Source organism: Thermomicrobiales bacterium, from assembly GCA_041390825.1.
Classification (GTDB): domain Bacteria; phylum Chloroflexota; class Chloroflexia; order Thermomicrobiales; family UBA6265; genus JAMLHN01.
Genome location: JAWKPF010000013.1, coordinates 1 through 55618, shown reverse-complemented (window position 1 = coordinate 55618; position 55618 = coordinate 1). Strand labels below are relative to the sequence as shown.

The window sequence follows — 55618 nt, the reverse complement described above, 5'->3', positions numbered from 1 at the left end:
CGACCGCATTCGCGGCAAGGGGAAATAGCGGTCTCTAGCGCTTCGTCGCCAAACCGTGCAGCATGACGTGCGTCACCAGCTTGGCGGCTTCATCGGGCGGGGGCGGAACTGTCGTCTGGAATTCGCCTGGGTCATGCGCCAGCGCCATCATCATATGGAAGAACATCATCGCGGCGTGATGCGGGTCGACCGGCTCCAGCTCGCCCCGGTCGATCGCCTGCTGGAAGAGCCCGGCAAAGAGATCCTGCGTCTCCTGTAGCCGCTTGTGCACCTCGGTATGCTCCGCCTCGGGCACATGCTGGAAGAACTCCTTGGCAAGCTTGTACAGCTCCGGCTGGGCAAACTGCTGGTAGTTGACCTGCGCGATCCGCTCCAGTTGCTCGGCGATCGGACCGTCGATCTGGCGCACTTCCGCGAAATCGACGAGCACCCGGTCCATCTCAGCCGCCATCACATCGGCAAGAAGCTCCTCCTTGCTCTTGAAGTGATGGTAGAGCGACGCCTTGCGCAACCCGGTGGCATCGGCAATCTGCTGCATCGAGACGCTGGCATAGCCCCGCTCCACGAAAAGCGCGCGCGCCGTGGCGACGATGCGCTCCCGGCTACTGACCGGAACAGCCGATTCGACGACCACGACATCTTCGAGTTCCGGGATGACCACGGCTGCGAACTGCCTTGCTTGACTTCTCGAAAGTGGACTGATACGCTACCGACCGTTCGGTAGGGTTCCGACCGACCATTCGGTAGGCCGCTGACATGAGTTTACTACGCAATCCGCCGGCGCGTGGCAACGCTGGCCATTACAGGAGCCGCTATGTCGCAATCGCAACCAGTTGTCTCCGCCCAGGGGCTCGAAAAACGCTTTGGAGAAACCCGCGCGCTGCGCGGGCTCGATCTCTCGCTTCCCGAAGGCCAGATCCTCGGCGTGCTCGGCCCGAACGGAGCCGGCAAGACCACCGCCGTTCGCATTCTCACCACGCTTTCCAAACCGGATGCCGGGACGGCGTCGGTCGCCGGGTTCGATGTCGTCCGCCAGCCCCAGGAGGTGCGCTTGCGCATCGGCGTGACCGGTCAATATGCCGCGCTCGATGAGCTTCTGACCGGCCGGGAGAACCTGCATATGATCGGGCGGTTGGCCCGGCTCTCGAAAACCGACGCCGCCACCCGCGCCGCCGAGTTGCTGGAACGGCTCGATCTGGTCGACGCCGCCGACCGGGTGAGCAAAGGCTACTCCGGTGGCATGCGCCGCCGGCTCGATCTGGCGGCCAGCTTGATGGCGAGCCCGCCCATCATCTTTCTCGACGAACCGACCACCGGGCTCGATCCCCGCAGCCGCATGCAGATGTGGGATCTCATCGAGGATCTGGTCAAGGGTGGAGCGTCGATCCTGCTCACCACCCAATACCTCGAAGAAGCCGACCGGCTGGCGGACGACATCGTGATCATCGACCACGGGCTGGCGATCGCGCGGGGAACCGCTGACGCACTCAAGGAACAGGCGGGAGGACAACGTCTGGAAGTGATGCTGGTCCATCCCGAGCAGTTGACCAAAGCGGAACCGGTGATCCAGCGCTTTGGTCATGGTCCGGTGCAGCTCGATGAACGCCGCGGCCGCCTCTTCACCCCTGTTTCCGCCACCGACGGCCTGCTGGCGCAGGTCGTCCTCGCGCTCGATGCGGAGGACATCGCCGTCAACGACCTGGGCGTGCGCAAACCGACCCTGGACGATGTCTTCCTCCAGCTGACCGGACGCGAGCTTTCGATCGAAGAGACGACCGAATCCGAAGTCGTCGATATCAAGGAGCGCCAAGCCGCATGAGTACCGCCGTCTCCACGCCCACCATGGCCGTCTCGCCAGCCGAAGCCTCCGGAACTGGAAGCGGATTCCGCTGGGCCATCTCCGACACCATTCAGATGGTGAGGCGCAATCTGCGCCATATTCCACGTTCGCCCGAGCTACTGCTGGATGTCACCGTGCAGCCGGTGATCTTCACACTGCTTTTCGTCTATGTCTTTGGCGGCGCCATCGAAATTCCGGGCGTTTCCTACGTCAACTACCTGATGGCTGGCATCTTCGTGCAGACGCTCGTCTTTGCCTGCATGACCAGCGGCATCGGTCTCGCCTACGACTTGCAGAAAGGGTTGATCGATCGCTTTCGGTCGTTGCCAATGTCCCGTTCCGCAGTCGTGGCAGGGCGCACGTTGACCGATCTGCTGCGCGGCATGCTCGCGGTTGCCATCATGTTCGTCGTCGGCCTGGCGGTCGGATTCCGGCCGGAAGGCACCGTCCTCGAATGGGCGATCGGGCTGGGCATCCTGCTTCTGTTTTCCTTCGCCTTCTCCTGGATCGGCGTCACCATCGGCATGTTGGTCCGCACGCCAGAAGCGGTACAAGCGGCAATGTTCGTCTTCGTCTTCCCGTTGACCTTCGTCAGCAGCGCGTTCGTTCCAGTGGACACAATGCCGAGCTGGATGCAGACCTTCGCCGAGAACCAACCGCTCACCAAAGTCATCAACATGCTGCGCGACATCTTCATCGGCCAGCCGTGGCGCAGCGACGCGCTCTGGTCGCTCGGCTGGTCACTCCTTCTGCTGGCAATCTTCTTCCCCGTCGCCATCCACCTCTACAAGAAGCGCACGACGGAGTAAGCCGCCACCGACCCGCGCGACGAACGACGGCAGTCCGGAATGGACCGCCGTCGTTCGTGATATCTCGAACACACGCTCTGCCGACCGGAGGAGATCTCATGGAAGGCCGAACAACGCTCGACGCGAATCTCAGGTCACATCCGTTCCATATGGTGTGCGGAACTCCGCTTCGATCGCATCGAGGTCTGCGCGAAGTTGCTGCAGCCGTTCCTCGCCGATCACTCGGACCACACGACACTCGATTTCGGGTACGAACGCCTGCGCGACCCTGAGCACCTGCAATCCCCGGTCCGTCGGCAACACCAGCTTGGCCCGGCGATCCCCCGGGTCGGGCGTTCGAATCACATAGCCATGCTCTTCGAGGTGAAAAACCAGCTCGGCCATCGCTTGCTTGGTCATGTGCGCGCGCTGGGCAAGGACGCTGACCGTCGTGCCCGTGTCGTCGAGGTACTGGAAGACCGCGGCGTGCGCAGGACGCAAGTCGTCGTATCCCTGCCGAACCAGATGAGGGATCACCAGATCGTTCAGCGCATTGAACGCTCCGCGCAGCGCAACTGCCAAATTGCGCGGACGATCGGCGCCACCCAACTGCGGAACATCTCTTGACATGGGCAGGTTACCTGTCTATACTGCAAGAAATGGACATGCTACCTGTCGAGGATGAGATGATACCCGAAACGATTCAAGTGGGCTCCGAACAAGCGACTGTGCTCGCGACGAGCAAGGAGACGAATGGAGACCTTTTCGCCGTCGAACTGCGAGTTCCCCCCGGTGGTGGGCCACCCGTCATGCATAGCCACCTGCCAAGCGAGATCTATCGCGTGCTGGCTGGTGAGTTCACCTTCTACTCCACGGGATCCGATGGCATCACCACACGGCGCATTGCGCGCCCTGGCGATACCGTGACGATACCCGGCAACACACCGCACACCGTTCGCAACGAATCGACCGAGGATGCCGTTGCCCTGCAGGTGCATGCACCCGGCGGCGCAATAGAGGGGTTCGCGCGCGCTGCCGCGCAACTCGCCGTTGAACATGAACCAACCATCGAAGAAGTCTTCGCGATCGCCGAGCGCCACGGCATCGAGCTGTTAGGACCAGTACCGCACATCGGAAGCTCTGCTATGAGCGGAGAGTAACCTCCGCGCACAAGCGACAGAACAACCGGGCCGGGGCGCAACAAGACCCCGGACCCGGCTGAGTTGGTTCCAATTCGCTCGAAGAAGTACTGCGTTACTTCTGACCCTCGGCGGCTTTGATCTCCGCGGTCAGTTGGTCGGCGGCTTCGTCGGTCAGCTGGCTGACGTACTTGTTCTCCGTCTTGATCAGCTTGCCCACCTGCTCGGCGTAGTTGGCGGCATAGACCACGATCAAGCCAGCTTCACCGGCATCCAACGCGTCGCCCAGTTCCTTGAGCTCGCCGCGGCCCAGCCCGGTCGCATAGTGCCCGGCGATGCTGCCGAGGATCGCGCCACCCGCGCCGCCTGCCAACAGCGCCGCGCCGATGCCGATCGGCGGGAAGAGCGCCGCCACCAGGCCAACCGCCAGACCGCCGGCCAGGCCGACAGCCGCCCCATGCTGGGCGCCCGCCTGGTAGGTCTCGTCGATCCTGACCTTGCCCTTCTCGTCCTTGGTCAACACTGCGGCATCGAAGATGTGCGAGACATGGATTTCGTCATAGAGCGCCTTGATGGCGGCGAAATCGGCGCGGGCGTCCTCCACGTTGTCATACGATGCAGCCAGCAAATACAGGAAATCGGGATCCGACATGTGGACTCTTCCTCCAGGCATGAACCAGTCTTGGGCGATGCCATAGGCGCACACCAGTGTCTGCATCGCCCACACGAAGGTGCGGCGGCGCCACGCTCCATCCTATCAAGAATCATTCTGATGCACCGAATCATGTGCGCGCGATACCTCAAAAGGAGCATTTCGCCCCCGAGCACGCGCGCAGTGCTCGACAACCCCAAACACCCAGGCGTAAGGTGACCGTGCAACATGCTTGCCGTCGCATCCCGGAGAGGCACTATCCCATGGCCAAATCAGTCAGCCATCCCCATCTCACCGACGAGCAGTTCGCGGACCTGCTCAAACTCGCCGGCAAATCCGACAGCATCGAGCTCAAGCTCACCGTACCAGAAGACTCCTATTCGGCCACCGCGCGCGCCCTGGGCATGGATCCGCTCGAAGCGCAAATCCGCCAGGTTTTCTTTTTCGATACGCCGGATCTCACGCTCAATCATGCCGGCGTTGTGGTGCGCGCTCGTCGTGTACAGGCCCGTGCCGATGACTCAACGGTCAAACTCCGCCCGGTCGATCCCGCCAAACTCCCAAAGAAGGTACGGAAATCCCTGAACTTCGGTGTGGAAGTCGATGCCATGCCCGGGGGATATGTCTGCTCGGGTTCTATGAAAGCCGAGATTGGCAACCGCGCGGTGCGTGACGTCGCCTTCGACGGAAAGCCGATCCGCAAACTCTTCAGCAAGGAACAGCGCGCGTTCTATGAGGAGCACGCGCCCGCCGGCATCGCGCTCGACGATCTTTCCATTCTCGGACCGATCAATCTGCTCAAACTGAAGTTCATGCCCAAGGGATCGAAGATCCCGCTCGTCGCAGAAATCTGGCTCTTCCCCGACAACACATCGGTCCTCGAGCTCTCCACCAAGTGCGCTCCGGGCCAGGGACTGAAAGTCGCCAGCGAATTGCGCGCCTATCTCAGCAAGAAATCGGTACCGCTCGACGGTGAGCAATCGACCAAGACCAGGAAAGCGTTGGAATACTTTTCGGCCCAGCTTGCTGCCCGCTAGCCCGGCTCCTTCATAAAGCGCTGCGCTCTCGACACTCCGTAGGCTCAGCCCGCTGTGGCTGCAATCGAACGATGTTTGGGCAGCCACAGCGGGCTGCGCCAGGACGGTCTACGCTCGCTCGGCCGCTCCACTCCTCCGGCGCAGCTCGGCGGTGGTGTCGTGGGCAAAGGCCGCGACGATGGCGATCGATTCGCCCTGAAAGCGCACGACATAGTCGACCAGAAACTCATCGACGAAATCGGGCCGCCCCTCCGGCGTGAACCAGATCGACCAACGCACAGCGGCCAGCGCGTAACCCGGCCCAAGGGGAAGGGGATCGATCTGCAGAGCCTTCACATCGTACGCTCCAGCGGAGCGCAGCAGCGCGAGCCATTCGTCGATCCGCAGCCGCAGTTCTCCATCGGCGCGCACCGCCCGAGCGCCGTCCGGATCGCCCAGCAACACCTCCGGGGCAAAGGCGGCAATGATTCCGTCCGCATCCCCGGCAGTCAGGGCGCGTTGCAGACCCAGAAAGAAGTCGACAACCGGCTGCTCGATGTTGGGCGCCGCGTCCATCAGCGGGTGAAGAGCTGGTGCGCCGCGCGCAGCGACTCGACCGGATCGCCGCTTGGCAGATATTCCATGCCCATATAGCCGGTGTAGCCAGTTGCTTCGATGGCATCGAGGATCGGCGGGTAATACAGCTCCTGCGTTTCGTCCGGATCGTTTCGGCCCGGATTGCCGGCGAGGTGATAGTGGCCGAAATGCTGGTGATGCTCGCCGATCGTGCGGATGATGTCGCCTTCCATGATTTGCATGTGATAGACGTCGTAGAGCAGCTTGACCGCCGGCGAATCGACCGCGGAAACGACATCCACCCCCCAGGCAGTGTGATCGCACATATAGTCCGGGTGATCCACTTTGCTGTTCAGCAGCTCCAGCGCCAGCAGCACGCCCGCCTCCTCCGCTGCCCTGGATACCCGTTGCAAGGCGGCGATTGTGTTGGCCGCGCCGGAGGCATCGTCCTGTCCCTTGCGTTCGCCGCTGAAGCAGACCAGCGCGGGAATGTCGTACTGCTGCGCCAACGCCACATTGGCCAGGATCTCGCGTTCGATGCGGGCGTGCTGCGACGGATCGTTGAGCCCGTTCGTGATGTCGTCATGCCCGCGCATGCAAACGATGCGCAACCCCGCGTCCCTGATCGCGTCCCACTCCTCACGCGGGGCGAACTCGATTCCGGCGTAGCCAAGCTCGGCGGTGGTCTGGATGATCGCTTCCGGGGTCATCACCGGCGCCAGGCACCACCAGGCGGTTGTCGGTTTGATCTGACGCACGTTGCTTGCTCCTGCGTGATCGGAAAGACGGAAACGGTTTTGGTCTGGGCCATTCTGATGAGGAATCCGCAAAACCGCAAGCATGCAAGGGATTGACGGATGCCCAATGCAGGCATACGCTCACGAATGGGTGTGCGCCGCAACGTCGCGGATGGACACGTGCCGTCTGGATTCCAACTGCTACGCGCCCGGAACGGAGCGCCCGGGCCACCATTGCACGCTGTGTGTCACGCTCGGCCCCTACCACCGCACGCTCGCTTCGCAGCCCGCGATTCGTCGTTCGACTATCGAAAGGAGAACACGCGATGTCCAAAATCTGGAAGAGTCTTGGCATGGCCGCCGCCGGCGCTATGGTGGTGGGAGGGATGCTCGGCACGAGTCTCGCCCCAGCCAGCGCCCAGGATGCCTCGCCCGCCGCGGAATCCGCAGCTCCCGCGCTTCCCATGGGATGCACTGTCGCGGCCAGCGGTCTCGCCAATCCACGCTTTCTGACCGTCGAGGATGGCATCGTTTACGTGACGCTCGCCGGATCGGCGGGTGACGAAGCCATCTTCGCCGAAGCCGGTGAGGGCACGCCCGAGCCGACCGAGCCGATCACCACGTACGGCGCATCCGGCAGCGTGGCCGCCATTCTGGCGGACGGCAGCGTGACCGAAGTCGCCACTGGCTTGCCCTCGTTCACCTTCGGCACCGAAGTTGTTGGCCCGGCGGGGATCGATGTCGAAAACGGCATCGCCTATGTCGCTACTGGCGGTGTGGGACCGGCCACTGGCACCGTTCCGGCGCTTGCCGGCCGCGCGGCCGTCTGGTCGATCGATCTGCAATCCGGCGAAGCCACCATCGTGGCCGATCTGGAAACCTATGAGATCGAGAACAATCCCGATCCGTACCACATCGACTCCGATCCTTACGGTCTGGTCATTGGCCAGGACGGCATGATCTACGTGGCCGATGCGGGCGGCAATGACATCATCAAGGTCGATCCGGCCACCGGCGACACCAGCGTGCTGGCCGTCATCCCGGGTCTGCCGGGGCAGCAGCCGAACCCGGAACGTGGCGACACCAACGAGATCGATCCGGTGCCGACCGGTCTGGCGCTCGCGCCCGACGGTGGGCTCTATGTCAGCCTCCTTTCGGGCGGCCCCTTCTTCCCGCAGACCGCTGCGCTCATGCACGTTGCCATGGACGGCACCGTGACCACGGTTGCCAGCGGGCTGACCATGCTGGGCGATGTCACCGTCGCGCCGGACGGCTCGATCTACGTCGTGACCATGTCCGAGAACTTCATCGATCCGGCCGGCCCGGCCCCCGGCGCCATCGTCAAGATCAACGAAGACGGCAGCAACACCCCGGTCATCACCGGCATTCCGTTCCCGAACGGCATCGCCTTCGATGGCGAGGGGAATGCCTACATCACCGCCATGGTCTCGCTTCCGGCCGGCACGCCGGCGGGCGGCATGGTGCTCAAATGCGGCGCCGATGCGTTCCAGATGATGCACACCATGGACATGGGCACCCCGGCAGCCGCAGAGGCAACTCCAGCCGGCTGATTCTCGGGACTGATGCTCGAATACGTGCACGCAGGCGCGGCAGAGACGCCGCGCCTGCGTGTTTCCTTGGCGCCCATCATCACGCTGCCAGGAGGAGATCATGCAATCGACCCAACCCCCTCTGACTGCCCTGCTGCAAGCCACGGCAGATGAGCTGGAGCGGTTTGCCGACGCGCTCTCGGACACTCAATGGCACGCCTTTGTCGAAACTGAGCAACGCACGGTCGGGCAGTTAGTCCATCACGTCGCTTGGGCGTGGAACGTGGAAAGCGTCGCTTTTCGCGCTATCGCCGGAGGCGTCGCAGACTCCGGCTGGACCCCGGAATGGCTCGACGCGCAAAATGCCGACCAGGCGCGAAAGAGCGCCGCCCTGGATCGCTGCCACATCATGCACGACTATCGCAACGCGCGCGATCACGCGATCGCATTCGTGACGAGTCTCTCGCCGGCGGAACTGGCACGCACCGGGACCCATATGCCCGGCGAGCCGGAACGTACCGTTGCCGGTTGGATCGAGGCCTGTCTCATCGGTCATCCGCGGGAGCATCTGGATGGAATTCGGCAATGGACAAGGGGCACCATCGGGACCAGAGAGGCTGGTGGAAACGGGAAATAGGAAATCGCTGCTGGCAACTGGTAACTAGCGACTGACGACTCGAAATGGCGGTGGGATCGACCATGACGCTCTGCAGAGCCGGGATCCAGCACCGAGTGTGGATGACGGGTAACCAGCCCGGGCACGATCCGTTGCTGCCCAGGCCCGCGCTCGTTGCCAAACGTGCCGCTTATCCATGATAGTAGAACATATGTTCGTTTTTGTCAAGGGGGTTGCGACTGGGTGTGGTGGCGTCCGATGCCGGCAACGACGCGGTAGCACAGGGGAGAGGGATCGCAAACCGCGGTTGCGATCTGGTGGCGAAACTCCGGGTGGATCGATGGCGGGCACGGGTCCCGTTGGCGGGCACAGGCCGCCATTGCCGTGCCGACAACCAAGCCGTCGTTACCCGGCCAATGCCGGGCGGCAGACTTTGCACGGGCGATAGCCACGCGCGCGCGCCTCGGCTTCCGAATGGAAAAACTGCAAATGCTCTTCCTTCGGCTGATAGCGGCAGGTGGGAAAGCAAAAGATGCGCGTGGTGTCACTGCCGACGAATCTGATGCCCGATCTCCCGAACTCCTCCAGACGGTCGATGTTCGCCCGCTCCTCGGTCAGCAAGGAGCGTTTCACCTCGGTTCCGAAAATGTAGTTGCCGATCACGCCATCTCCGCGCACGACCCGGTGACAGGGAATGAGCAGCGGAACCGGATTCCCCGCCAGCGCGCTGCCCACTGCACGCGCCGCCTGTGGACGCCCGATCTCCTGCGCGATCCAGCTATATGGGCGCACCTGACCGCGAGGGATTTCCAGTGCTTTCCGCAACACCTCCGCTTCGAACGGTGTCGAATGCGACAGGTCGAAGGGGGGAGGGGTGCGCCGGTCCCCATTCAGCAACCGCTCGACCGAGCGCGCCAGCTTTTCCGGCGGCCGTTCGACGGCGCGCACGTCCCGGCCGAATCGATCCCGATACCGCGTCACAAACGCATCGGCCGGCGCTGCCCGATCGACCGCGGTGATGCCATCCCGGCTGGCGGCAATCCAGAGCGGCCCGATCGAGCTTTCCATCTGCCAGCAAACATCGGAGAGTCCGGTGCGATAGAGCACGTTGGGCACCAGATCGACTGGTGGTTGCGGCGCCGGCAGATCGCTGAGACCGGTTTCGATGGTGCTGTCGCTCAGGTTGTTCATGGCATGGCCGCCTTTCATCGGGTGAGAACGAGTTGGGACGGCGCGCACTGGATGGGGTCGAGCTCGCTCAACCGTCCCCGCAGCAACTCGACCCCGCGATGGACGTGTGACTTGACGGTCCCCAGCGGGAGATCGAGTGTCTCCGCGATTTCGTCGTAGGGCATCCCGAGCACATGCCGCAGGATGACCGCCGCCCGGTAGCGTGGCGGAAGCTGATGCAGCGCTTCGGCAAGTTGGTCGGCGAGCTCGTTGCGTTCGTTGACGCGTTCGGGTTCGTCCAGCCGATCGGCAAGCGGTTCGTCGATGCCGTCCAGACCGTCGATTGGCAATCGCTTGCCGCGTGCCCGGTTGCGCGCGACGTTGAGCGTGACGGTCAGGATCCACGGCGTCAGTTTCAGAGCGCGAATCCGCTCTGCGTCATACCCCTGCAACGCCCCGTACGCCCGCACGAACGCGTCCTGCGCGATCTCTTCGGCGTCTTGCGCGTTCCCGCACCAACGGTAGGCGAATCGATAGACCGTCCCCTGCAGTTCCCGAACCAGGGATTCGAACGCTCCATCCAGATCGTTCGCCAGCCGCGTGCCGAGATCGGGTTCCGTCATGGCGTCTGAGTGCTCGCTCATACCGTTCGTTCCGATGAGACCGTCGCCTCCACCCAGTCATATGAACACGGGTCATCGCGATTTGGTTGCATCCCCTTCCGTCATTTCGAGCTTGTCGAGCAATCTCTTCCGTGGCGCGACTCGACACGCACGAGACGAATGGAGATGTCAGGGACGGATCGACGAACGGACCATGTGTTCCGTCTGCGTTCCGTGTATGAGCTAATCCTCCAATTCATCGGCATGGGCACGTTCGGCAATCGTCAGCGACTCATCGATGCCAGTGACGATGCGGTCGAGCTCGCTGCCGCTCTGCTTGTGCGCATCGGTTCAACGGACGACCCCAGGCATGATCGAGCGCGATCCGTACGAGCGGAACCATCCGTCGCCCCGCTCCATCGCGGGGACCGGAGCGTTGGCTGCTGCCTGGCCTGGACCCGATCAGTCGCCCGATCGGCGTTCCGGGTGCTCGAAGTGCTCCATAGGGATCTTCGACGGACCGGGACTGTCGATCATCAGCACCATCAGTTGCAGCTTGGCTTGTTCGACCGCGTCGACACTGTGAGACACGCCTTGCTCGATATGCAGCAAATCCCCCTGCCGCAGCTTCACGACTTCATCTCCGAACTCGACCGTGAGCGTCCCTTCCAGCACTTGCAGCAATACCGGCTGCTGCGCCACATGCTCACGCAACCCGGTGCCGGCATCGAACGCGAACACCACGACATTCGTACCCGTGGCTTTCAGCACGGACACTGGTTTGGCCCGCCCCGGCTCGTAGGCCGCCATCCCTGCAGCACCATCGACAAACGTGAACTCGGCCATTCCCGCCTCCTTGCATCGATCGGCTCGTCGTTGGCGTTCAGTGTAGGAGCGATCTCGCGCAGAGGACGAATTCGAGTTGCTCCCAAACGAAGGATGTGTACACACCTGTACAGATGTGTACACTTCACTCATCTGTGAAAGGACGCATCCATGAGTAGCCTCATCCCTGTCGAATCGCTCAAGTTCACCGAAGCCCGTTCCCAGCTCAGTTCCATCGTCGACCGGGTCTTTCAGCGCAAGACGCGCATCCGCCTCTACAAGGGCAATGTTCCCGTCGCCGCCGTTGTTTCGATCGACGACCTGGAACGGCTGGAGAGATACGATCGGGAACGCAAAGAGTCTTTCGAGCAGATGGCAAAGTTCAGCGAGGCATTCCGGGGCGTCTCACCTGAGGAGCTGGAATTCCGAGTGGACGAAGCGATCGCCCAGGTGCGCGCTGAAATGGACGCGGAACGGCTTGCCGGACTGCAGCGCTAATGCGGGTGCTCCTCGATACCAATGTCCTGGCAGTCGGAGCGGCTGAGCATCATTGGGGGCAAGATCGACCCTGCGCCCGGATTTGGCAGTTCTGGCAGGCGAAGAAGTTCGAACTCCTTGTTTCCGAACATATCCTGAACGAATTGAAGCAGGCGTTGCGCACCCCCTGGTTCCGTGAGCGGTTGACGCAGGAGCTCATTTCATCGTTGCCAGACGAGGTGTTCCGACAGGCTACGGTCGTCGAAATGAATCAAGACATGCCACGTGTCACGAGCCATTGGCAAGACGATCTCGTCCTCTCTGCGGCCATCTCCGGAAACGCCGACTATCTGGTCACACGAGACGCCGCGTTTCGGCGGGTCGGCGAATACCAGGGGGTCAAGATCCGCACCCCCGACGAGTTCCTCCAGGAATTCGATGCGCGGACCGCCTGACTGTTACGCCGATCCCTTCGCCGCCAGCGCAATCAATGCCTCCACCGTGTTGAGATTCCGCGCTGTCCCCTGGACGCCCAACCGCTTGAGCACCTTGTTCATATCCAGCTCGGCTCTTCCCGCGCCATGGGCATAGCGGATGTGCAGATCGTTCCCGATCACGTCCCACCGATCGTCCCCGCACTCCACCCCGCGCGCCGTTTCGACCGCCTCGCCGCCGGGAGTCCCTGTCAGCGGCGCGATGTACGAGAACTTCGGCTCGCGCACTTCGAAGGGATGCGCCGCCAACGCGGCTTCGAGTTCCTGCGGTGTGCGCGAGATCACCTCCCGCACATACCCATACCGCTCCGTGAGCGCGGCTTCGACCGCCCGATCGAATGCCGCAGCATCGCCGGGAACATCGAGCACCGCATTGCCCGAGGCGATATAGGTCCGCACGTCTTCTCCGCCCAACCCGGCCAGCATCTCTCGAAATTCCGCCATCGGCAGTTTCGCGCCGCCCACATTCACGGCCCGCACCAAGAGAATCCGCGTCGTCACACCGGCACCTCCACCAGTTCTGTTCCGATTTCGATCGCCTCACAGCGGCCGCTGGTCGTCTCCGAAAGCCAACTGCGAAACGGCGCGATCTCCGCTTCGCCGAGCGGCAGCTCGAAGGTCACCTGCGCGCCATAGTCGATAGTCGAAACGCGCCAGCTCGTATTTCGTAAGAGGTTTTCCAGTCGGCCGGCCTCGTCGTGCGGCGCTTCGACCGCCACCACCGTGAGCGGCACCCGCTCCACGATGCCAACGGCATCGATCGCGTCCGACACTGCTTGCCCATACGCCCGCACCAATCCACCTGCGCCCAGCAGAATCCCGCCGAAATAGCGGGTCACCACCGCGATGGTGTCGGTCACCATCCGCGAATCGAGCACATGCAGCATCGGCGCGCCCGCGGTGCCGCCCGGCTCGCCGTCGTCGTTCGAACGCCGCAGCTCGCCCCGGTCGCCCAGAATCCAGGCGGAGCAGTTGTGGTTCGCATCCCAATACTGCTTCTTGAGCGCCTGCAGCTTCGCGCGCGCGTCCTCTTCGGACCCAGCGCGATCGACCGTGCAAATGAAGCGCGATTTCTTGACGATGAGTTCGACCTCGCCAGGCTTGGCGATGGTCCGGTTCCAGCTGGCCATGCGGCAACTGTAGCAGGCGGCACGCGGCAGGCAGCAGACAGAAAGCGACGCGTCGGGCGACCATCGACCCGCCGCGAGGCTCTCTCATCGTCTGTTGGAGGACGTCTGCGTGCCGCGTGCTGCCTGCCGCGTGCTCGTCTTACGCCGTCACCTCGGCGAGCGACTTCGCGACGATGTCCACGATCTCGTCTGCTTCTTCGGTGGTGGTGACCAGCGGCGGGGCGATCCCGATCCAGTCCGGCGCGGGACGCGTCAGCAACCCGTTCTCCCGGCAGGCGGCATACATCGGCCGGCCAATCGGTTGATTGAACGCCAATCCACGCAGCATGCCGACCCCGCGCACTTCGTCCACGACCGCGAACTGCGACTTCAGTTCCAGCAGTTGGGCGGCCAGATAGTCGCCCACGGCGTTCGACCTGGCGACCAGATCGTTATCGAGCAGATAGCGCACCGCGGCTTCGCCCACCGCGCAGCTCACCGGATTGCCGCCAAAGGTGTGCCCGGAGAAGAACTGCACGCCGTCGGCTGCCTCACCCCAGAAGGCGCTCGCCACCTGCTCGCTCACGATGATCGCGGCCAGCGGGGCATAGCCGCCGCTGATCCCCTTGCCGCAGGACAGAATGTCGGGCCATGCGCCCACCGTTTCCGAACCCCACAGTTTTCCGGTGCGCCCGAAGCCGGTGATGATCTCGTCGTGGATCAGGAGGACGTTGTAGCGGTCGCAAATCTCGCGCAATTTGGGGAAATAGTCCGCATCCGGCACCCGCACCCCGGCGGAGAGCATGATCGGTTCGCAAATGACCGCGGCCACCGTGTCCGGATTCTCACCGATGATCGCCTCTTCGATGGCGTCCACCGATCTCGGCGAGACATGGATGAACCCTTCCGGATAGGGCTCGTACTTCGATTTCCAATCCGGTTGGCCCGAGGCCGCCCCGGCGAACCCGGTGCTGCCGTGATAGGAGTTGTAGCGGGAGATGACCTTGTATTTGCGCGGGCTGCCGGTTTGCGCGTGATATTGCCGCGCCATCTTGATGGCGAACTCGTTCGCCTCCGAACCGCCGCTGGCGAACTTGACCGTGGTGAACTGCTCCGGCAGCAACGAGGTCAGCAGGTTGGCCAGTTTCAGCGCCGGGGGATTGGTGGACATGGTCGGCGCGCTGAACGCCAGTGTGCGTCCCTGCTCGGCCGCCACATCGACGATCGAATCGACCCCGTGCCCGTAATTGACCGTGAAGACCCCGGAGAGCCCGTCGATGTACTCCTTGCCGAAGACATCCCACACCCGGATGCCCTTGCCCCGCTCCAGAATCAACGGTTGCTCGGCAAAGGACTTCATCTGATTGAAATCGACCATCACCTGCGATGTGTCGAACTGCAGCTCGGCCATGACACGTTCTCCCACGTCGAAACGAAATCGCAATCGCTGGCGGTAGTTTCTCACGGAATTGGTGATCGTGGCCGCCAGAATTCCCGCTGAGCGGATTTTCACCCCACATTCTGTTCGCTGAGAGGGCAAGCAGCCGGGGCAGGAGTGTGCCAAGATGCCGCGCAAACGGGTTCGGAGATCGCGAAAAGAGGCTCCATTGAAGGTATTGATTACCGGCGTGACCGGACGGGTGGGGCGCAACCTGGCGCCAGCGCTCATGGCCGAGGGGCGCGCGGTGCGCGGACTGGTGCTGCCGGACGATCCCGGTCTCGAAACCGCCCAACGCGCGGGAGTCGACTGTGTCACCGGCGCTTTGAGCGATCCCGAGGCCGTGCGCGCGGCGCTGGACGGCGTCGATGCGGTGGTCCATCTCGGCGCGGCCATGCTCTTCGGCAGCGACGCGGTGAACGACACCCTGTTGGACGCCAACATCCGCGGAACCTACGAATTGGCCCATGCCGCGGCGAAGGCCGGCGTTTCCCGCTTCGTCTTCGCCAGCAGCGACGAGGTCTATCCTTCCCTCTTCGCCAAATACCTCCCCATCGACGAGGCCCATCCACGCGAGCCCTACAGCTTCTACGGCTTCACCAAGCTCACCGGCGAAGAGCTGCTGCATTACGAACACCGCGCCAACGGGCTTCCCATTGCCATCGCCCGTTTTTCGCTCGTCTATGAGCCATGGGAGTCGGTCAGCCCGAACGGCACCCTGGGCGGCTTCCTTTTTTATGAGAAGGTGAAAAACTTCGTGCGGTCCCGCGCGGGGGAAGCCGTCGCTGATGCGCTCGTTCCCGCCGGGCAACCAACACCCGACTTGCTGCTCCCGCGCGATGAGGCTGGCAACCCGTGGATGTTTCACTGCTGCGATGTGCGCGATATCGTGCAGGGGCTCATGCTGCTGCTCGACCGGCCAGAGGCCGTCGGCCAGGCGTTCAATCTCAGCGGGCCGGCGCCTTTCTCCTACGGCGAGGTGATTCCCTCTCTCGCCGATCTGGCGAACCTGACCTATCTGGATGCCGTCATCCCCGGGACGCCGATCCGCATCCATCACAGCATCGCCAAAGCCCGCGCGCTGCTTGGCTACGACCCGCAATTCGACGTCTTCCGTTCGATGCGGGACGGTCTGGCAGTGTAAGGGCTCGCCAGCGTATTCGGCAGTCGCCAATGGGATGAGCGCGAATGTTGTGTTCGCGGCGCGCGTTGCTTATCGCGCTCATCGCAACCCGGTTATACGCCGCGAATCACCCGTCCCGCTCCGGCAGAATCATTGACAATCCGTTGTAACTGGCGGTGCATCGAGCTCGAGGGCGCGAGCTCGAACATCCAGGCACTTGGCGCGCCCGTCGTCAACAGACGATCTCGACGAAGAGACAAGCGTATGACCCCCAACGCAACCGTTGTTTCCACACCACTCGACAATCTCCAATTGAGCGAGCTGCGCAAGCGCACCTCCGCCAAGTGGCAGTACTACCCGGAAGATGTGCTCCCGCTCTGGGTGGCCGAAATGGACACCGCACCCGCGCAGCCGATCGTGGATGCGGTCACCGCAGCCCTCACCCTGGGCGACACCGGCTATCCCTGGGGTCCTCGTCTGCAAAGCGCGGTCGCCTCGTTTGCCGCCGACCGCTGGAACTGGACCTTCGATCCGGAGACCGCCATCACCGTCACCGATGTCATGACCGGCGTGCTCGAATCGATCAAGCAACTCAGCAAGCCGGGCGATCCCATCATCCTGACTCCGCCTATCTACCCGCCATTCAAGATGGTGACCGACATGCTGGAGCGGCCAATGATTCCGGCGCGCATCACCCCGGAAGGACGTCTCGACCTCGACGCGCTGGAAGCCGCCTTCAAGTCCGCGGCCGAATCTGGCGGCAACCCGGTGATGCTCCTCTCCAATCCGCACAACCCCGGCGGCACCGTCCACACCCGGGAGGAGCTGGAGAGCGTTGCCAATCTGGCCCGCACCTACGGCGTGCGCGTGGTCTCCGACGAGATCCACGCCCCGCTCATCATGCCCACCGCCACCTTCACCTCCTACCTCTCCGTGGCGAATACCGAACCAGACGTCAGTCTCACGTCTGCCTCGAAGGGCTGGAACCTGGCGGGGTTCAAGGCAGCGGTCGCCATTCCCGGCGCAGACTCCATCGACGATCTCAAAGCCATCAACCACCGCATGGGAACCCACCCCGGCCACATTGCCGTGATCGCGCACAGCACCGCATTCAACGAGGCGCGCGACTGGCTGGACGGCGTCATCGCCGGTATCGATGCCAACCGATTCCTGCTCGGCGATCTGCTGGCGGACAAGCTTCCCGCGGTCAAGTACACCCCGCCGGAAGCCACCTATCTCGCCTGGCTCGATTGCACCGATCTCGGCCTGGGCGACGACCCGGCCAAGGTCTTCCTCGATCTGGGCCGCGTCGGCCTCAGCGGCGGTCTCCCATTTGGCGCCGGTGGGGAAGGGCATGTGCGCTTCAATCTCGCCACCTCGCCCGCCATCGTCACCGAAGCCGTGGAGCGCATGGCAACCGCGGTTGCGGCATATACGCCGGAGTCTTGAGTCCGGAGTCCTGGGTCCTGAGACGATTTCGTCGGTCGTAGCGAAGGGCCTCTGTGCCCTCTCGGGTCCGGAGTCCGGAGAAAGCCGCGCCGGTCGTAGTGAAGGGCCTCTGTGCCCTTTTGGGGCCGGGACGGTGGGTGGAAATGGGATCTGGGAACTTCGCGCGTTCCGGAACCGGACGAACATCGACCGTTTCGACCGGTTGGTACTGAATTGGGAGGTCTCCCTGGGTTGAAACCCAGGGCTACCAACGCAAAGTCCCTCCGGGACTGAGGACGGAGGCGAATATAGAATGCCGATGCCGAGAGGTCCCCGTTCGGCTGCGCTCAGGGCAGGCTCTCCACTTCGGTCGGGACGACGGGGGAACGATGCGAAAGACAGGAGGCGCTGGCATGACGGTGATGCCGACGTGGGACGGGTTCAATGTCTCTGTGCTGCGGTATCTCAGCGATGGGGCGGTTCGTGGGTTGAGCGATATTCGCCAAGCGGTCGCCGATTCGGCTGGGCTGACCGTGGAGCAGCGAGCGGAGCAGCTTCCGTCGGGACAACCGAAGGCAGACAACCGCATCGGGTGGGCGGTCTCTTATCTGACGCGGGTTGGGGCGATCGAACGTCCGGCGCGGGCGCGGTACCAGATCACGACTGTAGGACGGGATCTGCTGGCACGACATCCGGACGGCATTTCGGAGCAGTTGCTGCGAACGATGGCCAAGCCGGGTGACGAATGGTGGGTGACGAAGCGGAGCGGGAGCGGGACAACGCCGGACATTATCGAACTCGAAACCAAACCGCTCGATCCGATGGAGCAGATCGAAGAGGGTTTGGCGCGCATTCAATCCGATGTCGCGGCCGATTTGTTGCAGCGATTGCAGAGCAATTCACCGAAGTTCTTCGAAGCCGCGGTGGTGAAGCTGTTGGTTGCGATGGGGTATGGCGGGGCCGATGGGAGAGCCACGGTCACCCAGCAATCGAACGATGGCGGGATCGATGGGGTCATCGACCGAGATGCGCTGGGGCTGGACCGGGTCTATATCCAGGCGAAGCGCTACCAGAGCGGCACGTCGGTGCAGCGGCCCGAGGTGCAGGCGTTCGTGGGGGCGTTGAGCGGCAAGGCGACGACCGGGGTCTTTCTCACAACCGGCGCGTTTTCGAGCGGCGCGGAGGAGTATGCGCGGACGGCGCACACGCGGGTGATCCTGATCGATGGGCGGCGGTTGACGGAGCTGATGATCCGCTATGGGGTCGGGGTGCAGACGCGGCAGGTCTTGAATGTGGTTGCCGTGGACGAGGACTTTTTCGAATGAGCCGGATCAGATCGTAACGATCGGGCGCGAGATACCGAAGCAGCGTACCGACAACTGACACGCAATCCGCCCGGACATGGTGGGTTGGAGAATGATGGCTCCGAACCCTTCCCTCTCCGAACCGCTGAACGATGGCGCCTCGGGGATCACCCTGATTCCGCAGCAGCGGGTGGAAGCCATGGCAAGCGATGGACTGCGGCGTTGCTCGCAGCTCGGATTACGTACATCTACACATAGCGTTCTGAATTTGTTACCAAAACAATACGCTGATTTACACGTATCTTATCGTCAAGCCGGGGGATATTCTGCACTTGGTTCGAACCATAGTGGACGTGTACGTAATCGATCTACATGACAAGGTGGTCATACATGAGTTGGTTCGTTCGCACAGTGTTGTTGTGTTCGCTGCTTTGCTTCACGGTCGCCGCCTGGGGCGCCCACTCCGCGCTTGTTTCTGCTCAGGATCAAATCTACGTCGATGCGATGGATTTCCCGGACGCCGGGCTCCTGAGTCCCCAATCGAGCACTCCCGATCGTTTCCTGATCGGGTATCAGAACAGCCAGTACGTCATTCAGGCGCTGGAACCATCCTATAGCGGCGATTTCTATTCGTTCATCGGGCTGCCCGAGGCGGCAAATACGCTTGTCGAGGTCGATGTTGCCATCGCCGGCGATCTGCGCGGCAAGTACGCGCTGGTCGGGTGCCGGGCAGGCGCAAGCGACACCGGGTACATGTTCGAGGTTCATCCGGACACTGGGTCCGTGGCGCTCTGGCGCTCGAATTTCGATGGCACCTTCACCGCGCTGAGTCCTGTGCAGGCATCAGCCGCCGTGCTGGTGGGCAGCGCCATCAACCGTATTGCGATCGACTGCCAGCAGCATACGATCACCGGATTGGTGAACGGTCAGGCAGTGGCTTCCGCGACCGACGATACCTATGCGGCCGGCCAGTCGTATATCGGCGCTGGCGCGGCTGGCGTGACCACCGATGGACTGCTGGTGGGGTTCGACAACCTGACGGTCACCGATCGTGCGGGCGCGGTCAGCGTTGGTCCAGGGCAGGTCACGACAACGGAGCAGGATGGCATCGTTGCCATTACCGATCCGCATATCGACCCGCTCGGCACGCTCAACGACGCCTTCTGGATCCCGATGACCCTCGATGCATCGGCCGGTCCGCTGGCGGGCGCGGTGAATCTCACGACTGAATTCCGCACCATGAATGCCGGGGTTCAGCTGCAGGATGTGTACGCGCTGTTGCGGTTCGTGACCCCGCCGCAGCTGCCGATGGGCGGGTGGTCGGTCGGGTTCGGCTTCTGGGCCGATTCCGCCGGGAACTACTACGACCTCTACGTGCACGTCGAGGAAGGCATTGCGACCTGGAATCTGGGTCAGGGAACGGCCACCGGCACGTATCAGGTGCTGCAATCGGGCATGCTCCCGCCGGGAGCGGTCGATCTCACACCCGGAGCCGAGAACGATCTGACCCTGGTCGTCTATCAGGGTGTCGCGATCCTGAGCGGCAACGACTTCGGCGCCGATGCGGTGGTCGATCTGCCGGCGGCTCCCGTGGCCGGTGACGTCTTCGCCGAGGTCGAGTTTCAGGCGGCCAATCCCGCCGAGACTGCCACGCTTCCCATGAGCGTCAGCGAATTCTCGGTGTGGGACATGTCGGGCGGTGAGGTGTTCGATGTGTTCTCCCTGCACTCTGGCAGCGTTGCCCCGCCTGCGCACTAGCGCAATGGTGTGCCCACCGGAGGACGCACGAGCGCAGTTCCCTCCTCTGCGTCGTGCTCGTATCGGTGGCCGGTTCGGTGGGCGGAGTTCCGCCCACCGCCCCTGACTATGACGACAGCCCAGGGTCCAGGGTCCAGAGTCCAGTGCGTCTGACGACTAGCGACTGACGACTGACAACTGATGAAGCTATTAATTCGTCTGAAAGCGGCCCTGGAGATAGAACCAGAGGATGACGGTGACCGTGACGGTCATGATGATCGCCAGGAAGGCGAAGGCGTAGCGGAAGCCGAAGGCCGCGGCGAGAGCAGCGCCCACGAGGGGTCCGGCGAAGGCGCCCAGCGAGCCGGCCGAAGCGGTGAAGCCGAAGATGGCGCCGCGGCGTTCGGGCGGGGTGCTGGAGGCGATGATGGCGTTGGTGGAGGGGAGCAAACCGCCGATGGCGAAACCGAAGAGCCCCTGCAGGACGATGACCTGCCAGGCGGAGACGACCGCGGCCAGCGGGATGTAGCAGATGACGACCCCGATCAGACAGGCGACGAGGACTTTCTGATGCCCCACCCGGTCGCCGCGGCGGCCGAGGATCAGGGAGGAGATGGCGCTGGTGACGCCCATGAGCCCGAAGGAGAGACCGGCCAGCGAGGCGGCGCGCGCGTCAGTGTAGCTGCCGAGCTCTTCGATGTAGAGCGGCAGGATGGGCCGGCCGCCCATCTGGGTGAAGCGCATGAGGATGAGTATCGAGGTCATGGCGATGAGCGTGGGGGTGAAGAGCCAGGCGCGGGCGGCTTTGATGGCCGCGAAGCCGCGTTCCGGTCCGCGCTCGACCGGGACGAAGTTCTCCCGCACGAAGAGGAGGACGATGCCGCCGCCGATGGCGAAAAGGATGGACGAGGTCATGAAGGTGGCGCGGTAGCCGATGAGATCGGCCAGCACGCCGCCGAGGAAGGGGCCGATCGAGGCGCCCACGAAGACGGCCGTCTGGATCATGCCGAGGGCGTAGCCCATGCGGTCCTTGGGCGCGGTGGAGGCGACCAGCGCGGCGCAGGCAGCCACGGTGCCGGTAAAGGCGCCTTCGATCATGCGCAGCGCCACCATTTGCATCGGGTTCATGGCAAAGGCCATCAGGAAGGCGGTGATCATAGCAGCCCACATGGAGCGCAACACCATCGGTTTGCGGCCACGGCGGTCGGCGACGGTGCCCCAGATGGGCGCGGTGATGACCATGACGAGCGCGCCGCCGGACATGGAAATGCCGGACCAGAGCGCGGCCTGCTCGGTGGTCAAATCGCCGAGTTCTTCCATATAGAAGGGAAAGAAGGCATCCCGAAACGAAAACGCGGTCAGGACCAGGGTTTGGGCGATCCAGAGAGCGTAGAGATTGCGTTTCCAGGAAATTGGTTCGGCCGTCGATCGGCCGGACGTGGCGGTCAGGAGGCGTCTGCCGAGCATCGTCGGGCCAGTGTAGCGGACGGGTTCATGATGTCTTGATGGTTCATGGTGGGGAGGTGATTTGGACGGGTCCTGAGCTTCGCGGCCTGGGTCCTGGGACGTTGTCTCTGCATCGACATGCCCCCTGCCCCAAGCGCCGGCCCCAAGGCGAACTGGCGGCCGGGACGAATCGTCTCAGGCCGCAGGACTCCGGGCCATGTGCGCCACGATGCCTCGATATTTGCAAGCGCAGATGTTCTCTTGCTATCGACGCGCAGCACAGCAATCGAGCCGGCCCTTGCGCCGCTCGTGGCTCACCTCCGTCCGTAGTGGCGGGACCCGTGCCCGCCAGCGGCCGCAGGCCGCCATTACGTTGTAAACAGCCACGTCTCCAGTTCGCGGCGTGATCGTTGCGTACGTCCGTTATCGCGCTGCGGCGCGATTGGCGGCCACGGGTACCCCACGGCGGCGTGATTGGCGGCCACGGGTGCCACTACGATGCAATAGGCGACCACGGGTACCCCACGGCGGCGCGATCGGCGGCCACGGGCGCCGCCTCTACGAGGATGCCGATGCTCTCTCGATTGCAGGAAGCTCGTAGCTGCCGTCGAGGACCGAATCCTCTGGAAGATAAATGCGGACGAGCGGACGGAAGTCGCCTTCCGGTGTTGGAAGCCAATTGGCTTGCTGTTTCGGATCGGCCGGCGCTTCACGTTGCAGATAGATGTCGAGCGAGCCGTCGCCGTTCATCTGCAAACCGGGGGTGCGGTCGCCGATGGAATAGCGGTCGATCGGGTTTTCGACCAGGTAGTACTTCGGCGTGTTGTACATGGTGATCGACCAGAAGGCTTTGGCCGGTGGCATGGTGTCGAAGTGCATCACGTAGTTGTTGGCGCCGTTGAGCTGGTTGCCATCACCATCGACAAAGGCCCAGGCGTAGTAGGCCTCATAGCCGTGATTGCCCCAGAGACCGCCATTGGCGGCGACGGCCCGCACCGCGTAGACGACTTTCGAATCGGTCAGTTTCCACTCCGGCGCGTCGATCGTGCCGGGGCCAAGCCGGTAGAGGTTGTAGTCGAAGAGGTGCGCAGCCGAGCTCCAGCCGTTGACCTTCGCGCCACCTTGCTTGCCAGCCGCGACGATGGTGTCCATACCCTTGGCCTGGGCAGCCTTCAAGGTCTCCGCCAACGCAGGATCGGGATCGACATAGGGACTTTCGTCGCTCAGCAGCCCGAGTGGGGCAAGCCGGTCGACGAAGGGCTTCTCCTCCGCTGGAGGGGGAAAGAGCTTGAGCCATGACCGGAATTTCTCCCAGAAAACCAGGTCTTCGCCCACCCGGGTGTCATAGGGGGCCACGTCCCAGTCGCCGAGCTTGCGGTCGCTGCCGTCGGACACATGCGGATAGACGCTCAGGGGGGTGAGCCAGGTCTGTTCTTGCACGGCCACGACATTGGGAATATCGGCAGCGCCGTCGACTGCATGCCGTCCAACGATGGAAAAGACATTGGTTGGCGCCTGGATCAGCGTCATTCCCTGGGGAACATCACCCGTCCAGTTCGGGCCCGCCAGGAGGAAGAAGCCCTCGCCATTACCAGTGGCGCGGGTACCGAGATAGGCGAAGTTGTTGGTCCAGGCATCGACGAATTGCATCACGCGGTAGCGATCGCCAACCGCCGGCAGGTGCAGCACCAGCGGCTCGTTGGTGACATCGCAATTGGCAATCGAATAGAGCGTGTCGTTGTTGATGGAGACAAAGGTGTCGCTTGGCCGTCCGAGAACGGTCGCATGGCCAAACCGATTGATCGGGCCGGATGCGGCCATCTTGCCACTGCTCGAGATCTCGACGACTTCGTCGATATCGAAGACCATGGGATAGCCGTAGATATAGGCGCGGACTGCCATCTCGATTGGATCGGTCATGGGTGCTCCTCGTGCGTAGACGCTCTGCAGGTCAGCCGGCGAATTGCGCCGGCCAGTGCGAAATCATGGCCTATTGTCGAGCGAACCGCACCCAGGGCGCATGCTGCGAAAGAGGGAATCGCGCACCGGGGCGTCGGTTCGGCGTCGCCTGGTTGGGCAGCCACGGAGGGTTGCGGCTACGCGATGATTCCGGGTGCAGGGAGGATGAATCCGGGGTGATTTACGGGCGGCCGAGATCGTTCGGATGGGAGACGATCCATTCCATGCCGGCGACGAAATCGTTCTTGCCGCCCTGGGCGGGGTGGCGGATCTTGGGAGCGTCGATACCTGCGGCCGCGAGGGAGGCGTGGGCGATGTTGCCAACGGCAAAGACGCGTCCGATCTGGAACGCTTCGATCAGCTCCAGAAAGATCGGGCGCCCGAAGTCGATCTCGGGACGTTTTGGGGTGCGGTTGGAGTTGGGCGCGCCCGGTTTATGCGGATGAAAGGGGAACGACGCCCAGATGAGCGGGACGAAATCGAGCCGCGCCAGTTCGCCCCAGACAATGGTGGCCGATTGTTCCTTGCGCAGCTCGGGGAACTCGCCACTACGCTGGTAGCCGCGTTCCTCCCCGAACAGTTCCAGCGATGGGATACCGCCGAGGAGCTGCGGCTCGCTGGTGAACCCGATGCCGCTGCGGCGACATCCCAGGTAGCCGGGGGCTTCACCAAGCATAAGCGTGTCGACCCCGCGTTCCATCAGTTGCGCGAAATAGCGGCGCAGGTTCTGTAGCCGAATCTGACCGAAGACGGTTTCGCTCGACCAGGGATTGACCGAATTGGGAGGCGCCGGGGTGATTGCCAGGCGTTCGAGAAAGGAGTCGATTCGATCGTATGTTTGCGTGGACGAGGTCATCCGCGGATCATTCAACCATTCAGCGCAGAACGCGGCGGGTGGCGAACCGCCAACCGGTTCGCGTTCAGTTCACCCCCAGGAGCTAGCGTACTGGATATCCCCTGTTGAAGGGGGATTCTTCGATTGCTTCGCCAGCCGGAGCATTTCCAAAGGAGACACCGATGTCCACACGACGACAACTGATTGGCGCGGGAGCCACGTCGCTCGCACTGGCCGCTCTCGCGGCACAACCGCTTCGCTCGCTGGCCGATGACGATGAACATGACGATCATCAGGTAGTTGGCGATCCGATGCTGCAACCGGCGATCGATCTGATCCGGGCGCAAGAGATTGCCCTGGCGGAGAACGCGGGAGCGGCGGTGACCAAGGTCGAGCTCGAGGGCGAGGACGGCGTGCTCCAATATTCCGTCCACTTGAACAACGGGGTCGATGTCGACATCGACGCGACGACCGGTTCGATCATCAAGACCGACCATGATGACGATCACGACGATCACGATGACTAGGACCGGTGAACTCGTTTAGCGTTGCCCCGTTTCCCGGACCGCGTCGCCGCGATTCTTCATAGCTGCAATCGTTTTCGCCTGCGTCGCACATGACGCCTCGAAGGAGCACGAACCATGCGCATTGGCGCGGTTTTCCCGCAGATCGAATTCGGCAACGATACCGGCGCGATCAAGGAGTACATCCAGACGGTCGAAGGTCTGGGCTATACCCATCTGCTGGCCTACGACCATGTGCTCAGCGCCGATATCACCCATCGCCCAGCATTCAGCGGGCCGTACACCCTGCGGGATCCTTTTCACGAGGTGTTCGTCTTTTTCGGATACGCGGCGGCGCTAACCGAACGGATCGAGCTGGTGACTGGCGTGCTGATCCTGCCGCAACGGCAAACGGCGCTGGTGGCCAAACAAGCCGCGGAAGTGGATGTGCTCAGCAACGGGCGGTTTCGGCTGGGGATCGGGGTCGGCTGGAACGAGGTGGAGTACGAGGGGCTGGGGGAATCGTTCGCCAATCGCGGGATCCGCTCTGAAGAGCAGATGAAGCTCCTGCGGGCGCTCTGGACCAATCAATCGATCGTCTTCGACGGGCAGTGGAACCAGGTGGTGGAGGCAGGGTTGAACCCGTTGCCGGTGCAACGGCCGATCCCCATTTGGCTCGGCGGGTATGCCGAGGCAACCCTGCGGCGGATCGCGGCCTATGGCGACGGCTGGTTTCCCTGGCGCGAACCGGACTCGACGATGGCAGCGGCGCTGGAGCGGTTGTGGGGCTACACGCGCGATGCGGGACGCGATCCGGCTGAGATCGGGCTGGAGCCGAAGCTGGACGTCAACAGCGGTTCACCCGATGTTTGGCACGCCTATGTCGAGGGATGGCGCCGGTTGGGTGCGACGCATCTCTGTGTGAACACGATGCGCGCCGGATACCGCACCCCAGGCGAGCATATCGCCGCGCTGGAAGTGGTGGCGCGGGAACTGGGAATTCAACCGCACCGGTGAGCAGATCGGGCGATTGGGGCCGCAAACGCTGCCTGCGCAGCGCCCACGCAGTAAACTATCTGTGACTCACATCCGCTCAGATGCTTTCGACGCGCCGAACGGTGCGCAACTGGGCCATGCTGCCTCCAACCTTGCCCCTGCCCACCGGAGTAACCTATGAACCAACATCGTGACGTTGGCCGACCGCGCGTCTTTTCCGACGACGCCATTTTCCGAGCCACCAACGACCTGATCGAGCGCAACAGCTATGACGCGCTCACATTGGAAGCGATTGCCACCGAGGTAGGTTGCACGCGCCAGGCGTTGGTGCGCCGTTTTGGCTCCAAGCAGGCGCTGCTGCTGGCGTTTCTCGACCGGACCCTGGTGTTGCGGGCGGCGGATTACCGCATCGTGGAAGCCGATGCGCCATCGCCGTTGGCGGCATTGCGCGCGCGGTTCGTGGCGCCACCGGAGGAGCGGATGGAGATCAGCGCCGACCGGGAGATTCAGGCCAATCTGCTGGCCTTCATGCTGACATCGAGCGGCGATCCAGCGTTTGCCGCCCGATTCGAGTCGCTCAATCAGATCTATATGGACGAAATGGAGCGGTTGGTCCGGGCGGCGGTAGAGATGGGTGAGCTGGCGGGCATCGATCCGGCGGCGCTGGCGCGGGCGTTGTTCTCCGCATCGTTGGGAGAAACCGTGCGGTGGGCCTCCACGCCGAGCAACGTGCCGCATGTTTCCCGGTTGGGTGAGATCTTCGACTTGTTGGTGATGCCCCACCGGCTGCGGTCCTGAGCCCCCGGACCGCAGATATCTCAGGACCCCATCGCGTAGTTCAGACCGAAGCCGAGCGGGAAGAGCGGATCTTTCGAATCGGCGGGAAGATCGGAACGTTGCGCCAGCACGGCCTCCATGGATGATGGGAGCTCGAAGGGGAGCTTGCCCGTGGGGGACGAGTTGCCAAAAATGAGATCGAGCACGACCGCATCCGACGCGCCGAAGACGCCGATGAGTCCAGCGACAGCGGCAGTGAGCTCGGGGATGACGGCAGGGCGGTCGAGCTCGATGGCGACCACGGTGGGGACCGCGGCGGCGATTTCCAGCAGATGCGCCAACGTCGCCTCGTCGAAGGCGAGCGATCCGGCATGGAAGAGCTCTTCCAGCGCGAGCTCGGAACGCGGCTCGAAGGGGGCTCCAATGCGCACGATGGCCAGATCGGCCTCGGCCGGCGTGTTGACCACCACACCGTACCCGGCCGCGGTGTCTTCGTCGATCCCCTCGATGTAGAGGAGCGCGTCGGACGCAGCCGGCAAGACCGGATCGCCTGCGATCTCCTCGTTCTTCAGCAGCACGAGCGAACGGCGCTGGGCCGCGATACCGGCCTGAACGAACCCCTCGTTGCCGCAGATGCGGTGCGCGGCGTCGACGTCGACATACGGTTGGTCGAAGAGCCCAAGGCGGAACTTCTCACGCAGGATGCGGCGCGCCGAGAGATCCAGCCGAGCTTCGGTGACGCGGCCCTGCTCGACCAGCGCCAACAACAGATCGGTGCAGATCTCGCCGCCGAGCTGGTCGCAACCGGCATCGATCGCCTTGGCGACCCGCTCGATCGGCTCCAGATGTTCGACACCCCAGGCGCGCGCGGGCAGGGGTTTTCCGGCAATATCGGCATCGGTGATCAACCCCCAGTCGGTGCAGACGATGCCATCGAAACCGAGCTGCTCGCGCAGCAAGCCGGTGACGATCCCCTTGTTGAATCCGAAGCCGACTTCTTCCCATTCGGTTTCCACCGGCATCCCGTAATAGGGCATCATCTGGCCCGTGCCGGTACGGATGGCGACCTCGAAGGGTTTCAGATGGATGGCGAACCCGCCGCCCGGATAGACCTGCTCGCGTCCATAGGGGAAGTGGGGATCTTCACCGTCCTTCTGGGGTCCGCCGCCGGGAAAGTGCTTGGTCATGCAGCTGACGCTCCCGGGCCCGATGGTTTCCCCCTGAAAGCCGCGGATGTAGGCCTCGGTCAGATCGCAGACAACCTCGACATCCTCGCCGAAGGTGCCGGAGATGCGGCCCCAGCGCGGTTCGGTGGCGAGATCGGATTGGGGATGGAGGGAGACGCGGATACCAACCGCGGTGTACTCCTGCCGGGCGATATCGGCGAACTGCCTGGTGAGTTCCGGGTCACGCGCGGCAGCCAGGCCAATAGCATCCGGCCAGACCGAGAACGCCTGGCTCCCGGCGATGCCGATGGGGTTGGCTCCGGCGCCATGCCGCGGGTCGCTGGAAAGGGTGAACGGGATTCCGAGCCGGGTCGATTCGGCGAGCCGCTGCAGACCGTTGTGCCATTCGGCCAGCTCCACCGCCGTGCCCGCGCCGAAGAAGGCGGAATGGTTCACCTGCCGTTCGACGATGAAATGGGCTGGATCCATGGAGGGAGGCAGGGGGAAGGGGACATTGAACAGGGTCATGTGATGGAACATGAGCCCCACCTTCTCGGGGATGGTCATCTGGCCCAGAAGGTCTTCGATCCGATCCTCGATCGGGGCGGTGGGGTCTTCGTAGATGTCGATCGTTCCGTTGCGGTTGAGATCGCGTGGTTCGGTGGCGATGGACATCGGTGTTCCTCTCTTTTCCTGTTTCAGACGCGGCGTTGCGCTCGACGGGTACCGTGTGGTGGGATGCTACTGTATTTGGTCCAGAGCCCAGGGTCCAAGGTCCAGGCAGATGTAGAAAGCGCATGCGGTCTGCATGCGAGAACGGGAGTGCGATGATCACCGAATCGAGCCCCATGTTCGACGCCATTCGCGTGTTTTGCCTGTCGCTGCCAGAGGCGCATGAGGTGGAAGCGTGGGAGCGCCCCACCTTTCGGGTGCGGAACAAGATCTTCGCCATGCCGCGGGAACGAGACGGCGAGCGGCCCTCGATCTGGTGCAAGGCTGCTCCCGGCGTGCAGATGTTGTTGGTCTCCGGCGATCCGGAAACGTTCTACGCGCCGCCGTATGTGGGACCGAAGGGATGGATCGGGGTCACGCTCGATGGAAGCGCCGATCTGGACTACGTCTGCTCGTTGATCGAGGAGAGCTATCGGTTGGTGGCGCCGAAGACGTTGGTGAAGCGGCTGGATGCGGGGGGGTGAGGTCCGGAGTCCGGGGTCCGGAGTCCGGAGCCCGGAGCCCGGAGTTCGGAGCCCTGTGACGCGGTGTGTTCGTAGCGAAGGGCCTCCGTGCCCTCCTGTTTCGTATCCACAGGCACCGGGAGGATGGAAAACCCTTTGCTACGACCACTGCATTCCGTTCCGGTCGGAGTGTTTGTGGGCGTGAACCGGGAGGGCACAGAGGCCCTTCGCTACGACCGACGCAATCGTCACAGGGCCCAGGGCTCCGGACTCAGGACTCCGGACCCCGGACCCCGGACCCCGGACTCAGGAAGCCGGATCACGCGAAGGCGCGGTCGTCGAGCCAGTCGTGGGTGAGCGTGACAGCGATCGCTACCGGCCGCCCCAGGAGAGAAGCGAGCGCATGCTCGATGTCACCGGTGAAGCGCTGCTCGACACGTGTGACGGTGGACCGGTTTGGCGCGCCGAGGAGGAGACGGTCGGTCTCGCCATCCGGGATGAGCTCGAGCAGGACGAGCGGGCGCAACCAGAGATCGATATCGCTGGAGGTGACGCCGCCCTGCCGCAGAAGCGCGAGGACGGCACTCCATGCCTGGACGCTTGTGAGCCCCTCACCCATCGGGAAGACCGGCGGAACGAACGGTTCGTCGTCTGTTGCCAGATCCGCGACACGGGCCTCGGAGGACGGCAGGACGGGGACGTCCCGCGCGATGCCGGTGAGCGCGGAAGACCCGGCGAAGGGTTCCGGAGCCGCCTTCCTGGCGCGGGGACGCGTGCTCTTTCTGCGCGCGGGTGGCGCGGGGGCTTCCGCTTTGGATTCATCGGACGGCAGGCCATCGCGTTCCCACCGCAGGAGAATCTCCCGCACGCGCTTGGGTGCGACGTAGGCGCTGCCGGAGTCGACCGCTTCATAGATCGCGGCGGAGACCCAGGCCCAGCCGGACGCGAGCTCGGGGCGGCCGCATTCCCGTGCCGAAAGATCGAACCGTTCCGCCAGTTCTTTCAGGATCTTGCGCTCCGCGCTGGTGGCATCGCGGCCGTTCGCATCCGCGAAACGGCGCAAGGTCCGTTCCAGATTCGGTTGGTCGCCGGGCGCGCTTGCGGGGCCGAATACGTTCGCATCGTACGATCGTTCCGTGTTGTCACGGGTCGTTGTCGTGGTTGTTTTCTCTTGGTAATACGTCGTGTTGCTTGGTGCAACAGAGGTCGGTTCCCCTGGGATGACGGGTGCAACGTTGGTCGGCTCGATCGGGCCCGAACCTCTGTTGGTGTCTGCAACATCCGATTCGGAACCATTGTTGGCGTTTGCAACAGAGGTTCGAGGTACTGACACAGCGGTCACAGAAGCGACAGTCGTGCTGTCGGAAGCCGGCTTCAGGTGCGTACGTACGCTGGTCTTTTCCTTGCGAGAGGCATGTCCGAGCTTGGTGCGCTCGCTGGCGCGACGTTCATCGGCGGCGGTTTTGGCAGCGAGTTTCTGCCAGGTTGGATCGTGGCGCAGTTCGGCCAGGATGCCGGTCCAGACGTTCTGGGCGTCGATGGGGCTGAACTTCTCCGAGAAGATGTGATGGAGGTAGCGGTAGACGGCCTTGTCCTTCTCGGCAAGGCGGACGACGCGCATGACTGCGTCGCCATCGAGGGTGTAGCCGTCGTCGCGGTCTTTGACGCGATAGAAGTTGTGGGGCACCTTCCAGCGCCGGCCATGCTCGTCTGGGCGGACGACCATCTCCTTGCGGATTTCGATGAGATCGAGGGCGACGAGAATCTTGTTGATGGTGATGAGCTCGGCGCGGTCTTCCCCATAGAAATCGGCTTCGCTTTGCTGGGAGGGGAAGGCGTAGCCGCGGGTGGGCGATTCCTCGCGGCGGTCGGTCCAGACGGTGTAGGAGTTGAGCAGGCCGACGCCCTTGAGCCCGATGAGCGGAGCGAACTGGGTGACGGTGGCGTTCCAATGCCAATACCACCCGCGCTTGCGGACGTCGTCGCCGGAGCGGGTGGCGGCGACCTCGCCGACCACGCCGGTGATGTCGAGATTGGTTTCGGGTTGTTTCTTGCGGGGGCTCATGGGTGACCCCCGGGAAGGTGCAAAGGATGCGCGGCGGATGGATGGTCGAATGCCCTGCTCCGGATGGACAAGGTGGCGGCTGGGAACCGGGTGTTCTGGAACGAGAGGTCCCTCCGCTCCGCCTGCGGGCTGCGGTCGGGACGACGGGAAATCGTCATCCCGAGCTTGCCGAGGGATCTCTTGGTGTCCGCAGACCCGTTGCTGCTTGGATGCATGAGCGAAGGGGAGGAGAGGTCCCTCCACTCCGCCTGCGGGCTCCGGTCGGGACGACGGGCAATCGTCATCCCGAGCTTGTCGAGGATCTCGTGTTGCCCGCAGACCCGTTCCACTTGGATGCAAGAGCGATGGGAGAAGAGGTCCTCCGCTCCGCCTGCAGGCTCGGCGGGACGACGGGAAATCGTCATCCCGAGCTTGTCGAGGATCTCTTGTTGTCCGTAGACCCGTTTCCACTTGGGTGCATGAGCGATGGGGAGGAGAGGTCCCTCCACTCCGCCTGCGGGCTCCGGTCGGGACGACGGGGAAGCGTCATCCCGAGCTTGTCGAGGGATCTCTTGTTGTCCGCAGACCCGTTTCCACTTGGATGCAAGAGCGAAGGGAACGAGAGGTCTCTCCGCTCCGCCTGCGGGCTCCGGTCGGGACGACGGAGAGCCGGTTGGGAGAACGAGTGCCGAGGGAACGTTCCGGGGCATGCGGCGGCGGCGGCGTATGGCAAAGCCAGCCGCGTGGCGCGCATCTCTTGACATGGCCGGGAAGCCCTGTCTAGAATCAGGACGTTGCCTGGGTACACGAAACCCTCCCTCTCAGGGGTGGCGACAGATTTCGAAACCGGAATCGAGCGATCAGTTTGGCGACGGGCCGCTCAGCATCCGGCAGACGATGATCATTGCGACGAATCGAGAATGGTCCGGTGTTGGCGCACCGGGCTTTTTCTTTTGTCCGGCGCGGTCCGCTCCGATTGGCGTCGGAACGAAACCGCGCGAGACGCGATTCGCCGGGAATCCAGCGATAGATCTCATCCTCCCTCGAGCCCGTGGCCCGAGCGTTCCTGAAACAGGACAACCGGCGCAGGTGGGTGGTTCCCAGGCTGCTCCGCGAGACGGTCGAATGGCAAGCGCTGCTGCACCCCGGCGCGCCGTGGCGACGAAATAGCGTCGAGCACGATAGCGGCGTCGATGGTGGTGCGCTGGAGTGTCCGCGCCCGGCCGATGCTGAGGCTCATGGCTGTCAGGATCTGGGCTGGGTTGCCATGGGCGCGGGTATGGATCACATTGAGTGCGTCCTCGGCAAAGTGAAACCGCGACAGGGGCGATTCGCCCAGTTCTTTGGCGCGATGCCGCACCATGCCGGCGGTGTCCTTGCGGCAGAACGGATTGAGCGTATGCCGCATCTCGACTTGCGAGGCCAGTCCCTGGCGACGGTCGATCCTGTCGTTCAGGGCGGGTTTGCCGAAGAGGATGACGCCGATCGCGCCAGAGGCAGGGGCGACATTGGAGAGCATGGCGCGAATGAGCTCCAGCTGCGAGCTGGAGAGTTGCTCGGCGTCGTCGATCAGGATGCGCAAGGGCCGTTCGCGCCGAAGCAGGGCGAGGGTGAGCTCCTGCAGATCGCCCATCAATTCGATGCCGGAGCGTCCGCTGGGGAGCGCGCCGGACTGGGTGATGATGGCTTTGAGAAGCTGGGTGTCGGTACGGATCTCGCGCGGATCGCGGATGGTGACGACGGTGTGACGCAGGTTCAGATCGTCCAGGCAGACATCGAGCAGAAGGCTCTTGCCGAGGCCGGATTGGCCGATGACCAGGCTGAGGCCGCCGTTGCGGCTGGCGTCCTCGAGGCGTTCGATGCAATCGGAGTGACCAAGCGAGGGATAGAAGAGCTCGATCGCCCGGGCAGCCGGCAACGCGGCCGGCCGCGCGGATTCGCGCGGGCGCCAGGGGATCGGGGAGGTCGGGGTCTCTTCGGAATGGTGGTTCACGTTCGCTACCGGCCGATCCGGCGGCGAATCTCTTTGAGGGCCACCCCATTGCGTCGCTCGTTCACGATATGCCGCACGAGCTCGACTTCCGCGTCATCGAAGAGGAGGAAGCCGCTTTCGGTGCGAGCGGTTGGTTTGACCAGCCCGTCGCGGAGGTAAAAGTCGAGCTGGGTGCGCGAAAGCCCGGTGACGGCGCGCAGGTCGCCGGTCATATAGAGCCGCGGCAAGGTATCGGCGGATTGACGTCCGGGGAGACCCCAGGATGTCAGTTGCAGTTGATCGCCGCCACGACCAGACGCAGGTAGCGGGACCTGCGAAAAGAGATCAGCCATTGGTTTCCCCTTTTCCGGGCAGAGGATGCGGGACGCCGAAGCGGGGCCAGAGCCGCCTCGTGCGAATCACTCTGCACGTGCATACCCACACTATAGAAGGTTACGAAGAAGGTGTAAACCGGCTGTGCGCGGGGTGATCGCGGTTTGGTTGCGGTCCGGCAGGGCGGCTGGTTGCGGTTAACGTGACCGCTGTCCAGCGTTTGGCGCAAAACTCCGGCGCGCATCCGGCCTTTCTTTGCCTGACGCATGCGGATAATCGCAGCCGGAATGCTGCGACGAATCCAGCTCCTGGGTTCTGGCGGCCGCAGACATCGCCTACGGACGGATTCCCTGGATGACCACGCGCCGCGGGTCGTCTGGGTCGACGAGCGCCGAAATCTGCACGAAACCCGCTTCCTCGAGCAGCGTTCGATGCTCCTCGAATGTTCGTTCCTTGGCCGCGAACAACACCAGCATGAGCAGATCGACCAGTCTCTGCCGGTCGTATTCATCGGATTCGTCCATCAGCCCTTCGGAGATCCAGATACGGGAACCCGGCTTCATGGCCCGATAACAGTTGCCCAGGATCTGCAACGCCTCCTCGTCCGGCCAATCGTGAATGACGATAGAGAGGATGTAGGCATCCCCGCCCTGGGGGACCGAGACAAGGAAATCGCCGGGAATCAGCTCGCACCGATCGCGCACGCCAAGTCGATCCAGGACCGATCCGGCGCGCGCCAGCGCTTCTGGCCGGTCGAAGAGCATGCCGCGCAAGCGCGGATTCGCATGCAGGACTTCGGAGAGCATCTGTCCCTCGCCGCCGCCAATGTCGACCAGTGTCGATACTCCCTCGAAGTTACAGATACGTGCGAGGCTCGTGCCATCACCGGTGGAACCGGTGGACATGGCGGTATCGAAGCGGGCCTGATCGTCGGGATGACTGGAAAGGTAGCTCCAGAAATCCTGCCCATAGATGGCCGGGAACGTTGCTCGACCATCTCGGATCGCATCGGTGAGCTGCAACATGGGGCGTTCGATGAGCGCGCTCATGCACCCCAACGAAAACCCGGCGGCCGAGCCGGGGACGTCCGAGCGGAGATACTCGCCCACCGGTGTCAGAGCGAATCGGTCGTCGTCGGTGCGGACGATCAACCCGAGTCCCACGAGCGCGCGGACAAGGCGGGCGAGACTGGGCGCGTGCGTGCCGGACGCAGTGGCCAACGCGTCGAGGCTCATCGGACCAGCGGCGAGATGATCGGCCAGCCTGAGGTCCGCCATGGTCCGCGTGGCGTGCGTGATCCACGAGGCGGTGACCAGATGCCATGCGGCGTCGTCTGGCGCAAGCGTTTCGGAAAATACGGACATGCAAACCTCCTGAATGGGTGACGAGGCAAAAAAACTCGGAGACTTGGGTTGTTTGGTCGTACGGCCATCGTATGAGGCGGTGCCGGCTCTGTCAACACAGATCGACGGCGCGGAACTGTTCAGAAACAAGGGCCCGGACTTGCTGCTCTGGCACAACAGGCGTATCGTGCCACCCGTGGCGATTGCACGGCGCCAGTCCATTCGAGGCCCGTCGGATCCGTTGGCGAACCCGCATCTCTGAATAGTTGCGGGTTCTTCTGAATCTGGAGTTCCGCGGCAGAGAGCGGTACAATTGAGCCAATCCACCTTGTTGCTTCGGCAACTGGGAGAGGGCCGCACCGAAGGGAGCGGCCCTCATTTTTCTGTGCGGAGACGTTGATGCCTGATCGAGTGACGCTCTTCGTCGATGGATTCAACTATTACTACGGACTCTTTCGTGGACGTCCTGTGCGGTGTCATCCACGCACCAAATGGGCAAATCCGGTGTTGCTCGGACAGGCGATCTGTCGCCAAATTGGTATCGATGGGACCGTTGGGCGGGTCCACTACTGTTCGGCTCCTTCGCTGCCAGGCCCGAATGATCCGGGGCAGGCCACACGACAGCACCACTACTTTCAGGCACTCTCGGGAGTTCCTGGAGTTACTGTGACCTTGGGACGGCATTTTGAGAAGCCCAAGTCTGTCCGGGCAATCGATGTGGTGACCGGTCAGGCGATCGGGCCGGCTTTCAAAGCCATGGTTCGAGAGGAAAAGGGTTCAGACGTCAACTTGGCGGCCTTTCTGGTTCGTGATGCGGCTCGAGATCAGTTCGATGTGGCCATCGTGCTTTCGAACGATTCCGATCTCGCCAGTGCCGTGAACATTGCCCGTGAAGACTTCGGAAAAGAAGTCGTCGTTGTTTCCCCTCAAATCAATCATCGAGATCGGCATGGCAGACGCCGCGTCTCCTACGACTTGGCTCGTGCCGCGTCGCGGTCACTTATTCTTGATCACAACCTCCTCTCTGGTTGTAGGCTTCCCGACCCCTCTCCGGATGCCGATGGGAATTTGATTGCTTGCCCATCCGAGTGGAGATAGCGAGGCTATGCGTTCGCACGGTTGACGTCGGGTTCTCACAGAACAAAACCTGTGAATTGACCCAGGAACCGAAGCTCTGCGCCAAACGTTTCTTTCAGTAAGGTGGGCGCAGCGGCCGCTTCGGCGTTCCTTCAGATGCGCCCGCGTATACTTTCTGATCGAAATTGGGTATCCGACGCGCCCACACCCGCAGTCGTTCTGTCCAGCCTCCCCGCGCGTCTGGATCCGTCCTACGGAGGACCGCACACCTTTGGAACCGAGACCGTCACGGCCCAGCCGGGCGACCGGACCGTCGTCAACCAAATCGACTCGAACTCCGTGGACGCCATCCCCCACTGTCGAGCCTTCCGCGTCGCAGCGCACCGCCGATATCTATGGCGCTCAACAGGCGCAGGGCGGCCAATGGTATGGGCAGCCGGGGACGTATGCCCCCGAGCAAACCGACTATCGCCAAACGGGCCCGATGACGCCGATCAAACCGCGCGGCGAGCGGGGCAACAAGCTCTTGCGCTATCTGCTGGCGGCGTTGCTGCTGATCGGGGTGATCGGCGGCGGCGCGTATGCCATTACCCGGTTCCTCGATGACGACGATTCGCCGGAGAATCCGCCGGTGGCCGCGGTGACCGATGGAACGATGACCCCCACCATGGCGGCAACCCAGCCGACCGATGGCGGAGCGCCAGCGCCGACTGCCACCACCGCCCCGCCGGCGCCGACCGAAGCACCACCGCCCGAAGCGGACGCAACCGAAGCGCCAGCCGAGGAGAGTGTCGATTCCGCCGCGGCGGAGACAGCGCCAACCGCGCCCGCGGACGATGCCGAGGCGGTTTCTGCGTCGGAGAGCGCGGAAGCGTTCTTGCCCCCCGCGTCGGCGTTGGTGGGCGACTGGGTCGTCTCCGATGAGGGCGAGCGCACCAAGGCCGAGGTGGCCGCGGCGATTGGCGCCGATGGCGATGCGCTGTTGACCAGCTGGCGCTGGCGGGAGAACTTCTACCGCGATCTGAATCGCAACGATGCCGCGGACGCGCCCGAAGACGCGTCGTTCATCAATGTGAGCGTGCACCGGTTCGCCAATGCCGAGGGGGCGTCCGAGGCTCTGACCGCGCTGTCCGATATCGTGGTGGCGGCGCAGGGGTTGACCGATGTGGAAACTCCGGTCATTGGCGATCAGGCGCGCGGTCTGGCGGGTCCGGGCGACGGGGTCAATCTCTATGTCCTCTATGTGCAGGATGGGAAGTATCTGATTCGCCTGGGCGGGTCGTCGGCGACGGGCGATCCGGCTCCGACGGTGAACGCGCTGGCGGAAGAGATCGTGGCGGGAGCGGACGCAGCCGCCTGATCAGCAGCGACAACCAGCAGGCGTGCCAGTCGGTCACCTTGCAGAGCCGTTATCCGCGCACGTAAAATAAGCGGGAACGCGGCAGTCGTCCGCGTCGGGCGGCGGATGTCCGCCGGTAAAGAATTCCAGACTTAACAACTGAATGAGGTTTGACGGGCACCCAGGCGGCGTCCCGTCGGTCATTCTGTCTGGTTTTCGAACAACAGCATTCTGCTTGTGTGATCGACCTCGGAACTTTCCGGGGTCGTACTGTATCCAGGAGGATTTTCGTGGCGAAGAAGAACGGATCCAACGGTTCGAACGGGACCAATGGCGTGCATGCCAACGGTCATAGCACGGGTCGCGACACGAGCAAGGTGCGCGTGGCGATCATCGGCGTTGGCAACTGCGCGTCGTCGCTGGTGCAGGGCGTCGAGTACTACAAGAACGCGCCGGAGAACGAGCGCGTGCCGGGGCTGATGCATGTCAACCTGGGCGGCTATCACATCTCGGATATCGAGTTCAGCGCGGCCTTCGACGTGGTCGAGGGGAAGGTTGGCAAGGACCTCTCCGAGGCGATCTTTGCGCACCCGAACAACACCTACAAGTTCTGCGATGTGCCGCATCTGGGCGTGCCGGTCCACCGTGGCATGACGCACGATGGCATCGGCAAGTACCTCTCCGAGGTGGTGACCAAGGCCCCTGGCCCCACCGCCGACATCGTGCAGATTCTGAAGGACACCAAGACCGATGTGGTGGTCTCGTACCTGCCGGTCGGTTCGGAGATGGCGACCAAGTGGTATGTGGAGCAGGTGCTGGAGGCCGGTTGCGGGTTCGTGAACTGCATTCCGGTCTTCATCGCCCGTGAGCCGTACTGGCAGAAGCGCTTCCAGGAGAAGGGCCTGCCCGTGATCGGCGACGATATCAAGAGCCAGGTGGGCGCCACCATCACCCACCGGGTGCTGACCAATCTGTTCCTCGACCGCGGCGTGCAGATCGACCGCACCTATCAGCTGAACTTCGGCGGCAACACCGACTTCCTGAACATGCTGGAGCGGGAGCGGCTCGATTCCAAGAAGATCTCCAAGACCAACGCGGTCACCTCGCAGATCCCCTACGAGGTGCCGGCCGAGAATGTCCACGTCGGTCCGTCGGACTATGTGCCCTGGTTGAAGGACCGCAAGTGGTGCCACATCCGCATGGAAGGGACGACCTTTGGCGATGTGCCCCTGAATCTGGAGCTCAAACTGGAGGTCTGGGACTCGCCGAACTCGGCTGGTTGGCAGTCTTCGTGACGATGGACCAGCCGCAGTTCCCGGCCAGGCGACACTGAACTTCAGTGACGGGCGAGCACCCCGGTTGCCTACAACGCCTCGTCGTACATTGCTGGCCGATATTATGGCTATTTCGAATGGTCAGGGAATCTGACCGGGCAGTTCGACTCGATCACGGGAGCGTTCCCGGCTGGCTGATCCGCAGGTCCAGACGGTGAGCGGACCGAGTTGCAGGGCAGCGACGGCGACGGCGACGGCGACGGCGATGCCGACGGAGACCGCGACGGCGACGGTGACCGCCACCGCAACGATTGCGAATATCACGCTGGATGCGAGCGCGGGGACGTGCTATGCGGGACTAGGCTATTGGCAGATCTTCGTGACGATGGACCAGCCGCAGTTCCCGGCCACGGCGACACTGAACTTCAGTGACGGAGCGAGCACACCGGTTGCCTACAACGCCTCGTCGTACATTGCTGGCCGATATTACGGCTATTTCGAATGGTCAGGGAATCTGACCGGGCAGTTCGACTCGATCACGGGAGCGTTCCCGGCTGAGCTGAATCCGCAGGTCCAGACGGTGAGCGGACCGAGTTGCGGGGCAGCGACGGCGACGGCGACGGCGACGGCGATACCGACGGAGACCGCGACGGCGACGGTGACCGCCACCGCAACGGTGACCGTAACCAACACTCCGGTGACAATGATCGTGACCTCGGTCAATGTCAATTTGCCGAGTGGGGCCGTCGACCAGTTTCGCGTCCCTGGGCGTGGTTGCTCGGGGCACCGCGCTTCCGGTGCGCGGTGCTGAGAGAACGGATGGACGCCAGTCACTTGTTTCGAGCAGGAGGGTGGATTTCTTCCACCTACGCACCGACCGCTACGGCCACCGCTCCCTCGACCTTGACGCCGTCCGCAACCGCGACCACCGATCCGACTGCCGGCAACGCGCGGCTGCAAAGTCAATGCCCACTGCCGCATCGGCCCGGGCACCGCCTACACGAGCCTGGGCGTTGTCGGTACTCAATGTGACGGTTCAGGTCCGTGGCGCCCGCGAAAATGGATGGACGCCGGTAATCTGCTTCGGACAACCCGGCTGGATCTACTCAACTACCTGTCGCTGCTGGGCACCACCACCCCAACCAGAACCGCAACAACAGCGCCGCCTACGAGCACATCGAGCTCGACCCCCACGATCACCACCACCACCACGTGATCCCGACATTGATCCCGCTGGAAGGAACGGCCTTCCTGCAGGCGAGTGTGAACTGCCGGATTGGACCGGGCACAAGTTATTCCATCCTTGGCGTGGTGAACGGGAATGCGCGGATTCCATTGCGCGGTGGTTTGCAGAACGGCTGGTATCCGGTCGTTTGCTTTGGCCAGGATGGCTGGATCATGGGTAACTACATCGCGGTGCAGTCTCCGACACCGACAGCAACTGCGACCGCGACGCTGCCGAGCACCGGTTCCCGTGGTGACCACCGCGCGGGTGAACTGCCGAACCGGCACCAGCACAACCACGCAGGTCATTACGGTGGTGGCAAATGGCGCCACCTTGCAACTGCGCGGGGCAACCCAGGGCAATTGGACGCCGGTGACCTGCGCCGATCAGGACGGCTGGATCAGCAGCCGCTACCGCTGCAGCGCGTTCTCCTGATCTTCAAACGGTGACTTGAGGCATTGACGGCGGATTTGGTAACCGTCCGCCGTCATGTTCCTTACGGACGGAGACGACGGCGCTCAGCGCTTCACCAATGCCGGGAACCTCGATGTTGGTGCGAACCTGCTCGATCAGTAGAATGGGAGAACGCTTGGATGAGATCTGGCGACCCCCCAAGGCATGAACGCGCTGGATGTGCTCATTGCGCGGCTCGTGTTCGATGCCCGATTTCTTGCAGAACATTGCCCACACGAATTACACTGAATGCAGAGTATGGCAGTAGCCTATGCTCGTTGGCGCCAGATGCGCGCCGTGCACGAATTCCAGACTTAACAACTGAATGAGGTTTGACGGGCACCCAGGTGGCGTCCCGTCGGTCATTCTGTCTGGTTTTCAGAACAACAGCATTCTGCTTGTGTGATCGACCTCGGAACTTTCCGGGGTCGTACTGTATCCAGGAGGATTTTCGTGGCGAAGAAGAACGGATCCAACGGTTCGAACGGGACCAATGGCGTGCATGCCAACGGTCATAGCACGGGTCGCGACACGAGCAAGGTGCGCGTGGCGATCATCGGCGTCGGCAACTGCGCGTCGTCGCTGGTGCAAGGCGTCGAGTACTACAAGAACGCGCCGGAAAACGAGCGCGTGCCGGGGCTGATGCATGTCAACCTGGGCGGGTATCACATCTCGGACATCGAGTTCAGCGCGGCCTTCGACGTGGTCGAGGGCAAGGTTGGCAAGGACCTCTCCGAGGCGATCTTTGCGCACCCGAACAACACCTACAAGTTCTGCGATGTGCCGCATCTGGGCGTGCCGGTCCACCGGGGTATGACGCACGATGGCATCGGCAAGTATCTCTCCGAGGTGGTGACCAAGGCCCCTGGCCCCACCGCCGACATCGTGCAGATTCTGAAGGACACCAAGACCGATGTGGTGGTCTCGTACCTGCCGGTCGGTTCGGAGATGGCGACCAAGTGGTATGTGGAGCAGGTGCTGGAGGCCGGTTGCGGGTTTGTGAACTGCATCCCGGTCTTCATCGCCCGTGAGCCGTACTGGCAGAAGCGCTTCCAGGAGCGAGGGGTTGCCGGTGATCGGTGACGATATCAAGAGCCAGGTCGGCGCCACCATCACCCACCGGGTGCTGACCAACCTGTTCCTCGACCGCGGTGTGCAGATCGACCGCACGTATCAACTCAACTTTGGCGGCAATACCGACTTCCTGAACATGCTGGAGCGGGAGCGGCTCGATTCCAAGAAGATCTCCAAGACCAACGCGGTCACCTCGCAGATCCCCTACGAGGTGCCGGTAGAAATGTCCACGTCGGTCCGTCGGACTATGTGCCCTGGTTGAAAGACCGCAAGTGGTGCCACATCCGCATGGAAGGGACGACCTTTGGCGATGTGCCCCTGAATCTGGAGCTCAAACTGGAGGTCTGGGACTCGCCGAACTCGGCTGGTGTGGTGATCGATGCCGTGCGCTGCATCAAGCTGGCGCTCAACAACGGCATCAGCGGATCGCTGATGGCCCCGAGCTCGTATTTCATGAAGTCGCCGGCCGAGCAGTATCCGGACGATATCGCCCGCAACCGCACCGAGGCGTTCATCAATGAGAACCGGCTGCCGGGCGCGGCCAGGGTGAGCAGCCCGAACCAGGCCGATGTCGAGCTGGAGAAGGTCGAAGTCGAGGTCGGGTAACGAGCAGGCAGTCGCTGGTAGTCAGTCGTCAGTTGCCAGTTGCCAGTTGCTCGTCTTTGTGCGGAATCCGGGTGATTGCCGAGGGGTGTACGCCCAGCGTTTCAACGGTGGGCCATCCCTGAGCATCGAGTCGGGGTCCGTATCAGTTGTTCGTATCGAGAGCATCCCCGTGTCCAGCGATGGGCACGGGGATTTTTGCGCTTGCGGGGCAGGTTCGCGCTGATCAATGCTCGATGAGACGAGCGACGAGGGCAGACTATTGGAGATTCCACGATTCGACCGTGGGCAGCGCGGCCAACCGGCGATCAAAGGTCGCCAGCGGGATGCCGAGCCGCTCCGAGCGGGCGGCTGCCTGTCGCTCCATCGCTTGCACGGCGTTCCGACCATTCAACGCCGGCCTGGGAGAGGCGATCCGCCGATGATGACACTCGCGCAGGCTGCTGGTACGCTTGGGGTGCACCGGCGATTCGGCAAGGCATGGCAGCATGACGGCGACGCACCTCGCTACCGCGGAAGACCTTCTTCAGATGGGCAGCAGAGCTCCGTATGAGCTTTGGGAAGGCGCATTGAGAGAGGTGTCGACACCGGGCTTCAGGGCGGCGGTGTACGGGGCGCGATTGGCAATTGCGACCTTCAGTTTCGCCGATGCTCAGGGACTGGGGTACGTCACGAGCGCCCGTTGTGGATACACGCTCAGCGAGCACCCAGATACCGTCGTTGCTCCCGATGTCGGGTTCGTGCGCGGGGACCGATTTCCGGACGGCATGCCGGATCGAGGCTTTTGTCCGGTGCCACCCGATCTGGCGATCGAAGTCATTTCACCCACCGACACGAAGGCGGAGATGGCGGAGAAGCAAGCGCTCTACGCCAAGGCTGGTGTTCCATTGGTGTGGTGGGTCGATCCAGAGCGGAAGACGGCGACAGTCCATCGGTTGGGCCACGCCCCTGAGGTAGTCGAGGCGAAGGGAGTGCTCGATGGAGGGGATGTGCTGCCGGGTTTCGAACTCGCGCTTCAGGCGATCTTCCGAGACTGACGTTTCCGGCGACGGTCGATTCAAGAAGGCGCGCGAAGACGCAGCACGAGGACGACGATTGGCTCGTCGCGTGTGTCGTGCGGTGTGGCTGCAGTGCTCGTGGCGGCCAGCCCCAGCTGTATCCGGAGGCTCTCCTACCCCATCACCGAGCCGGAATCCTCGAACCCGTAGCGGTTCCGGCGCTGACAGGATGACAGCCCTGGGGACGGCGCAGTCGTGCCACGCGGGCGAGCCTACCCGCTGCGGCTGTCGAACTTGCCGCATGGGCGCGGGAGCGACGATCCGGAATGTTGCTGGAGTGCGCCTCGTCACTCCGGGGCAGAGACACCAGTCGCAAGAACGAGGACGAGAGGAAACTCGACGCCTGCGGCGCGTCGATATCCCCGGAAATGTTCGGTCATGTCGTTGAGAACGGATTCACGTTGTGACGGCGACATCTGTGACAGCAGCCATTCGAGACCGCCCATTTCCACAGTCAATTCGGTGAACTGCTCGGGTGTCACGCTCCAGCGGGACATTGGACGGATCCGTTGCTCGGAGACAGCGACAAAGCCGGCGTCTTCGAGCGCAAGGCCGAGCGATCCGGGCGTCGCGAACTTGAACGGATGTGGGGTTCCCGGCGGAGGTGGCGGCAGGGGACGCACCTTGCCAATGGCCGCGAAGCCGCCTGAGAACAATGGATTCTCTGGCAGCGGCCCCCAGGCGAGAAAGGCCGCGATCCCCTCGGGCGCGAGGACCCGACGTATCTCCCGGAGCGCCGCAGCGGGGTCCGGGAAGAACATCACGGCGCAGCGACACAAAGCGCCGTCGAAGGCATGGTCGGCGAACGGGAGGTGTTCGGTATCGGCCAGGTGGTACTCGAGATTGGTCAGCCCATCCTGCCGCGCGTACTCCTGAGCGGTCTCGAGCATGCCGCGCGAGACGTCGGTCACGGTCACATGCCCGGTTGGCCCGATTCTGGCCGCAGCCGCGAGTCCGGGATCGCCTCCCCCGCCGGCAATGTCGATGACGCGCATACCAGGAGCGAGGTGAGCCGCATCCAGGAGCGCCGATGTCGCCGCCTCCTGCGCGGCAATGTTGATGCGTCCCCACTTGCGCCAGGCGGCGACTTTCTGCTCGTCGGACCATTCGCGTTGCTGGTCCAGGCGCCATTGTTCCCGGGTCTGCGCTTCGATATTGGTTTCGGTTGGGTGTGCGGACTTCATGGCATTCCCTGGTTCGGAGCGTCCGCAGCAAGGGTGATCAGGGGACCGCTCATGGCTGGTGCGGGACGGAATCGGTGGCGAATTCGACTGCACGTTCTCGTCGACGCGCCATGCGGGGCAGCTGCCGGCGATCGTCAGGCCGGTTTGATGTTGTTGTTCATCCGGAAGAGGTTATCCGGGTCGTAGCGTCGCTTGATCTCAGCCAGCCGCGCGTAGTTCTGGCCGTACGAGGCGCGCACCAGCGCCTCTTTTTCCTCGCCGAAGCCGGCGAAGTTGAGGTATGCGCCTCCAAGCCCGAACTTCTCCTGCAATGTGGACCATGTCTGACGCGCCCAGGCGATGCATCGATCGGTGTCGCGCGGGTCGGTCCAGGTGGTGTCGAGGCTGAGCATATGCCCGGCATCCCGCCGGACATAGGCGGTGGCATCTGCCGGTACCCGGCTGATCGCGCCGCCCAACTGCCAGAAATTGAGTATGGACTGGGGCGATGGCCGCGCGGCAGCGACCTCGCAGAGGGTGTCGATAACGTCGTCCGTGGCCGACTGCAACAACAGTGATTTCCAGTAGTAGAACCAGCCGGCTGGAAAGAATGCGTCGAAGCCATTCTGCATCGCGACGTACGGGGCCGAACCGCTCAGGTCCACGAGCGGAGTGCCCCACTCGAAGACCGGTTTCAGCAGCTCTTCTCCCTCCGCGGGGTCGCCGGTGTAGGCGATCTGAATCACCACGATCGGCGTTCCGTGCAGTTCCTCGGGGAAGTCGGGGATGGCGGGCACACTCCAGAAGATCACGGCGGGCGCGAAATCGTCAGGAGCGGACTCGGCGAAGTCCCGGTACTTTCGGAGAATGGCCGGCGCATCATCCATCGTGAACAACGGAACCGCTGAATACAACTCCTGTGGGATCGGATAGACCTCGAATTCGAACGAGGTCACGACTCCGAAGTTGCTCCCGGCGCCCCGGATTGCCCAAAAGAGATCGGGGTTTTCGGTCTCGCTCGCCGTGCGAACCTGACCATCCGCAGTCACGATCTCGACCGATCGGAGATTGTCCAACGCAAGACCAAATGCGCGATGGAGATACCCCAGCCCTCCATGGAGAGTGAGCCCGGCAATGCCCGTGCTGCTAACCGCTCCGCCGGTCGTCGCCAGACCGAACTGTTGGGTCTCGCGGTCGAAATCGCCCCAGGTGGCGCCTCCCTGGGCGCGCGCCCGGCGCCGGTCGGGATCGACGAAAACTGCCCGCATTTCGGACAGATCGATCACGATACCGCCGTCGTTGACCGCGTTGCCAGCCACGTTGTGGCCGCCGCCGCGGATCGAAAGGAGCAATCCGTGCTCGCGGGCATAGTTCACCGCCGCCACCACGTCCGCCGTGCCGTGACAGCGGGCGATGACCGCCGGGTGGCGATCGATGAGCCCGTTGCGCACCATGCGCGCATCGTCGTACCCGGGATCTCCGGGTCGGATGAGAACGCCGCGCATCTCCATCGCGAGTTGGTCGACGGGATCCAGTATCACGGTCGTGTCCACGTGTGTTTCCTCCTGATCGTGTCGTTGGTTCGGTGGGAGGAGCCAGCCCCGGTCCCATGGGGACCTGCCTTGGCCGCACAGCCGGGCGACATTGCGATGGTCTGCCCAACCAGCGGGGAAGCCCCGCAGGACGCGACACCCTGCGGGGATCGGAATGAACGAGACGCCGCCATCGCCGGTAGAGAAGGAAGCAAGACCTTCCGGCATGAACGGGATGGCGAGCAAGACCCCCTGGGAATGCAGATCGACGCTACGGCATCGATTCCACGATCACGCCGTCGTGCCACTCTGGGTCGGCGGCCAGGAGCTTGCGGTATTCGAGATACATCGCGTGCATCTCCGGGCTTTCGGCGTTCTTCTTGTACGCCTCCTTGCTTTCGAACCCCACCACCATCATGTATTCGTTGTTGCCCGAATCGAGCTTGTACACATGTTCGAAGACAATGCCGGGCGGTCGAGTCTGCGTTGTGTTCATGAGGTCCGCTTCTTTCCCGGGAAGGATCTTCATCTTTGCGATCGTGCCGTACATCATCGAGGTGCTCCTTTCTTTGCGCAGATGCGCGTCGAGGGTCGAGCTGCCACTCCAGCGACCTGCTGGGTTGGACGGTTGCGATCGATGTGGCGGCGAATGCCGGGGCCGCGCAGGGGTCCGCATCGATCGATGCCGGCGCTATCGGAGGTCCGTCGGTTCGCATCCGCGTCGATCCAATGTGACGGAGCGAGCAGTCCACTGGGCGACGGACGCCATGGGAGCAGTGCGATGGAAAATGGCATGACGCTCCGTGTATGCAGACCAGTGGGCTGCTCTCTCCGAATCATCGGGAACGCACGGTGGCGCGACATCGGGGAAAGTACGGAATCGAATGTCTCCCGTGGGTGACGCGTGCTCAGTAGTTCGCGCAGCGCAGCAGGACAACGCTCACTGAAATCACCTGATCCGCTCGAGTTTCTTCTCCGGAACCGGCGATGGCTAGAGGAGATTGCTCCGAAGCGCGATGGCGACGGCTTCCGCGCGGGAACGGGCGCCAAGCTTGTTGAGAATCGCGAGCACGTGGGACTGGACGGTGCGCGGGCTGATGCAGAGGCGGTCGGCAATCTCGCGGTCGTGCAACCCTTCGATCACGTAGGCCAACACTTCGAGCTCCCGCGGACTGAGCGTCAGGCGCGGATTGCCACGGCGCACCGGTGTCTCCTGGTCGAGCACAGCCATCGCCTCCGCGACCGCCTCGTCGATCGTTCGTTTCTCGGAGATCGGCGGGTCGCGCCAGGCGGAACTGCTGCCGGTGGCCGAGAGCACCGTGGCGCGCACCTGCTCGGCGTAGAGATGATGCGCCAGAAAATCCAGTCCGAGTTGCTCGCGGATCCCCCAGGCACGTTTCAGCAACGAGGCCGCCATGAGCGGATCGCCGGTATGGTGGGCGATCGCCGCGATCCCGGCGATGGCGCCGGCAATGCCGCGGCCATCGGCGCAGCTGACCCAGAGTTCGAGCGTTTCTCGATAGTCGCGGCGCGCGCCCTGCACGTCGCCGAGCTCGCAGCGCGCGGCGGCCACGGTGCCCAGCGCCTGGGCAATACCCCAGAGATAGCCTGCTTCCCGCCAGGCGTCGACGGCTTCCGACCCCAGCTCGATCGCTTCCCGATAGCGTTTGCGGATCAGCGCGATATCGGCCAGGTTTGCCAGCGGGAGGACACGCCAATGCGAGCGGTGCGTGGCGGCGTCGAGGGTCTGCATGATGGATTGGGCGTCGCGGTAGCATTGCTCGGCCAAATCGAGGTCGTGATTCCATTCGGCGCTGATACCGAGCCCGAGCAGCGCTCTCCCCTCCCCGAAGGGATAGTTGGCCGCCCGGGCGATCTCCAGACTGCGGGTGGCGTGATCGACCGCGCACGCGAAATCGCCCTGCACTTGCGCAAGGGCCGAGGCGGCAAAGTGCGCATCGCAGAGTTGCGCATCGGGCGAGGGTTCGACCAGGGTGAGCGCGCGCTCCAACCAGGCGCGGCTTTCCTCCAGTTCTCCCTGGGCATAGGCCATGGAGAGCATCGTTCCGCCCAGGGCAAGCACCGGTTTCGGGGCGCGTTGGCTCAGAGACCATTCGACCGCATCCCGCAGGTTGCCATGCTCGATCGCGAGCCGGTGGACCCATGTGGCCGATCCGATGACGATCAGCCGCGGTTCGGCGCCAGCGGCAAGGTTCAGGTAGTAGGCCGCGTGCGCCTCCCGCACCGCGGATTCTTCGTCGTGCGCCTGAAGTTCGAGCAGACAGAACGCGCGGATCGATTCGAGCAGCGCGAACCGCGGCTCGCCGTCGGGATGCGCAGACCGTAGCACCAGGCTGGCATCGATCAGCGCGGAAAGCACCGGGAGCGGCGACTCCCCGTTCAGCGCAACATGGCTGGCGGCGTCCTCGGAGAACCCCCCGGTAAAGACGCCGAGCGCTCGGAGCGCCCGCTGCTGATGCGGGGTGAGCAGATCGTAGCTCCACCGGATGGCGCGTTCGAGACTGCGTTGTCGTTCGGGTTGGTCGGCGGGACCGTGCGCCAGCAGCGCGAACCGCTGATCGATCCGGTTCAGAATCGCTTGCGGCGTCAGCATGCGGGCCTGCCCCGCGGCGAGCTCGATGGCGAGCGGAAGCCCGTCGAGCTGTTGGCAGATGCGCGCGATCGGCTCGATCGTGTCGGGATTCAACACAAAGGTAGGGTCGGCCGCGTGGGCACGCGCGACGAAGAGCTGGATCGCGGGCGATTCGGCCAGTCGGTCGCCCGCATCGGACGGCTCGACAACGAAGGGTTGCACGGGAACCACATGCTCGCCGCTCACATGAAGCACGGCGCGGCTGGTGGCCAGCACGATCAGCGAAACGCATGCCTCCAGAAGGAGCGCCAATACGTTGGCCGCATCTGGAACCTGCTCGAGATTGTCGAGCACGAGCAAGGTGGGAAGCCCGGCCAGCTGGTCGGCGATGCGGCTGGGCGTTGGTTCGCGGATGCCAAGCGCCTTTCCGGCCGTGGGGACTATCAGCTCAGGTGCGGCCACCGAGGCCAGCGATGCGAATCCAACGACCGCGAACCTGGATTGGAGATCGGTGGCCGTTTGCACGGCGAGGCGGGTCTTGCCGACACCGGCCGGTCCAACCAGCGTGACGAGCTGCAGATCCTCGCGGGTGATGAGCGCGGTGAGCTCGCGCTGTTCCTGCGCACGGCCGATGAACGACGTGAGCGGGCGAGGCAGCGGCGCCGGCTGCCGTTCAGGCGTCGGGTGGAGCTGGATAGGCGTGACCTGCCGAAATGGGCGAGGCGCGTCGGTCATGATGCCGCCCCGTGGTGAAGAATGATTGTCCGCCTTCCTTCAGCATGTGCCCAGCGGAACATTCTGTCAAGCGCGGCGAGCAAAAAAACCGGGGAGTCCATACGCTCCCCGGTTCCCGCTACGGACAGATCGATTTGGCTAGATCAACCCACCGCCGATGCCCAGCCGCGTCACGGCGAAGAGCAGCAGCACGGCGCTCATCACCAACCCGACCAGACCGGAGGTGCGGGCGTTGCCGCCCTTGTACGCCTGGTAGCTGAAGTAGCCCGCCAGGATTGCCAGTGGCAGGGTGGTGATCCAATTGAGCCAACCCAGGAATGGAATCAGCGCAATCAGACCGAAGAAGCCACCAAGCACGGCCAGCCCAATGCCAAGAATGTTCATCGTTCCTACAGGAACCCCTTCTCGTGTCTTCGATGCGCGCATCCGCGCATCCACAGAGCCGTTATGACGACTCCATGGTGTGGAGTATACAACAACATTGAACGACACGACTCAGGGATAGTGATTTTCTTTAGGTCAATTGTGAGCAAGGAAGGCCTGGGTCCTGCGTCCTGAGACGACTGGCGCGCATAGGGCCGCACGCCAGCTCAGGGCGCAGAACCCCGGCCTCGCCTACATGTCCTTGATCTGTTTCTTGAGCTCGGCGACCTTTTCCTTGTAGGTGTTGCTGGTCACCGCGTGCACATCCCAGGACATGAGATCCATGTAGGGCTCCAGGATTTCGCTGATGTCGCGCGGGGTTTCCGCTTCGACCATCAGGAACCCGGCGCCGCCGCCGGCCAGGGTGTGCCAGCTTTTGATGCGGTTGGCGAAATCGTTGTTGATCCCGTCTTGCTCGACCACCCGGCGCGCGACTTCTTCGCGCGAGGTGCCGGGGTACCAGGTGAAACGGCAGTAGAAGAGCATCGTCGACCTCCTTCATTTCCCCTGCGTTTTCGCAGGTCAGCTTCTATTCTGAGGCAAATCAAAGCAGAAGCCAAAATTGGTCAGACTGGCCCGCCGGCGTCTTCGGTTACGGTCGACCACGATCGGGATGTCTCGACCGGTCATGTTGATTACGATGATCCCTCGATTGGCTGCTTCAGCGCCATCGATGAACAGAGTGGCGGCGTCGAACGAGGCAGGAACGGGGGTGGGTGAGCCTGCAGGGATGTCGTCGCTGAGCATCTGAAAGCCGTAGCTGAGGGTGGACGCGGCGGCGTCCCAGACAGGATTGCTGAGCACGCCAAGGATGACCGTTGTGCTGCCATCCTCAGCGTTCGCGATCGCCAGGGCGGCGTTCGGCGGGGTTTCTCCCTCGAACGGCCACTGGGCAACCAACTCGGCGGTGGGCAGCAGCCCGGCGAGCCGTTCCGGCCGGTCGGAGAAGTACACGGTCTGGCCGGCATCGTGACGAAAGGAGAGGGTGTGGCGCTGATCGGACTGGGTCACGGTGCCGCTTCCCGCGGCCTGCACGAACAGGAGCACGACCTTGTCACTGGCTTCTGGCGTGCCCGATCGTGCGGCAGCGGCGGTGCGCAATGCCAGGGCCGCTGCTCCGGCAGCCGAAGCGGTGAGCAGACTACGGCGGTTGGATGATGGGAAAGCCGGTGTCACAGCAGTCCTCCTTGATAGGCTTCGATTGGAACCGCCGATAAGGAACGCGGCGATTTACAACTCGCCTGGAATCGGGAGGGGCGGGTTCTTATCGCGAAATGTGGTGGCGTTAGCGCCGTCGATGAAGAGCGTCGCGCTTTCGAAGCTGCCGGGAATGGGGATGGTCGATCCGGCGGGGATATCGTCGGTCAGTTCCGAGAAGGTGTAGCTGAGCGTGGACGAAGCGGCATCCCAGGCCGGATCGTCGAGGACTCCGACAAAGACCTGGGCACTTGAGTCTGTTGCGTTCGAGATGGCCAGCGCAGCATTCGGGGGGCTCTCGTCCGCGAAGGGCCATTGCGAGACGAACTCGGCCGTCGACACGAGTCCGGTGAGCCGATCGGGCCGGTCGGAGAAGTAGATCGTCTGAGCAGCCCCGTGCTGGAAGGTAAGGGTATGACCCTGATCGAAGGGTGTGAGCGTGCCGTTCCCGGCGGCCTGGACGAACAGGAGCACGACTTTGTCGCTCGCCTCGGGGGTGCCAGATTGGGCGGCGGCAGTGCGCAATGCCAGCGCGGCGGCGCCGGCAGCGGACGACGCGAGGAGCGTGCGACGGGTGGTCGACGAGGCAGAATGTGTCATGAGAGTCCTCCTTTGTCTGTGAGCTGGGCCTACTGGAGAGCGCTCAGGGGCTGAAACGCTGGCTGGATCTCAATAGGCGTTTGCATCACCTTTCCACGCACGCGTTCCACCCGGTAGGCGCCGGCGTTCTCACGGGCGGAATGGACGCGGAACCGATCGCCATCGACCTCGAAGGCAGCGCAATCGTCGATAGCGATGCCGATCCCGCCGTCACGCGCAATCATCTTCTGGAAGCTCTGGTCCCGCCCCTCCCCGTCGTAATGCGGACAGCCGGTGAAGGGGAGCATTCCCAGGCACTTGACGCGGATATAGTCCCAATCGTCCGGGTGATAGAAGCTCATCGAGTCGCTGTGCCCGTAGTCGAACCAGCAGAGCGCGCCCGCGCTGAGCCCGCAGAGCACCTTGCCGGCTGCATGCGCTTCCAGCAGGAGCTGGTCGACCCCGAGCCGGCGCCAAAGGCGCATCATCTTGAGGGTATTCCCGCCGCCGACATAGATCAGGTCGGCGCCGCGGATGAGCTCGGCGATGCGCTCGTACGGCGGCGGGTTCTTGATCAACCGCAGGACTTCGATGGCGCAGCCGAGCTGGCCGCCGTAGATGTCGGAAACGATCTGGGCGTAGTCCTCCGAGTCGCTGCTGGCCGTGGGAATGAAGAGCGCAATCGGCCATTGCGCGCCGGTGCGTTCGACGATGTATCGGTCGATCGGCAGCGTGTCGCCCAGCTTCATTTCGCCGCCGCCAATGGCTACGATCGGCATCGCGCTAGACCAGCACGAAGGTGAAGAAGCCGACCTTGCCGTCGCCGTCCTCGGCGTCGGCATAGTCCATCACGAGGGAGGGGTCGAAGATCCCATCCACGGCGTTCTCGTCCGGGATGTCCGGGAAGTAGAGCTGGGTGGTGAGCACTTCGGCTCCGGGTTGTTGCGTCTTGACGTGAATATGCCGGGTGCGGCCGGGGTAGATGCCGGGCACGATGGTGGTCAGCTCGTACCGGCCGGTGGCATCGGTGAACTGGTGTCCGCGCAGGGTGTAGCCGACATTGTCGTAGACGCCGGCGTCGTCGCAATGCCAGAAATCGACCAGCGCGCCTTCGACCGGGGTGCAGTTGGTGGTGTAGACGTAGCCGGTGACGACCAGCTTCGTGCCGGGCATCCCCGGCTCCAGGAGCGAGGTGCGCTCGGGAGAGTTGGGCGTGAAATACGGTCCCTCGGTCTGGGCGAGGGTTTCGGCGAAGTCGTCGGCGTCGCCGCAGGCAGGGGTTGGGGCGAGGATGGGTGTTTCCGTATTCTGGGCGAAGGCGATGCCCGCTCCGCGCCCGGATGCTATGGCAAGCGCCAGCGGGGCGGCGATTGCACCGAGATGGCGGCGGGAGAGTTTCTGGTCCATTGGCTGTCCTTTCGATGTGATTTCAAGCGAGATGTCGTCACGGTGGTTTCGGGTTGCTCGTCACAATCGATGATCGACCACTCGATTATCTCGCCACTTGCTGGGAGTTCGCTGGTTAGGGCGGTGTCGCAATGATGCGGCATCCGCCCGATTTGCGATAATTGGAACGTATGATCTAGCCAGTGCGGCATCGTGCCGGTATCGTTGCTGTTTCCCGCGGCCGATGTTCGCAGCGTCTTGTCGTCAAAGGAGAGCCGTCGAAATGTGTGGACGTTATGTACTCGAAGCCCCGGAGGATCTGTCCGAGCGGTTTCAGCTGCGGCAGTTGTCGATCCAGCTCCCGCATACGTGGAACGCCGCGCCGACGAATCGCCTGCCGGTGATCGTGGAGCACCGCGAGGGCGAGCGGGAAGCGGAATTGATGCAGTGGGGGTTGATTCCGCGCTGGGCAAAGAAGGGCGACAAGAAAGGCTTGGCGCCGATCAATGCCCGGGCGGAGACGATCAACGAAAAACCGATGTTCCGCCATCTGGTGAAGCGCAACCGATGCCTGGTGCCGGCCAACGGGTTCTATGAATGGAAGAACCTGGGCGATCACAAACAGCCGTACTACATCACCGTGCCGGACGATCCGCTTTTTGCCTTTGCCGGGTTGTACGAGTCGTATGTCGATGACGACGGTGAGGAAACGAGCACCTACACCATCATCACGACCGAGCCGAACGAGCTGATGGCGACCTTGCACAACCGCATGCCGGTGATCCTGCACAAGCAGGACGAGGAAGAGTGGCTCGATCCCGAGGTGACGGATCCGTTGCAGGTCGAGCGCTTGCTGGTCCCCTACCCCTCCGACGAGATGGAAGCGTATCCGGTGAGCCGCAAGGTCGGGAATACGCGGAACAACAGCCCGGACTTGATCGAACCAATCGAGGAGTAGCGCTCGCTTGCGCCGATATGCTGGGTCATCGCCCTGTGGTTGGCTCCGAGTCCAGGAGGTAGAGAAACTGCGCCGGCGTCACGATCATGGGATATCCAACCGGGGCAACGATGTCCAGCAGATCCCGGTCGCCGGTAACCAGGAACTCCACGCCATCTCCTGCTGCGGCAACCAGAAGATAATCATCTTTGGGATCGCGGCTCGAAACTGGCGCCGTGGCACCCGCACTTGGCGCCAGCGCGACCTGTGCAATCAAAGTGAGCAGGGCCTCCACTTGGGCCGGGTCGATTCGGTCACGAAAGTACGGCTTTTCGCGGACTTTCGAGCGCATCTCGTCCGCGATCCCCGATGGGAAAACGAGAACGAAATCCCCGGCGATGGCCCGGATCACTACTGTGCTCGCAGCCGAGGACCTCTTGGGAAAGATGAGGAAACTGAGAAAAACGTTCGCATCGACGACGACACGCACCGTGAGCTAGTTTCCTGACGTGTGCGCGTCTTTGCGGCGTGCTTCGCGATCCTCGGCGAGGTACCGCTGGATGAGCGCCTCGGCCATTTCTTCCGTGAGATCGCTGTTGCGTTCTGCCTGAATTTCGATAATGCGGTCGAGCTCCTCCAGTCGCCGTTGCCGATCCAGCGTCTCTTGCGCCTTGCAGAGCCGCCGATACTCATCGAACGAAATGATCACCGCCGATGGTGCATGGTGGTTCTCCACGATGACCGCATCGCCATCTTTGGTGGCCATCTTGAGATAGGCGCCAAACCGATTCTTGGCTTCTGTCGCGCTGACAGTTCGTGTGCTCATTGCCCGTGATCCCGGTATCGCAGAAATATTAGCTAATAGTATAGCCAATTTTCGTTTGTGACCCGTACATGTCAGGAACGAGCATTCCGGATTGGTGGTCGGCTAGGGTGTATCCGGCAATGCCGGGATGGGCGCATGGCCGATGGTCCAACCTCCGTCGACGGCGAGGTTCTGGCCGGTGATGTAGCTGGCTTCGTCGGAGGCGAGGAAGAGGACCGCGTTGGCGACTTCGTCCGGGCGGCCGGGGCGGTCGAGCACGGTCATGTCGCGCCAGAATTGCAGGAACTCGGGACGCTCGTTCAGGAGTTTGGTTACTTCCGGACGCCCGGCATCGATGGGGCCGGGGCTGACCGCATTGACGCGGATGCCGCGCTTGCCAAGATCGATCGCCATCGAGCGGGTCAAGCCGAAGAGGGCGCTCTTGGCCGTGACATAGGCGACGTGGTTGCTGGCGCCCATCATCCCTTCCACCGAGGAGATATGCACGATGGCCCCGCCACCCGATTGCTCGATCAGCGGTACGGCGGCGTGCGAGGCGTAGAACGCGCCGTCGAGCGAGACCGACAGCCCTTCCCGCCATTCGCTGGGGTCCATGCTGCCGATATCGTGGTAGCCGCCGAGCAGCGCCGCGCAATTCACCAGAATATGGAGACCGCCGAACCAGTCACGCGCCGCGCCGACCGCGTTGTCGCAATCCCACGAGCTGGAGACATCGCAGCGGATGAAGCGCCCACCGGCTTCATCAGCGGTTTGCTGACCGGCAGGTTCGTTGATATCCGCGATCAGGACATGGGCGCCTTCCTGCGCAAAACGTAGGGCAATGGCGCGGCCGATCCCGGTCGATCCGCCTGTGACGAGCGCGGTTTTGTTTGCGAGACGCATGGTGCGGGGTCCTTGGTTGTCAGTCGTCAGTCGTCAGCAGTTGGCACACGGCAGACATTGCCATGCTTCGGTCCTGACACGATCTTGCCCAT

58 protein-coding genes and 1 pseudogene (1 of these 59 cut by a window edge) are annotated in these 55618 nt (G+C 63.2%); 26 read left to right on the top strand and 33 right to left on the bottom strand.

From position 1 onward, the window contains the following. Window positions 1-28, top strand: the 3' portion of a protein-coding gene (locus tag R2855_08495) for a hypothetical protein (GenBank protein MEZ4531056.1). Its footprint begins 251 nt before the window's first position; 28 of the gene's 279 nt are visible here — the last part of the coding sequence; the start codon falls outside the window, past its left edge; its stop codon occupies window positions 26-28. 6 nt (window positions 29-34) lie between these two features. Here R2855_08495 and R2855_08490 read toward each other — a convergent pair whose 3' ends face one another. Further along, entirely contained in the window at window positions 35-661 is a 627-nt protein-coding gene (locus tag R2855_08490; GenBank protein ID MEZ4531055.1) for a TetR/AcrR family transcriptional regulator, read from the bottom strand. Window positions 662-814: 153 nt separating this feature from the next. On the opposite strand from R2855_08490, the gene R2855_08485 reads away from it, so the two are divergent. Further along, window positions 815-1819, top strand: coding sequence for an ATP-binding cassette domain-containing protein (locus R2855_08485; GenBank protein ID MEZ4531054.1), 1005 nt, complete (start codon window positions 815-817; stop codon window positions 1817-1819). After that, complete coding sequence (locus R2855_08480; GenBank protein MEZ4531053.1) at window positions 1816-2649, top strand: ABC transporter permease; 834 nt, start codon at window positions 1816-1818, stop codon at window positions 2647-2649. Before R2855_08485 ends, R2855_08480 begins: the two co-directional genes overlap by 4 nt. 129 nt (window positions 2650-2778) lie before the next feature. On the opposite strand, the gene R2855_08475 is transcribed toward R2855_08480, so the two are convergent. Continuing rightward, on the bottom strand, window positions 2779-3258 hold the full coding sequence (locus tag R2855_08475; protein MEZ4531052.1) for a MarR family winged helix-turn-helix transcriptional regulator: 480 nt from the start codon (window positions 3256-3258) through the stop codon (window positions 2779-2781). Between the two features lie 56 nt (window positions 3259-3314). On the opposite strand from R2855_08475, the gene R2855_08470 reads away from it, so the two are divergent. Further along, the gene (locus R2855_08470; GenBank protein ID MEZ4531051.1) at window positions 3315-3788 is read left to right on the top strand and encodes a cupin domain-containing protein; all 474 of its coding nucleotides are present in this window, start codon (window positions 3315-3317) and stop codon (window positions 3786-3788) included. 94 nt (window positions 3789-3882) lie between these two features. On the opposite strand, the gene R2855_08465 is transcribed toward R2855_08470, so the two are convergent. Next, window positions 3883-4419, bottom strand: coding sequence for a hypothetical protein (locus R2855_08465; protein ID MEZ4531050.1), 537 nt, complete (start codon window positions 4417-4419; stop codon window positions 3883-3885). A 263-nt stretch (window positions 4420-4682) separates the two neighbouring features. Here R2855_08465 and R2855_08460 point away from each other — a divergent pair, with 263 nt between their 5' ends. Next, window positions 4683-5456, top strand: a complete 774-nt coding sequence (locus tag R2855_08460; GenBank protein ID MEZ4531049.1) for a hypothetical protein — start codon at window positions 4683-4685, stop codon at window positions 5454-5456. Between the two features lie 108 nt (window positions 5457-5564). Here R2855_08460 and R2855_08455 read toward each other — a convergent pair whose 3' ends face one another. Together R2855_08455 and R2855_08450 are read right to left on the bottom strand one after the other, a co-directional pair. Beyond that, window positions 5565-6011, bottom strand: a complete 447-nt coding sequence (locus R2855_08455; GenBank protein ID MEZ4531048.1) for a hypothetical protein — start codon at window positions 6009-6011, stop codon at window positions 5565-5567. Then, window positions 6011-6769 (bottom strand): TIM barrel protein, encoded by a 759-nt coding sequence (locus tag R2855_08450; protein ID MEZ4531047.1) that lies wholly within the window; start codon window positions 6767-6769, stop codon window positions 6011-6013. Before R2855_08450 ends, R2855_08455 begins: the two co-directional genes overlap by 1 nt. Window positions 6770-7074: 305 nt before the next feature. Between R2855_08450 and R2855_08445 the strand changes: the two genes are divergently transcribed. Together R2855_08445 and R2855_08440 are read left to right on the top strand one after the other, a co-directional pair. After that, the gene (locus R2855_08445; GenBank protein MEZ4531046.1) at window positions 7075-8319 is read left to right on the top strand and encodes a ScyD/ScyE family protein; all 1245 of its coding nucleotides are present in this window, start codon (window positions 7075-7077) and stop codon (window positions 8317-8319) included. A 100-nt stretch (window positions 8320-8419) separates the two neighbouring features. After that, window positions 8420-8935 (top strand): DinB family protein, encoded by a 516-nt coding sequence (locus R2855_08440; GenBank protein ID MEZ4531045.1) that lies wholly within the window; start codon window positions 8420-8422, stop codon window positions 8933-8935. A 384-nt stretch (window positions 8936-9319) separates the two neighbouring features. Here the strand turns inward: R2855_08440 and R2855_08435 are convergent, their stop codons facing one another. The 3 genes from R2855_08435 to R2855_08425 all read right to left on the bottom strand — a co-directional run bounded on the left by R2855_08435 (window position 9320) and on the right by R2855_08425 (window position 11532). Beyond that, entirely contained in the window at window positions 9320-10105 is a 786-nt protein-coding gene (locus R2855_08435; GenBank protein ID MEZ4531044.1) for a methylated-DNA--[protein]-cysteine S-methyltransferase, read from the bottom strand. Between the two features lie 14 nt (window positions 10106-10119). Continuing rightward, window positions 10120-10728, bottom strand: a complete 609-nt coding sequence (locus tag R2855_08430; GenBank protein MEZ4531043.1) for an RNA polymerase sigma factor — start codon at window positions 10726-10728, stop codon at window positions 10120-10122. Between the two features lie 420 nt (window positions 10729-11148). After that, on the bottom strand, window positions 11149-11532 hold the full coding sequence (locus tag R2855_08425) for a cupin domain-containing protein (GenBank protein MEZ4531042.1): 384 nt from the start codon (window positions 11530-11532) through the stop codon (window positions 11149-11151). Window positions 11533-11682: 150 nt separating this feature from the next. On the opposite strand from R2855_08425, the gene R2855_08420 reads away from it, so the two are divergent. Both R2855_08420 and R2855_08415 read left to right on the top strand, forming a co-directional pair. After that, the gene (locus tag R2855_08420; protein MEZ4531041.1) at window positions 11683-12009 is read left to right on the top strand and encodes a type II toxin-antitoxin system Phd/YefM family antitoxin; all 327 of its coding nucleotides are present in this window, start codon (window positions 11683-11685) and stop codon (window positions 12007-12009) included. Next, window positions 12009-12443: a putative toxin-antitoxin system toxin component, PIN family gene (locus R2855_08415; protein MEZ4531040.1), complete on the top strand. Its 435-nt coding sequence runs from the start codon at window positions 12009-12011 to the stop codon at window positions 12441-12443. Before R2855_08420 ends, R2855_08415 begins: the two co-directional genes overlap by 1 nt. 3 nt (window positions 12444-12446) lie before the next feature. Here R2855_08415 and R2855_08410 read toward each other — a convergent pair whose 3' ends face one another. From R2855_08410 to R2855_08400, 3 genes are all read right to left on the bottom strand, one after another. Next, on the bottom strand, window positions 12447-12983 hold the full coding sequence (locus R2855_08410) for a DUF1697 domain-containing protein (protein ID MEZ4531039.1): 537 nt from the start codon (window positions 12981-12983) through the stop codon (window positions 12447-12449). Continuing rightward, on the bottom strand, window positions 12980-13612 hold the full coding sequence (locus tag R2855_08405; GenBank protein MEZ4531038.1) for a YigZ family protein: 633 nt from the start codon (window positions 13610-13612) through the stop codon (window positions 12980-12982). Before R2855_08405 ends, R2855_08410 begins: the two co-directional genes overlap by 4 nt. A gap of 139 nt (window positions 13613-13751) precedes the next feature. Continuing rightward, entirely contained in the window at window positions 13752-15002 is a 1251-nt protein-coding gene (locus R2855_08400) for an aspartate aminotransferase family protein (protein MEZ4531037.1), read from the bottom strand. A 196-nt stretch (window positions 15003-15198) separates the two neighbouring features. On the opposite strand from R2855_08400, the gene R2855_08395 reads away from it, so the two are divergent. The 4 genes from R2855_08395 (at window position 15199) to R2855_08380 (ending at window position 20642) form a co-directional block, all read left to right on the top strand. After that, entirely contained in the window at window positions 15199-16173 is a 975-nt protein-coding gene (locus R2855_08395; GenBank protein ID MEZ4531036.1) for an NAD(P)-dependent oxidoreductase, read from the top strand. A 243-nt stretch (window positions 16174-16416) separates the two neighbouring features. Beyond that, window positions 16417-17601, top strand: coding sequence for an aminotransferase class I/II-fold pyridoxal phosphate-dependent enzyme (locus tag R2855_08390; protein ID MEZ4531035.1), 1185 nt, complete (start codon window positions 16417-16419; stop codon window positions 17599-17601). Between the two features lie 392 nt (window positions 17602-17993). Then, complete coding sequence (locus R2855_08385; protein ID MEZ4531034.1) at window positions 17994-18905, top strand: restriction endonuclease; 912 nt, start codon at window positions 17994-17996, stop codon at window positions 18903-18905. Between the two features lie 369 nt (window positions 18906-19274). Continuing rightward, the gene (locus R2855_08380; GenBank protein ID MEZ4531033.1) at window positions 19275-20642 is read left to right on the top strand and encodes a hypothetical protein; all 1368 of its coding nucleotides are present in this window, start codon (window positions 19275-19277) and stop codon (window positions 20640-20642) included. Between the two features lie 189 nt (window positions 20643-20831). Here R2855_08380 and R2855_08375 read toward each other — a convergent pair whose 3' ends face one another. The 3 genes from R2855_08375 to R2855_08365 form a co-directional block, all read right to left on the bottom strand. After that, complete coding sequence (locus tag R2855_08375; protein ID MEZ4531032.1) at window positions 20832-22088, bottom strand: MFS transporter; 1257 nt, start codon at window positions 22086-22088, stop codon at window positions 20832-20834. A 537-nt stretch (window positions 22089-22625) separates the two neighbouring features. After that, entirely contained in the window at window positions 22626-23987 is a 1362-nt protein-coding gene (locus tag R2855_08370) for a DUF1254 domain-containing protein (GenBank protein ID MEZ4531031.1), read from the bottom strand. Window positions 23988-24207: 220 nt separating this feature from the next. Beyond that, window positions 24208-24882, bottom strand: coding sequence for a uracil-DNA glycosylase (locus R2855_08365; protein MEZ4531030.1), 675 nt, complete (start codon window positions 24880-24882; stop codon window positions 24208-24210). A 161-nt stretch (window positions 24883-25043) separates the two neighbouring features. On the opposite strand from R2855_08365, the gene R2855_08360 reads away from it, so the two are divergent. From R2855_08360 to R2855_08350, 3 genes are all read left to right on the top strand, one after another. Continuing rightward, on the top strand, window positions 25044-25388 hold the full coding sequence (locus R2855_08360) for a PepSY domain-containing protein (GenBank protein MEZ4531029.1): 345 nt from the start codon (window positions 25044-25046) through the stop codon (window positions 25386-25388). Window positions 25389-25502: 114 nt separating this feature from the next. Then, window positions 25503-26381 carry an LLM class F420-dependent oxidoreductase gene (locus R2855_08355; protein ID MEZ4531028.1) on the top strand — a complete coding sequence of 293 codons (879 nt, stop codon included), beginning with the start codon at window positions 25503-25505 and terminating at the stop codon, window positions 26379-26381. Window positions 26382-26537: 156 nt separating this feature from the next. Then, on the top strand, window positions 26538-27158 hold the full coding sequence (locus tag R2855_08350) for a TetR/AcrR family transcriptional regulator (GenBank protein MEZ4531027.1): 621 nt from the start codon (window positions 26538-26540) through the stop codon (window positions 27156-27158). Window positions 27159-27178: 20 nt separating this feature from the next. Here the strand turns inward: R2855_08350 and R2855_08345 are convergent, their stop codons facing one another. After that, complete coding sequence (locus tag R2855_08345; protein ID MEZ4531026.1) at window positions 27179-28978, bottom strand: glycoside hydrolase family 3 N-terminal domain-containing protein; 1800 nt, start codon at window positions 28976-28978, stop codon at window positions 27179-27181. Window positions 28979-29130: 152 nt separating this feature from the next. Here R2855_08345 and R2855_08340 point away from each other — a divergent pair, with 152 nt between their 5' ends. Further along, complete coding sequence (locus tag R2855_08340; protein MEZ4531025.1) at window positions 29131-29499, top strand: MmcQ/YjbR family DNA-binding protein; 369 nt, start codon at window positions 29131-29133, stop codon at window positions 29497-29499. 298 nt (window positions 29500-29797) lie between these two features. Here the strand turns inward: R2855_08340 and R2855_08335 are convergent, their stop codons facing one another. The 4 genes from R2855_08335 to R2855_08320 all read right to left on the bottom strand — a co-directional run bounded on the left by R2855_08335 (window position 29798) and on the right by R2855_08320 (window position 35191). Further along, a complete protein-coding gene (locus R2855_08335; GenBank protein MEZ4531024.1) occupies window positions 29798-31543 on the bottom strand; it encodes a hypothetical protein in 1746 nt (581 codons plus the stop codon). Between the two features lie 1012 nt (window positions 31544-32555). After that, window positions 32556-33515 carry an AAA family ATPase gene (locus R2855_08330; GenBank protein ID MEZ4531023.1) on the bottom strand — a complete coding sequence of 320 codons (960 nt, stop codon included), beginning with the start codon at window positions 33513-33515 and terminating at the stop codon, window positions 32556-32558. Between the two features lie 5 nt (window positions 33516-33520). Beyond that, window positions 33521-33847 (bottom strand): MerR family transcriptional regulator, encoded by a 327-nt coding sequence (locus R2855_08325; GenBank protein ID MEZ4531022.1) that lies wholly within the window; start codon window positions 33845-33847, stop codon window positions 33521-33523. A 315-nt stretch (window positions 33848-34162) separates the two neighbouring features. Beyond that, window positions 34163-35191 (bottom strand): methyltransferase, encoded by a 1029-nt coding sequence (locus R2855_08320; GenBank protein MEZ4531021.1) that lies wholly within the window; start codon window positions 35189-35191, stop codon window positions 34163-34165. A gap of 378 nt (window positions 35192-35569) precedes the next feature. Here R2855_08320 and R2855_08315 point away from each other — a divergent pair, with 378 nt between their 5' ends. The 5 genes from R2855_08315 (at window position 35570) to R2855_08295 (ending at window position 40534) form a co-directional block, all read left to right on the top strand. Beyond that, a complete protein-coding gene (locus R2855_08315; protein ID MEZ4531020.1) occupies window positions 35570-36268 on the top strand; it encodes an NYN domain-containing protein in 699 nt (232 codons plus the stop codon). A 250-nt stretch (window positions 36269-36518) separates the two neighbouring features. Further along, complete coding sequence (locus R2855_08310) at window positions 36519-37607, top strand: hypothetical protein (GenBank protein ID MEZ4531019.1); 1089 nt, start codon at window positions 36519-36521, stop codon at window positions 37605-37607. Between the two features lie 269 nt (window positions 37608-37876). Next, window positions 37877-38881 carry an inositol-3-phosphate synthase gene (locus tag R2855_08305; protein MEZ4531018.1) on the top strand — a complete coding sequence of 335 codons (1005 nt, stop codon included), beginning with the start codon at window positions 37877-37879 and terminating at the stop codon, window positions 38879-38881. Window positions 38882-39125: 244 nt separating this feature from the next. Next, window positions 39126-39671, top strand: a complete 546-nt coding sequence (locus R2855_08300; GenBank protein MEZ4531017.1) for a hypothetical protein — start codon at window positions 39126-39128, stop codon at window positions 39669-39671. Window positions 39672-40072: 401 nt separating this feature from the next. Then, window positions 40073-40534: an SH3 domain-containing protein gene (locus R2855_08295; GenBank protein MEZ4531016.1), complete on the top strand. Its 462-nt coding sequence runs from the start codon at window positions 40073-40075 to the stop codon at window positions 40532-40534. Here R2855_08295 and R2855_08290 read toward each other — a convergent pair. Next, window positions 40524-40766: a hypothetical protein gene (locus tag R2855_08290; protein MEZ4531015.1), complete on the bottom strand. Its 243-nt coding sequence runs from the start codon at window positions 40764-40766 to the stop codon at window positions 40524-40526. The two genes, R2855_08295 and R2855_08290, sit on opposite strands and share 11 nt — an antisense overlap. Window positions 40767-40991: 225 nt before the next feature. Between R2855_08290 and R2855_08285 the strand changes: the two genes are divergently transcribed. From R2855_08285 to R2855_08275, 3 genes and pseudogenes are all read left to right on the top strand, one after another. Next, a complete protein-coding gene (locus R2855_08285; GenBank protein MEZ4531014.1) occupies window positions 40992-41621 on the top strand; it encodes a hypothetical protein in 630 nt (209 codons plus the stop codon). Then, a pseudogene (locus R2855_08280) lies at window positions 41566-42218 on the top strand (hypothetical protein). Before R2855_08285 ends, R2855_08280 begins: the two are co-directional and overlap by 56 nt. Before the next feature lie 485 nt (window positions 42219-42703). Beyond that, the gene (locus tag R2855_08275) at window positions 42704-43252 is read left to right on the top strand and encodes a Uma2 family endonuclease (protein ID MEZ4531013.1); all 549 of its coding nucleotides are present in this window, start codon (window positions 42704-42706) and stop codon (window positions 43250-43252) included. Between the two features lie 308 nt (window positions 43253-43560). Here R2855_08275 and R2855_08270 read toward each other — a convergent pair whose 3' ends face one another. From R2855_08270 to R2855_08225, 10 genes are all read right to left on the bottom strand, one after another. Then, on the bottom strand, window positions 43561-44457 hold the full coding sequence (locus R2855_08270) for a methyltransferase domain-containing protein (GenBank protein ID MEZ4531012.1): 897 nt from the start codon (window positions 44455-44457) through the stop codon (window positions 43561-43563). 134 nt (window positions 44458-44591) lie between these two features. After that, window positions 44592-45989, bottom strand: coding sequence for an FAD-binding oxidoreductase (locus R2855_08265; protein MEZ4531011.1), 1398 nt, complete (start codon window positions 45987-45989; stop codon window positions 44592-44594). A 250-nt stretch (window positions 45990-46239) separates the two neighbouring features. Beyond that, window positions 46240-46521 (bottom strand): hypothetical protein, encoded by a 282-nt coding sequence (locus R2855_08260; GenBank protein MEZ4531010.1) that lies wholly within the window; start codon window positions 46519-46521, stop codon window positions 46240-46242. 438 nt (window positions 46522-46959) lie between these two features. Beyond that, a complete protein-coding gene (locus tag R2855_08255; protein MEZ4531009.1) occupies window positions 46960-49296 on the bottom strand; it encodes a LuxR C-terminal-related transcriptional regulator in 2337 nt (778 codons plus the stop codon). A gap of 138 nt (window positions 49297-49434) precedes the next feature. Beyond that, complete coding sequence (locus R2855_08250; GenBank protein MEZ4531008.1) at window positions 49435-49722, bottom strand: hypothetical protein; 288 nt, start codon at window positions 49720-49722, stop codon at window positions 49435-49437. A gap of 189 nt (window positions 49723-49911) precedes the next feature. Then, entirely contained in the window at window positions 49912-50205 is a 294-nt protein-coding gene (locus R2855_08245) for a DUF3303 family protein (protein ID MEZ4531007.1), read from the bottom strand. Between the two features lie 36 nt (window positions 50206-50241). Beyond that, a complete protein-coding gene (locus tag R2855_08240) occupies window positions 50242-50895 on the bottom strand; it encodes a hypothetical protein (GenBank protein ID MEZ4531006.1) in 654 nt (217 codons plus the stop codon). A 54-nt stretch (window positions 50896-50949) separates the two neighbouring features. Next, entirely contained in the window at window positions 50950-51516 is a 567-nt protein-coding gene (locus R2855_08235; protein ID MEZ4531005.1) for a hypothetical protein, read from the bottom strand. A gap of 29 nt (window positions 51517-51545) precedes the next feature. Then, complete coding sequence (locus R2855_08230; GenBank protein ID MEZ4531004.1) at window positions 51546-52274, bottom strand: Type 1 glutamine amidotransferase-like domain-containing protein; 729 nt, start codon at window positions 52272-52274, stop codon at window positions 51546-51548. Window positions 52275-52278: 4 nt separating this feature from the next. Next, a complete protein-coding gene (locus tag R2855_08225) occupies window positions 52279-52902 on the bottom strand; it encodes a hypothetical protein (GenBank protein ID MEZ4531003.1) in 624 nt (207 codons plus the stop codon). Between the two features lie 262 nt (window positions 52903-53164). Here R2855_08225 and R2855_08220 point away from each other — a divergent pair, with 262 nt between their 5' ends. Further along, window positions 53165-53839: an SOS response-associated peptidase gene (locus R2855_08220; GenBank protein ID MEZ4531002.1), complete on the top strand. Its 675-nt coding sequence runs from the start codon at window positions 53165-53167 to the stop codon at window positions 53837-53839. A 25-nt stretch (window positions 53840-53864) separates the two neighbouring features. Here R2855_08220 and R2855_08215 read toward each other — a convergent pair whose 3' ends face one another. From R2855_08215 to R2855_08205, 3 genes are all read right to left on the bottom strand, one after another. After that, on the bottom strand, window positions 53865-54308 hold the full coding sequence (locus R2855_08215) for a putative toxin-antitoxin system toxin component, PIN family (GenBank protein ID MEZ4531001.1): 444 nt from the start codon (window positions 54306-54308) through the stop codon (window positions 53865-53867). 6 nt (window positions 54309-54314) lie between these two features. Then, window positions 54315-54644 carry a type II toxin-antitoxin system Phd/YefM family antitoxin gene (locus R2855_08210; protein MEZ4531000.1) on the bottom strand — a complete coding sequence of 110 codons (330 nt, stop codon included), beginning with the start codon at window positions 54642-54644 and terminating at the stop codon, window positions 54315-54317. A gap of 102 nt (window positions 54645-54746) precedes the next feature. Further along, window positions 54747-55526, bottom strand: a complete 780-nt coding sequence (locus tag R2855_08205; GenBank protein MEZ4530999.1) for an SDR family oxidoreductase — start codon at window positions 55524-55526, stop codon at window positions 54747-54749. Window positions 55527-55618 lie beyond the last annotated feature (92 nt).

Excerpts from the sequence above, each read along its gene's own strand:
- R2855_08485 (MEZ4531054.1), top strand. The coding sequence starts at position 815 with ATGTCGCAATCGCAACCAGTTGTCTCCGCCCAGGGGCTCGAAAAACGC.
- R2855_08480 (MEZ4531053.1), top strand. The coding sequence starts at position 1,816 with ATGAGTACCGCCGTCTCCACGCCCACCATGGCCGTCTCGCCAGCCGAA.
- R2855_08475 (MEZ4531052.1), bottom strand. The coding sequence starts at position 3,258 with ATGTCAAGAGATGTTCCGCAGTTGGGTGGCGCCGATCGTCCGCGCAAT.
- R2855_08470 (MEZ4531051.1), top strand. The coding sequence starts at position 3,315 with ATGATACCCGAAACGATTCAAGTGGGCTCCGAACAAGCGACTGTGCTC.
- R2855_08465 (MEZ4531050.1), bottom strand. The coding sequence starts at position 4,419 with ATGTCGGATCCCGATTTCCTGTATTTGCTGGCTGCATCGTATGACAAC.
- R2855_08460 (MEZ4531049.1), top strand. The coding sequence starts at position 4,683 with ATGGCCAAATCAGTCAGCCATCCCCATCTCACCGACGAGCAGTTCGCG.
- R2855_08455 (MEZ4531048.1), bottom strand. The coding sequence starts at position 6,011 with ATGGACGCGGCGCCCAACATCGAGCAGCCGGTTGTCGACTTCTTTCTG.
- R2855_08445 (MEZ4531046.1), top strand. The coding sequence starts at position 7,075 with ATGTCCAAAATCTGGAAGAGTCTTGGCATGGCCGCCGCCGGCGCTATG.
- R2855_08440 (MEZ4531045.1), top strand. The coding sequence starts at position 8,420 with ATGCAATCGACCCAACCCCCTCTGACTGCCCTGCTGCAAGCCACGGCA.
- R2855_08435 (MEZ4531044.1), bottom strand. The coding sequence starts at position 10,105 with ATGAACAACCTGAGCGACAGCACCATCGAAACCGGTCTCAGCGATCTG.
- R2855_08430 (MEZ4531043.1), bottom strand. The coding sequence starts at position 10,728 with ATGAGCGAGCACTCAGACGCCATGACGGAACCCGATCTCGGCACGCGG.
- R2855_08425 (MEZ4531042.1), bottom strand. The coding sequence starts at position 11,532 with ATGGCCGAGTTCACGTTTGTCGATGGTGCTGCAGGGATGGCGGCCTAC.
- R2855_08420 (MEZ4531041.1), top strand. The coding sequence starts at position 11,683 with ATGAGTAGCCTCATCCCTGTCGAATCGCTCAAGTTCACCGAAGCCCGT.
- R2855_08415 (MEZ4531040.1), top strand. The coding sequence starts at position 12,009 with ATGCGGGTGCTCCTCGATACCAATGTCCTGGCAGTCGGAGCGGCTGAG.
- R2855_08405 (MEZ4531038.1), bottom strand. The coding sequence starts at position 13,612 with ATGGCCAGCTGGAACCGGACCATCGCCAAGCCTGGCGAGGTCGAACTC.
- R2855_08400 (MEZ4531037.1), bottom strand. The coding sequence starts at position 15,002 with ATGGCCGAGCTGCAGTTCGACACATCGCAGGTGATGGTCGATTTCAAT.
- R2855_08390 (MEZ4531035.1), top strand. The coding sequence starts at position 16,417 with ATGACCCCCAACGCAACCGTTGTTTCCACACCACTCGACAATCTCCAA.
- R2855_08385 (MEZ4531034.1), top strand. The coding sequence starts at position 17,994 with ATGACGGTGATGCCGACGTGGGACGGGTTCAATGTCTCTGTGCTGCGG.
- R2855_08380 (MEZ4531033.1), top strand. The coding sequence starts at position 19,275 with ATGAGTTGGTTCGTTCGCACAGTGTTGTTGTGTTCGCTGCTTTGCTTC.
- R2855_08375 (MEZ4531032.1), bottom strand. The coding sequence starts at position 22,088 with ATGCTCGGCAGACGCCTCCTGACCGCCACGTCCGGCCGATCGACGGCC.
- R2855_08370 (MEZ4531031.1), bottom strand. The coding sequence starts at position 23,987 with ATGACCGATCCAATCGAGATGGCAGTCCGCGCCTATATCTACGGCTAT.
- R2855_08365 (MEZ4531030.1), bottom strand. The coding sequence starts at position 24,882 with ATGACCTCGTCCACGCAAACATACGATCGAATCGACTCCTTTCTCGAA.
- R2855_08360 (MEZ4531029.1), top strand. The coding sequence starts at position 25,044 with ATGTCCACACGACGACAACTGATTGGCGCGGGAGCCACGTCGCTCGCA.
- R2855_08355 (MEZ4531028.1), top strand. The coding sequence starts at position 25,503 with ATGCGCATTGGCGCGGTTTTCCCGCAGATCGAATTCGGCAACGATACC.
- R2855_08350 (MEZ4531027.1), top strand. The coding sequence starts at position 26,538 with ATGAACCAACATCGTGACGTTGGCCGACCGCGCGTCTTTTCCGACGAC.
- R2855_08345 (MEZ4531026.1), bottom strand. The coding sequence starts at position 28,978 with ATGTCCATCGCCACCGAACCACGCGATCTCAACCGCAACGGAACGATC.
- R2855_08340 (MEZ4531025.1), top strand. The coding sequence starts at position 29,131 with ATGATCACCGAATCGAGCCCCATGTTCGACGCCATTCGCGTGTTTTGC.
- R2855_08335 (MEZ4531024.1), bottom strand. The coding sequence starts at position 31,543 with ATGAGCCCCCGCAAGAAACAACCCGAAACCAATCTCGACATCACCGGC.
- R2855_08325 (MEZ4531022.1), bottom strand. The coding sequence starts at position 33,847 with ATGGCTGATCTCTTTTCGCAGGTCCCGCTACCTGCGTCTGGTCGTGGC.
- R2855_08320 (MEZ4531021.1), bottom strand. The coding sequence starts at position 35,191 with ATGTCCGTATTTTCCGAAACGCTTGCGCCAGACGACGCCGCATGGCAT.
- R2855_08315 (MEZ4531020.1), top strand. The coding sequence starts at position 35,570 with ATGCCTGATCGAGTGACGCTCTTCGTCGATGGATTCAACTATTACTAC.
- R2855_08300 (MEZ4531017.1), top strand. The coding sequence starts at position 39,126 with ATGCCGACGGAGACCGCGACGGCGACGGTGACCGCCACCGCAACGATT.
- R2855_08290 (MEZ4531015.1), bottom strand. The coding sequence starts at position 40,766 with ATGTTCTGCAAGAAATCGGGCATCGAACACGAGCCGCGCAATGAGCAC.
- R2855_08275 (MEZ4531013.1), top strand. The coding sequence starts at position 42,704 with ATGACGGCGACGCACCTCGCTACCGCGGAAGACCTTCTTCAGATGGGC.
- R2855_08270 (MEZ4531012.1), bottom strand. The coding sequence starts at position 44,457 with ATGAAGTCCGCACACCCAACCGAAACCAATATCGAAGCGCAGACCCGG.
- R2855_08260 (MEZ4531010.1), bottom strand. The coding sequence starts at position 46,521 with ATGATGTACGGCACGATCGCAAAGATGAAGATCCTTCCCGGGAAAGAA.
- R2855_08255 (MEZ4531009.1), bottom strand. The coding sequence starts at position 49,296 with ATGACCGACGCGCCTCGCCCATTTCGGCAGGTCACGCCTATCCAGCTC.
- R2855_08250 (MEZ4531008.1), bottom strand. The coding sequence starts at position 49,722 with ATGCGCGCATCGAAGACACGAGAAGGGGTTCCTGTAGGAACGATGAAC.
- R2855_08245 (MEZ4531007.1), bottom strand. The coding sequence starts at position 50,205 with ATGCTCTTCTACTGCCGTTTCACCTGGTACCCCGGCACCTCGCGCGAA.
- R2855_08235 (MEZ4531005.1), bottom strand. The coding sequence starts at position 51,516 with ATGACACATTCTGCCTCGTCGACCACCCGTCGCACGCTCCTCGCGTCG.
- R2855_08230 (MEZ4531004.1), bottom strand. The coding sequence starts at position 52,274 with ATGCCGATCGTAGCCATTGGCGGCGGCGAAATGAAGCTGGGCGACACG.
- R2855_08225 (MEZ4531003.1), bottom strand. The coding sequence starts at position 52,902 with ATGGACCAGAAACTCTCCCGCCGCCATCTCGGTGCAATCGCCGCCCCG.
- R2855_08220 (MEZ4531002.1), top strand. The coding sequence starts at position 53,165 with ATGTGTGGACGTTATGTACTCGAAGCCCCGGAGGATCTGTCCGAGCGG.
- R2855_08210 (MEZ4531000.1), bottom strand. The coding sequence starts at position 54,644 with ATGAGCACACGAACTGTCAGCGCGACAGAAGCCAAGAATCGGTTTGGC.
- R2855_08205 (MEZ4530999.1), bottom strand. The coding sequence starts at position 55,526 with ATGCGTCTCGCAAACAAAACCGCGCTCGTCACAGGCGGATCGACCGGG.